This window comes from Embleya sp. NPDC059237, assembly GCF_042754105.1.
Taxonomy (GTDB): Bacteria; Actinomycetota; Actinomycetes; order Streptomycetales; family Streptomycetaceae; genus Embleya.
Genome location: NZ_JBHZAE010000015.1, coordinates 1 through 57,671 on the forward strand (window position 1 = coordinate 1; position 57,671 = coordinate 57,671).

Annotated in this window: 37 protein-coding genes (1 of these 37 running past the window's edge); 15 read left to right on the forward strand and 22 right to left on the reverse strand. The window is 72.4% G+C overall.

Translation table 11 applies throughout. From position 1 onward, the window contains the following. Positions 1–383 precede the first annotated feature (383 nt). Positions 384–584, reverse strand: a complete 201-nt coding sequence (locus ACFXKZ_RS36655; protein ID WP_380006887.1) for a hypothetical protein — start codon at positions 582–584, stop codon at positions 384–386. Between the two features lie 302 nt (positions 585–886). Between ACFXKZ_RS36655 and ACFXKZ_RS36660 the strand changes: the two genes are divergently transcribed. Further along, positions 887–1,606 (forward strand): DedA family protein, encoded by a 720-nt coding sequence (locus ACFXKZ_RS36660; protein WP_380006890.1) that lies wholly within the window; start codon positions 887–889, stop codon positions 1,604–1,606. A 1,710-nt stretch (positions 1,607–3,316) separates the two neighbouring features. On the opposite strand, the gene ACFXKZ_RS36665 is transcribed toward ACFXKZ_RS36660, so the two are convergent. Next, positions 3,317–4,198 carry a LysR family transcriptional regulator gene (locus ACFXKZ_RS36665; RefSeq protein WP_380006893.1) on the reverse strand — a complete coding sequence of 294 codons (882 nt, stop codon included), beginning with the start codon at positions 4,196–4,198 and terminating at the stop codon, positions 3,317–3,319. Positions 4,199–4,327: 129 nt separating this feature from the next. Here ACFXKZ_RS36665 and ACFXKZ_RS36670 point away from each other — a divergent pair, with 129 nt between their 5' ends. The 3 genes from ACFXKZ_RS36670 to nhaA all read left to right on the forward strand — a co-directional run bounded on the left by ACFXKZ_RS36670 (position 4,328) and on the right by nhaA (position 8,552). Further along, on the forward strand, positions 4,328–5,503 hold the full coding sequence (locus tag ACFXKZ_RS36670) for a nuclear transport factor 2 family protein (RefSeq protein ID WP_380006896.1): 1,176 nt from the start codon (positions 4,328–4,330) through the stop codon (positions 5,501–5,503). A 141-nt stretch (positions 5,504–5,644) separates the two neighbouring features. After that, positions 5,645–6,499 (forward strand): iron uptake transporter permease EfeU, encoded by an 855-nt coding sequence (efeU, locus tag ACFXKZ_RS36675; RefSeq protein ID WP_380006899.1) that lies wholly within the window; start codon positions 5,645–5,647, stop codon positions 6,497–6,499. Positions 6,500–6,665: 166 nt separating this feature from the next. Further along, a complete protein-coding gene (gene nhaA / locus ACFXKZ_RS36680) occupies positions 6,666–8,552 on the forward strand; it encodes a Na+/H+ antiporter NhaA (protein ID WP_380006902.1) in 1,887 nt (628 codons plus the stop codon). 101 nt (positions 8,553–8,653) lie between these two features. Here the strand turns inward: nhaA and cynR are convergent, their stop codons facing one another. Continuing rightward, positions 8,654–9,571 (reverse strand): transcriptional regulator CynR, encoded by a 918-nt coding sequence (gene cynR, locus ACFXKZ_RS36685; RefSeq protein ID WP_380006905.1) that lies wholly within the window; start codon positions 9,569–9,571, stop codon positions 8,654–8,656. A gap of 140 nt (positions 9,572–9,711) precedes the next feature. Between cynR and ACFXKZ_RS36690 the strand changes: the two genes are divergently transcribed. The 4 genes from ACFXKZ_RS36690 (at position 9,712) to ACFXKZ_RS36705 (ending at position 12,803) form a co-directional block, all read left to right on the forward strand. Next, positions 9,712–10,323 carry a carbonic anhydrase gene (locus ACFXKZ_RS36690; protein ID WP_380006908.1) on the forward strand — a complete coding sequence of 204 codons (612 nt, stop codon included), beginning with the start codon at positions 9,712–9,714 and terminating at the stop codon, positions 10,321–10,323. 54 nt (positions 10,324–10,377) lie between these two features. Continuing rightward, positions 10,378–10,848 (forward strand): cyanase, encoded by a 471-nt coding sequence (gene cynS, locus ACFXKZ_RS36695; protein ID WP_380006911.1) that lies wholly within the window; start codon positions 10,378–10,380, stop codon positions 10,846–10,848. 84 nt (positions 10,849–10,932) lie between these two features. Continuing rightward, a complete protein-coding gene (locus ACFXKZ_RS36700) occupies positions 10,933–11,430 on the forward strand; it encodes a nucleoside deaminase (RefSeq protein WP_380006914.1) in 498 nt (165 codons plus the stop codon). Between the two features lie 170 nt (positions 11,431–11,600). Then, complete coding sequence (locus ACFXKZ_RS36705; protein WP_380006917.1) at positions 11,601–12,803, forward strand: methyltransferase domain-containing protein; 1,203 nt, start codon at positions 11,601–11,603, stop codon at positions 12,801–12,803. 10 nt (positions 12,804–12,813) lie between these two features. Here the strand turns inward: ACFXKZ_RS36705 and ACFXKZ_RS36710 are convergent, their stop codons facing one another. After that, positions 12,814–13,632, reverse strand: coding sequence for an alpha/beta hydrolase (locus ACFXKZ_RS36710; protein ID WP_380006920.1), 819 nt, complete (start codon positions 13,630–13,632; stop codon positions 12,814–12,816). A 302-nt stretch (positions 13,633–13,934) separates the two neighbouring features. Here ACFXKZ_RS36710 and ACFXKZ_RS36715 point away from each other — a divergent pair, with 302 nt between their 5' ends. The 3 genes from ACFXKZ_RS36715 (at position 13,935) to ACFXKZ_RS36725 (ending at position 16,033) form a co-directional block, all read left to right on the forward strand. After that, the gene (locus ACFXKZ_RS36715; RefSeq protein ID WP_380006923.1) at positions 13,935–14,153 is read left to right on the forward strand and encodes a hypothetical protein; all 219 of its coding nucleotides are present in this window, start codon (positions 13,935–13,937) and stop codon (positions 14,151–14,153) included. A gap of 573 nt (positions 14,154–14,726) precedes the next feature. Continuing rightward, positions 14,727–15,509, forward strand: coding sequence for an SDR family NAD(P)-dependent oxidoreductase (locus tag ACFXKZ_RS36720; protein WP_380006926.1), 783 nt, complete (start codon positions 14,727–14,729; stop codon positions 15,507–15,509). 281 nt (positions 15,510–15,790) lie between these two features. Further along, complete coding sequence (locus ACFXKZ_RS36725) at positions 15,791–16,033, forward strand: hypothetical protein (RefSeq protein WP_380006929.1); 243 nt, start codon at positions 15,791–15,793, stop codon at positions 16,031–16,033. A gap of 148 nt (positions 16,034–16,181) precedes the next feature. Here the strand turns inward: ACFXKZ_RS36725 and ACFXKZ_RS36730 are convergent, their stop codons facing one another. Next, the gene (locus ACFXKZ_RS36730) at positions 16,182–17,297 is read right to left on the reverse strand and encodes a chitinase (protein ID WP_380006932.1); all 1,116 of its coding nucleotides are present in this window, start codon (positions 17,295–17,297) and stop codon (positions 16,182–16,184) included. 523 nt (positions 17,298–17,820) lie between these two features. Then, positions 17,821–18,480, reverse strand: a complete 660-nt coding sequence (locus ACFXKZ_RS36735; RefSeq protein WP_380006935.1) for a TetR/AcrR family transcriptional regulator — start codon at positions 18,478–18,480, stop codon at positions 17,821–17,823. Between the two features lie 170 nt (positions 18,481–18,650). Between ACFXKZ_RS36735 and ACFXKZ_RS36740 the strand changes: the two genes are divergently transcribed. Next, positions 18,651–20,273: a flavin-containing monooxygenase gene (locus ACFXKZ_RS36740; RefSeq protein WP_380006938.1), complete on the forward strand. Its 1,623-nt coding sequence runs from the start codon at positions 18,651–18,653 to the stop codon at positions 20,271–20,273. 30 nt (positions 20,274–20,303) lie between these two features. Here the strand turns inward: ACFXKZ_RS36740 and ACFXKZ_RS36745 are convergent, their stop codons facing one another. Next, complete coding sequence (locus ACFXKZ_RS36745) at positions 20,304–22,502, reverse strand: MMPL family transporter (protein WP_380006941.1); 2,199 nt, start codon at positions 22,500–22,502, stop codon at positions 20,304–20,306. Positions 22,503–22,659: 157 nt separating this feature from the next. Further along, a complete protein-coding gene (locus ACFXKZ_RS36750; protein WP_380006944.1) occupies positions 22,660–23,154 on the reverse strand; it encodes a DUF2867 domain-containing protein in 495 nt (164 codons plus the stop codon). Positions 23,155–23,291: 137 nt separating this feature from the next. On the opposite strand from ACFXKZ_RS36750, the gene ACFXKZ_RS36755 reads away from it, so the two are divergent. Next, entirely contained in the window at positions 23,292–24,464 is a 1,173-nt protein-coding gene (locus ACFXKZ_RS36755) for a MalY/PatB family protein (RefSeq protein ID WP_380006947.1), read from the forward strand. A 57-nt stretch (positions 24,465–24,521) separates the two neighbouring features. On the opposite strand, the gene ACFXKZ_RS36760 is transcribed toward ACFXKZ_RS36755, so the two are convergent. Together ACFXKZ_RS36760 and ACFXKZ_RS36765 are read right to left on the reverse strand one after the other, a co-directional pair. Beyond that, positions 24,522–25,034 (reverse strand): hypothetical protein, encoded by a 513-nt coding sequence (locus ACFXKZ_RS36760; RefSeq protein WP_380006950.1) that lies wholly within the window; start codon positions 25,032–25,034, stop codon positions 24,522–24,524. A 166-nt stretch (positions 25,035–25,200) separates the two neighbouring features. After that, entirely contained in the window at positions 25,201–25,719 is a 519-nt protein-coding gene (locus tag ACFXKZ_RS36765; protein ID WP_380006953.1) for a VOC family protein, read from the reverse strand. Positions 25,720–26,248: 529 nt separating this feature from the next. Here ACFXKZ_RS36765 and ACFXKZ_RS36770 point away from each other — a divergent pair. Beyond that, positions 26,249–27,550 carry a helix-turn-helix domain-containing protein gene (locus ACFXKZ_RS36770; RefSeq protein WP_380007439.1) on the forward strand — a complete coding sequence of 434 codons (1,302 nt, stop codon included), beginning with the start codon at positions 26,249–26,251 and terminating at the stop codon, positions 27,548–27,550. A gap of 29 nt (positions 27,551–27,579) precedes the next feature. On the opposite strand, the gene ACFXKZ_RS36775 is transcribed toward ACFXKZ_RS36770, so the two are convergent. From ACFXKZ_RS36775 to ACFXKZ_RS36830, 12 genes are all read right to left on the reverse strand, one after another. Further along, positions 27,580–30,516 carry an amino acid adenylation domain-containing protein gene (locus tag ACFXKZ_RS36775; protein WP_380006956.1) on the reverse strand — a complete coding sequence of 979 codons (2,937 nt, stop codon included), beginning with the start codon at positions 30,514–30,516 and terminating at the stop codon, positions 27,580–27,582. A gap of 617 nt (positions 30,517–31,133) precedes the next feature. Then, positions 31,134–32,003 carry an SDR family oxidoreductase gene (locus tag ACFXKZ_RS36780; RefSeq protein WP_380006959.1) on the reverse strand — a complete coding sequence of 290 codons (870 nt, stop codon included), beginning with the start codon at positions 32,001–32,003 and terminating at the stop codon, positions 31,134–31,136. Continuing rightward, a complete protein-coding gene (locus ACFXKZ_RS36785) occupies positions 32,000–32,719 on the reverse strand; it encodes a thioesterase II family protein (RefSeq protein WP_380006962.1) in 720 nt (239 codons plus the stop codon). Before ACFXKZ_RS36785 ends, ACFXKZ_RS36780 begins: the two co-directional genes overlap by 4 nt. 97 nt (positions 32,720–32,816) lie before the next feature. Then, a complete protein-coding gene (locus ACFXKZ_RS36790) occupies positions 32,817–33,887 on the reverse strand; it encodes a pyridoxal-phosphate dependent enzyme (protein WP_380006965.1) in 1,071 nt (356 codons plus the stop codon). After that, the gene (locus tag ACFXKZ_RS36795) at positions 33,884–36,229 is read right to left on the reverse strand and encodes a lantibiotic dehydratase (protein WP_380006969.1); all 2,346 of its coding nucleotides are present in this window, start codon (positions 36,227–36,229) and stop codon (positions 33,884–33,886) included. Before ACFXKZ_RS36795 ends, ACFXKZ_RS36790 begins: the two co-directional genes overlap by 4 nt. A gap of 2 nt (positions 36,230–36,231) precedes the next feature. After that, a complete protein-coding gene (locus ACFXKZ_RS36800) occupies positions 36,232–36,993 on the reverse strand; it encodes an aspartyl/asparaginyl beta-hydroxylase domain-containing protein (RefSeq protein ID WP_380006972.1) in 762 nt (253 codons plus the stop codon). Between the two features lie 45 nt (positions 36,994–37,038). Further along, positions 37,039–38,274 (reverse strand): Ldh family oxidoreductase, encoded by a 1,236-nt coding sequence (locus ACFXKZ_RS36805; RefSeq protein WP_380006975.1) that lies wholly within the window; start codon positions 38,272–38,274, stop codon positions 37,039–37,041. Further along, positions 38,264–39,010 carry an aspartyl/asparaginyl beta-hydroxylase domain-containing protein gene (locus ACFXKZ_RS36810; protein ID WP_380006978.1) on the reverse strand — a complete coding sequence of 249 codons (747 nt, stop codon included), beginning with the start codon at positions 39,008–39,010 and terminating at the stop codon, positions 38,264–38,266. The genes ACFXKZ_RS36805 and ACFXKZ_RS36810 overlap by 11 nt, the downstream gene beginning before the upstream one ends. 19 nt (positions 39,011–39,029) lie before the next feature. After that, the gene (locus tag ACFXKZ_RS36815) at positions 39,030–39,290 is read right to left on the reverse strand and encodes an MbtH family NRPS accessory protein (RefSeq protein ID WP_126642037.1); all 261 of its coding nucleotides are present in this window, start codon (positions 39,288–39,290) and stop codon (positions 39,030–39,032) included. Then, positions 39,287–40,048 carry an aspartate/glutamate racemase family protein gene (locus tag ACFXKZ_RS36820; RefSeq protein WP_380006982.1) on the reverse strand — a complete coding sequence of 254 codons (762 nt, stop codon included), beginning with the start codon at positions 40,046–40,048 and terminating at the stop codon, positions 39,287–39,289. The genes ACFXKZ_RS36815 and ACFXKZ_RS36820 overlap by 4 nt, the downstream gene beginning before the upstream one ends. Further along, positions 40,045–47,451, reverse strand: a complete 7,407-nt coding sequence (locus tag ACFXKZ_RS36825) for an amino acid adenylation domain-containing protein (RefSeq protein WP_380006985.1) — start codon at positions 47,449–47,451, stop codon at positions 40,045–40,047. The genes ACFXKZ_RS36820 and ACFXKZ_RS36825 overlap by 4 nt, the downstream gene beginning before the upstream one ends. Beyond that, positions 47,444–55,594: an amino acid adenylation domain-containing protein gene (locus ACFXKZ_RS36830; RefSeq protein ID WP_380006988.1), complete on the reverse strand. Its 8,151-nt coding sequence runs from the start codon at positions 55,592–55,594 to the stop codon at positions 47,444–47,446. The genes ACFXKZ_RS36825 and ACFXKZ_RS36830 overlap by 8 nt, the downstream gene beginning before the upstream one ends. A gap of 477 nt (positions 55,595–56,071) precedes the next feature. On the opposite strand from ACFXKZ_RS36830, the gene ACFXKZ_RS36835 reads away from it, so the two are divergent. Further along, positions 56,072–57,671: the 5' portion of a B12-binding domain-containing radical SAM protein gene (locus tag ACFXKZ_RS36835; RefSeq protein ID WP_380006991.1), read on the forward strand. Its footprint extends 521 nt past the window's final position; only the first 1,600 of its 2,121 coding nucleotides appear in the window; it begins with the start codon at positions 56,072–56,074; the stop codon falls past the right edge of the window.

Genomic DNA, 57,671 nt, shown 5'->3' on the forward strand with positions numbered 1-57,671 from the left:
ATACTCTCCTGGTCCCACTGGCGGAGAAGAAGCCAAGCCCGAGCCCGCATCAGCCACTACAGACGCAGAGGCCATCACGAAGTGTCGTTGCAGTACTAGGCCGCGTGCAAGCACCGCAACCGGCGGACCACCAGGGTGTGTTCGGCGGTCGAGAGCCGTCAGTGTCCGCTCACATTCGCGGTCACCGCCGGACAGGCGGGCCACGCACCGCAGTTCGAGAACACCGCGCCCGGACACGGTATCCGCATCCCTGTCCGCATCCGCATCCGCACGGTATTTCCCAAGTCGCCCGACGGGCAGGCGCACCGGAGGCGTCTCGGTCGACGCGGCGGGCATCCCGTCGCCCTCGACCCGCGCGGCATCACCATCCGCCCCGACGCCGCCTAGTCGTTCCGGGCGTTGCCGTCGTTGGAGCGATTGGCGCGGCGGCGACGCATACGTTCGCGGAGAGAGTCCGTCGAGGGGTCGAGCAGCGGTCGCTCGGCCGGGCCGTCCGGGGACGCCTCGCTCCACTGCCGGGCCTGCCGTACCAGCGCGGCCAGTTCGTCGGAGCCGTTCTCCCGCGATGAGTCGTGGTGCGTCATGGTGGACCCGATGCCCGCGCACTTGCCGGCCACGGCTGAGAATTGGTCACGAATATGCGGCATATCGATAACAACAGTGGCGAAGGGGGCGCACTGTGGGGCGGTTTTCAGCCGGCCGCATCTCGGCCCGGCCCGCCTGCTCCCGTCCTCATCGCGTCACCCGCCCGGCCCACAGCGCTCTCGGCCGACTCTGAGCCGTGATACGGCATCGTTTCGGGGACAGAGCTCCGGTATGTCGTTCCCCGCGCCGTAATCCCGGCCGAGCGACACCGGATCGCGCGTTATCGAAGGAGGGAGCGCCCATGCCTTCGTCGGCCGTATCCGACTTGGCCGTGTCCGACCTGGCCGTGAACGTGCTGGACGCGAGTTCGTTGTTGTCCGCCTTCGGGGCGCTCGGCATCGCCGTGGTGTTGTTCGCGGAGACCGGCCTGCTGGTCGGCTTCTTCCTGCCCGGCGACTCGCTGTTGTTCACCGCCGGACTGTTGTGCGTACCGGGCTCCTCGAACCGGGTGCACCTGACCCTGTGGCAGGTGTTGCTCGCCGCCGTGGTCGGAGCCCTGCTCGGCGCCCAGGTCGGCTATCTCCTCGGCCGGCGCGGCGGACGCGCGCTGCTGAGCCGGTACAAGAACCGCAGCCTGCACGAAGGCGTGGCGCGGGCCGAGGAGTTGCTCGGCAAGTACGGACACGCCAAGGCGGTGGTCCTGGCCCGCTTCGTCCCGGTCGTGCGCACGGTGCTCAACCCGCTGGCGGGCGTACTGGGGATGCCCGTGCGCACTTTCACCCTGTGGCAGATCATCGGCGGCACGGTCTGGGCGATCGGCCTGGTCCTGGCAGGCTACGGACTCGGCTCGTCCGTACCGAACGTGGACACCTACCTGCTGCCGATCGTGGCGGTGGTGGTACTGATCTCGCTTCTGCCGATCGCACTGGAGGTACTCCGCCAACGCAAACACCGCCCCGACTCGGGCTCGGGCTCGGACCCCGGCTCGGACCCCGGCTCCCACCGCCGAGACGAACCGTGACCGACCGCACCTTGCCCGGGTGGTTGGGTCGTTCCGGCGTGCGTTGCGCTTGTGGTCGCTGGTGGCCGGTGCGGGGCGGCCAGAGTCGGTGATGGGCCGCCGCCGGCGTGCGGGGCTCCGAGACGGCGGGTTCCCGACGAGACGGATGCATCGCTTAGCGAAAGCCGGCCGGCAGCAAGGGAGCGGGAGGGCGGTCGGGCCGAGTCCTCCAGGGGCCTTCCCGAGTGGGCCGGGTGCTTTCGGCGCGCGTTGCGCCTTGGGTTGCGGGTGGCCGGTGCAGGGCCGGCCAGAGTCGGTGATGGGCCGCCGCCGGCGTGCGGGGCTCCAAGACTCGGGGCTTGCGGCGAGACGGGTGTGTTGCTTGGCGAAAACCGGCCGGCAGCGGCGGGCAGGGGGTGGGCGGGTCGAGTCCTCCGGAGGGCTTTCTCGGGGAGTCGGTTGTTCCCGGCGTGCGTTGCACTTTGGGTTGCGGGTGGCTGGTGCGGCGCTGGTCAGAGTCGGTGATGGGCCGCCGCCGGCGTGCGGGGCTCCGAGACAGCGGGTTCCCGACGAGACGGATGCATCGCTTAGCGAAAACCGGCCGGCAGCGGCGGGGAGGGAGGGCGGTCCGGTTGATCCCGCCGAGGAGCCGTCCCGAGTGGGTCGGGCAGGGCATTTCGAGGTGCAGTGGGCGTGTGTGAGAGGCGAGAGTTTACGAAACCGGACGACGTGAGGCGTCATGGCCTCGGTGGGGGAGAAAACCGCAGGTCAGCGCGAAGTGGGAGCGTTTGAGGTGCCTCGGGATCCGGTTTCGGCCCCTACTGGGCACTTGTGGTCTCTTCGACGGCCTCTGCGAGGTCGCGGCGTCCGAAGTCGGCTGCGATCGGGCGGTTTTGGTCTTCGCAGCGGCGTCAAGGGGGTCGGAGCGCACGAAACCGGCACTCGACGCCCGACTTTCCGCCCCGACACTACAAAACCGCAGGTCACCGAAGCTCAGGGCCCACAACCACCGATCGCGATCCGGTTTCGAGCCCCAACTCCCCTCCAAACGCTCCCGAAGCACCCCAACCCACTCGGGAAGGCCCTCTGGAGGACCCGACCCGACCGCCCTCCCTGCTCCCCGCTGCCGGCCGCTTTTTCGCCGAGCAACACACCCGCCTCGCCAAGGACCGGCAGTCTCGGAGCCCCGCACGCCGGCGGCGGCCCATCACCGACTCTGACCGGCCTCGCACCGGCCACCCGCAACCCAAGGCGCAACACGTGCCGAAAGCACTCGGCCCACTCGGAAAGGCCGCCCGGGGAACCCGACCCGACCGCCCTCCCCGCCCGCCGCTGCCGGCCGCTTTTTCGCCGAGCAACACACCCGCCTCGCCAAGGACCGGCAGTCTCGGAGCCCCGCACGCCGGCGGCGACCCACCACCGACCCGGACCGGCCCCGCACCAGCCACCCGCAACCCAAAGCGCAACACGCGCCGAAAGCACTCGGCCCACTCGGAAAGGCCGCCCGGGGAACCCGACCCGACCGCCCTCCCCGCCCGCCGCTGCCGGCCGCTTTTTCGCCGACCGACACACCCGCCTCGCCAAGGACCGGCAGTCTCGGAGCCCCGCACGCCGGCGGCGACCCACCACCGACCCGGACCGGCCCCGCACCGGCCACCCGCGACCACACACGCAACGCACGCCGGAAGCAGCCCCGGCTCCGGCCGGCCCGAGACCTTCGGCGGAGGCACCTCAGGTGAACGCTGTCGCCAAGTGGGTGGACAAGGCCGCTGTCGCCGGGTGTTGGTCGTGTTGTGGGGTGATCGTGTAGATGCCGCGGGTTGGGGGGTCTATCAGGGTCGCCGTGGTGACGTCTGTGCGTAGGGCGGTGGTCAGGGCGGCGGGGATCAGGGCGATGGCGTGGCCGGTGGCGACCATGGCGATTTTGCCCGGCAGGTCGGCCGCCGCCAGGTCGATTCGGGCGGTGGTTCCGGCGCGGGCGGCGTGGCGGCGTAGGAGGGCCGCCGAGCCGTCGTTGTCCTCGACCCAGGTCTGGTCGGCCAGTTCGTGGATCGGCAGTGGGCCCCGGCCGGCGTGCGGGTGGTCGGCGGGCAGGACGACCACCATCTCGTCGACGCCCAGGAGCCGTCGTTCCACCCGGGGGTCGTCCGGCAGGCCCGGCGGCGCGTCCGTGACCACGGCGATGTCCAGGTCGCGGGCGAGCACCCGGTCGTACAGGTCGGCGCTCGATCCGGGCAGCAGGCTCCACCGCAGCGGGCCTTCGTCGTCCAGGAGGCGCCGGATCGCGGCGGGTACGATCCCGGCGGCCAGGGACGGCGTCGCGCCGACGGTCAGCGGGCGACCCGTTGTCCCGTCTCGTACGTCCCGAACCGCGCGCACCGCCCGATCCGCCTCGTTGAGCACGACGAGGGCGTGGTGCCGGAACACCTCGCCGGCCGGCGTCGGCCGCACCCCACGCACCTGCCGCTCGACCAGCGCCACCCCGAGCCGCCGCTCCAGGCCGGCGATCTGCCGGGAGACGGCCGACTGGGTGTGGCCGAGTTCGACCGCCGCCGCCGACAACGACCCGACCCGACACACCGTCACGAAGGTCCGCCACACGGTGAGATCCAACTTGCCCCCTCCAGCACGAGCCTGGGCACAAGTATGGCGGCTCCGGGCAGGTCGTATGCGAGATACGCATGCCTGCCCTTCCGAAGTTGCGCTTGTCGCAGAGCCCGCCACTGCTTCACGCTGGGACGCATGACCACCGCACCGCGCACGATCGCCGTCCTCGGCCTGGGCCGCATGGGCACCACTGTCGCGACACGACTCGCCGAGCACTCCCATGAGGTCATCGGCTGGACCCGCTCCGGGCCTCCCAGCACCGGCGGCCCCTTCCACACCACCGACGACCCGACCACCGCCGTCGCGAAAGCCGACGTCGTGCTCCTCGCGCTGTTCGACGGCCGGGCCTGCCGCGAGGTTGTCGACCAGGTCCGCGCCTCGCTTCGACCCGACGCCATCGTGGTGAACACGAGCACGGTCGCCCCCGCCGACGCGTCGGCGCTGGCCCATGAACTCGGGGCCTCTTACGTGCACGCGCCCGTACTCGGCTCGGTGCCCGCCGTCGCCGCCGGAACCCTGGACATCCTCGCCGGCGCCGACCCCGACACGCTCGATCGGGTGCGGCCGGTGTTGGCGGCGCTCGGCACCGTGCGGCCCATCGCCGACGCCGGTACCGCCGCCGCCCTCAAGCTGATCGCCAACAGCAGCCTCGCCGGCGGAGTCCTGGCCCTGCGCGAGGCGCTGCGGCAGGGCGACGCGCTCGGCCTGCCCCGAACCGAGGTGCTGGACATACTCGAACTCGGCCTGCTCGGCGGACTCGTGGCCCGCAAACGCAGCATGCTCACGAGCGGAGGCAACCGGCCCACTGCCGCCCCCGCCCAGTTCACCATCGCCGCGCTGGCCAAGGACCTGGACCTGCTGGCCGCCGCGTCCGGTACCCCGCTGCGCAGCGCGGCCGACCTGGCCGGCACCCCGGCCGACCCCGAGGCCGACATCGCCGTCGCCGCCCTGACCCCCGCCGTCCCCGACGCGGTGCTCGAACCCCTCCGCGCCTATATACGCGGACACGCCACCGGCGACCCCGCCCACTTCCGCGCCGCGTTCCTGCCCACCGCGCACGTCGAGGGCATCCGGGACGGCGCGTTCGTCTCGTGGGGTCTCGACGAATATTGCGCGCTCTTCCCCGGCCGGCCCGCCCCGGACGAGCCGACCCGCTCGCGTCGCATCGACACCGTCGACGTACACGGCACCGTCGCCACCGCGACCATGACCCTGCGACACGGCACCGACACCTTCACCGACGTCTTCCTCCTGGCCCACGTCGACGAAGGGTGGCGCATCACCAACAAGGCCTACCACCGACGCCCCTGAGCCTTTGGCCCCCAAACCGCCCGGCCCCAGTCACCCGCCCGCCCGGACATGACCGATCCCATGTTGACGACGCATCCGAACGGGTGCTTTGGTGAGCCTCGCCTAAATTCCGAGATTTGTTCGATCGAGCGGGGTCACCTGGTGTTCGCCAACTACCTGATAGGTCTGCGCGAGGGGCTGGAAGCAGCCCTCGTGGTCAGCATCCTGATCGCCTATCTCGTCAAGAGCGACCGCCGGGACGCACTGCCCGCCGTCTGGCTCGGGATCGGCGCCGCCGTCGCGCTCAGCGTCGCCCTCGAGGCCACCCTCGAACTGACGTCGGCCGAGATGACCTTCAAGCAGCAGGAGCTGTTCGGCGGTTCGCTCTCCATCCTGGCCGTGCTCCTGGTCACGTGGATGATCTTCTGGATGCGGCGTACCTCGCACGCGCTCAAGGCGGAGTTGCAGGGCAAGCTGGACCACGCGCTGGCGATGGGCACGGGTGCGCTGGTGTTGACCGCGTTCCTGTCCGTGGGGCGGGAGGGCCTGGAGACCGCGGTGATCGTGTGGGGCACGGCCCGCTCCACCGGCGAGAACACCGAGCCGATGATCGGCGTCGCCCTCGGACTGGCCACCGCCGTCGTGCTCGGCTACCTCTTCTACGCCGGCGCCGTCCGCATCAACCTCGCCAGGTTCTTCCTCTGGACCGGCGCCGCACTCGTCGTCGTCGCCGCCGGCGTACTCGCGTACGGCGTCCACGACCTCCAGGAGGCCGACTACCTCCCCGGGCTGTCGAACCGGGCCTTCGACATCAGCGACACCATCCCCCCGGACACCTGGTACGGCACCCTCCTCAAGGGCATCCTCAACTTCCAGCCCGACCCCACGGTCCTCCAGGTCACCGTCTGGACGGCCTATCTGATCCCGGTCATGGCACTGTTCTTCCTGCTCCCCAAGGGCGGCCCGAAGAAGACCCCCGCCCCCACCCCCACCGCCCCGGGAACCGCCTCCGTCTGAGCGGACCGCGCCCCGTGGCGCAGATCACGCAGATCACGGCAGATCACGCCGAACCGACCCGATCCCACGCCGGGTATGTCCGAGAAGATCATCAGCCGCGCGCCGACGGATATCCTCTGACCCGGTCCGGCCGAGAAGCGCCGAACACGTACAGGGGGGCACAGGCATGACGCAGCCGCGCAACGGGGACGGCCTCGCGGGCCAATCCCTCGACGAGGGCGGGGCGCGCACCGCGCGGTGGGCGTTCATCCGTACCGAGAGCGGCAGCGCGACGGTCCTCCTGGTCGCCACGCTGGCCGCGCTGGCCTGGGCGAACATCGGCGCCGACTCCTACGAGTCGTTGTGGCACACACACCTGTCGATCCGGCTCGGCGACTCCGGTGTCGCGCTCGACCTGCGCGAGTGGGTCAACAGCGGCCTGATGACGCTGTTCTTCTTCGTGGTCGGCCTCGAAGCCCGGCGCGAGTTCGACCTGGGCGAGTTGCGTGAGCGGCGCCGGCTGACCCTGCCGTTGCTGGCGGGGCTCAGCGGCATGGCCGTACCGGTGCTGATCTATCTGGCGATCAACGCGGGCGACTCCTCCGCGCACGGCTGGGGCGCGGCGATGTCCACCGACACCGCGTTCGCGCTGGGCATGCTCGCCCTGCTCGGCAGCCGGTTCCCGCGCCGGCTGCATACGTTCATCCTGACCGTGGCCGTGGTCGACGACTTCGTCGCCCTCGTGGTGATCGCCGTCGCCTACAGCGACCACATCGACGTAACCCCACTGCTGATCGCGCTGGCCCTGCTCGGGGTGGTCCTGCTGGTGCGCGGCGCGCGGATCCGGCGTGGTGCCCCGTACGGGGTGCTGGGCGTGATCACCTGGGTCGCGGTGCTGAAGTCCGGCGTGGATCCGGTCGTGGTCGGCCTGGTGTTCGGCCTGCTGACCATCGCCCACCCGGCGTCGCGGGCCGAGCTGGAACGGGCCACCGGCCTGTTCCGCTCCTTCCGCGAGCAGCCCACCCCGGAGCTGGAACGCACCGCCCGACGCGGCATGGCGGCGGCGCTGTCGCCCAATGAGCGGCTGCAGCGGATGTACCACCCGTGGACGAGCTACGTGATCGTGCCGCTGTTCGCGCTGGCCAACGCCGGGATCACGCTGAACGGCGGGCTGCTCTCCCGGGCCTTCACCTCGCCGATCACGCTCGGCATCCTGTTCGCCTACGTGCTCGGCAAGCCGATCGGGATCATCGGTGCCAGTGCGCTGACCACCAGGCTCAGCGGGGGCCGACTGCGTCCGCCGGTCGGCTGGGGCGCGGTGGTCGGCGGCGGCGCGATCGCGGGTGTGGGCTTCACCGTGTCGCTGCTGATCGCGACGCTCGCCTTCGAGGGCGAGCAGTTGGACGAGGCCAAGGTCGGCGTGCTCAGCGCCGTGGTGTGCTCGTTCGTGGTCACCTGGCTGGTGTCGGTGGTGATCTCGGCGCTGCCGCGTCCGGCCCGGTCGCGGGCGCTGCTCGGCACCGGGCAGAGCCTGGTCGACCTGGCGGTGCCGGTGGATCCGGACCGCGACCACATCCGGGGCCCGATCGACGCGCCGGTGACACTGGTCGAGTACGGCGACTTCGAATGCCCGTTCTGCGGTCGGGCCGAGCCGGTGGTGCGCGAGCTGCTGGCCGACTTCGGCGACGTGCGCTACGTCTGGCGCCACCTGCCGCTGCCCGACGTGCACCCCCGGGCCCGACTGGCCGCGATCGCCGCCGAGGCCGCCGCGGATCAGGGCGCGTTCTGGGAGATGATGGACCACCTCCTCGAACACCAGGACGCGCTCAAGCCGAGCGACCTGATCGAACACGCGCGCACCCTGGGCCTGGACGTCGACGAGTTCCGCCTCGCGTTGCGCACCCGGCAGGGCGCCGATCGGGTCGCCGAGGACGAGGAGTCGGCGGACCTGAGCGGGGTGACCGGTACACCGACCTTCTTCGTCAACGGCCGCCGCCACCACGGCCCCTACGACATCGCCGGCCTCACGGCAGCCGTACACGCGGCCAAGGAACGCGCGCTGATGGACCGCTGAGCGGGCGGCGCGCGGGGCCACTCACCTCGGCGCGCCCGCTCACCTCGGCGCGCCCACCCGCCTCGGGACAGCGGACACGGCGGACGCAGCGGACACCGCGCTCACCCGGCCGATTCCGGAAAGTCGTCGCGGGCCCGGACCACGTCCCGCGTCAGCCGTTCGAAGGCGCGGGCGGCGGCGCTGCGGTAGGCGCTCTCCCGGCGGAGCAGCACGACGGTACGCACGGGCAGCGGCGGATCGACGGCCACCGGGCGCAGATGCGGATGGTCGCGGGCGATCGCGTCCGGCAGCACGGTGGCCAGCGGGGTGCGTCGGACGATCTCGGTCAGCGCCTGGATCGAGTTCGCCTGGACCGCGATCCCGGGCCGTACGCCGTGCCGGGCGAAGTACTCGTCGATGTGCCCTCGGGTGGCGAAGTCGTCGCTGAGCAGCGCCAGATGCTCAGCGTCCAGGTCGCGCACCGGCAGCGGCGGGGCGTCCGGGGCGGGGGTCGGCCGGGTCGCGCCGACCACGAGGCTGAGCCGTTCGGTGCCGAGCGCGGTCCCGACGAGGCCCGGCAGGTGTGTGCCGCGAAACGCGATGCCCAGGTCGAACTCGTCCGCGGCCAGGCCGGATTCGATCCGGTCCTGGGTGGTCTCCACGACGTCGAGGGCGATCCCGGGGTGACGGGCGTACAACTCCTCGGTCAGCGGCCCGACCAGGTACGTGGTGAACGTCGGCGTCACCGCGAGCCGCAGGCCGCCGCGGGTCAGGTCGGCCACGTCGTGCACGGCGCGTTCGGCGGCGGCCAGGTCCTGGAGGGCCCGGCGGGCGTAGTGCAGGTAGCTCTCGCCGACGTCGGTGGGCCGCACCGTGCGCCCGCTCCGGTCGAGCAGGCGCACTCCGAGGATGCGTTCGAGCTGCTTGATCTGCTGGGACAGGGTCGGCTGCGAGACACGCAGTTCCTCCGCCGCACGGGTGAAGTTGCCGTGCTCGGCGACGGCGAGCAGGTAGCGGAGGTGCCGTAGTTCCGGGGCCATGAGAACGACTATAGGTGATGACTATGGCTTCGATGGGTAATGCGTCTTGGACGCTATAGGCACAGGTCATGCATGGTGGATCCAGTCGGGCAGGAGCGCCCCGCTTTCACCGTCGCCTTCGTAAGGGAGTAGTGCCAGCCATGCATCACCTCACCGCCGGTGTCACCCGGTTCCAGCGCGATGTGTTCCCGGCCAAGGCGCCGCTGTTCGACCGCCTGGCGCATGCCCATCGGCCCGCGACGCTCTTCATCGGCTGCTCCGACGCCCGCGTGGTGCCGGAGCTGATCACCCAGAGCGAGCCGGGCGAGCTGTTCGTGATCCGTACGGCCGGCAATCTGGTGCCGGCCCATACACCGGGCGCGGGCGGCGGTGACGGGGTGGCCGCGAGCATCGAGTACGCGGTCGCCGTCCTGGCGGTCACGGACGTGATCGTCTGCGGGCACTCGGCCTGCGGGGCGATGACCGCGCTCGCCGAGGGCCACGACCTGGCCGGTACGCCGCAGGTCGCCGACTGGCTCCGGCACGCGAACCCCGATCGGGCCCGTCCGGCCGCGGACGCCTCCGATCGGGTGGGCGCGCTGGTCCGGAGCAACGTCGCCGACCAACTCGCCAACCTGGCCACACATCCGAGCGTGGCCCGCGCCCTGGCCCGGCACGCACTGACCCTGCACGGCTGGGTCTACGACATCGGCTCCGGCACGGTCACCGCGCTGGACGCCGCCACGGGCCGGCCGATCGCCCTGCCGGCCTGACCCTTCCCTCCGCCTGACCCTCCCCTCCCTCACACACCCTCGTAAGGAAACCCCATGCCGCACGCCCTGTTCGACCCCACCGCCCGGCAGCAGCTCGCCGCCACCGCCGTCGAGGCCAAGATCCGCAAGGACCTGACCTGGGAGCGGATCGCCGAACCCACCGGCCTGTCCGTCGCGTTCGTCACCGCCGCCGTCCTCGGTCAGCACCCGCTGCCCGCCGACGCCGCCCACGCGGTCGCCGAACTCCTGGACCTGGGCCCGGAAGCCGCAGCACTGCTCCAGGCCATCCCCACCCGGGGCCCGGACACCCCGGGCCTGCCGACCGACCCGACCATCTACCGCTTCCACGAGATGCTGATGGTCTACGGCACCACCCTCAAGGCGCTGATCCACGAGCAGTTCGGCGACGGCATCATCAGCGCGATCAACTTCCGCCTCGACGTGCGGAAGGTCGCCGACCCGGAGGGCGGCGAGCGCGCGGTGATCACGTTGGACGGCAAGTATCTGCCGACCAAGCCGTTCTGACATTCCGGCTTTCCCATCTCTTTCCGCACACCTTCACCCGAACGACCAAAAAATCCCGATGACCCGGAAATCCGGAGGAATCCCATGGACTTCGCCCAACGCGCCATCGACCTGGCCCTCCGCAACGTCGAGGAGGGTGGCCGGCCCTTCGCGACGGTGATCGTCCGCGACGGCGAGATCGTCGCCGAGAGCGCGAACAAGGTGGCCCAGACCGCCGATCCGACGGCGCACGCCGAGATCCTGGCGATCCGCGAGGCGTGCCGAAAGCTGGGGACGGAGCATCTGATCGGCGCCACCATCTACGTCCTCGCCCACCCGTGCCCGATGTGCCTGGGCTCGCTCTACTACTGCTCTCCCGAAGAGGTCGTCTTCCTGACCACCCGCGACGACTACGCGCCGCACTACGTCGACGACCGCAGGTACTTCGAACTCGACACCTTCTACGCGGAGTTCGCCAAGCCGTGGGAAGAGCGCCGGCTTCCGATGCGATACGAGCCGCGTACCGCCGCCACCGACGTCTACCGCGAGTGGCAGCGCCGCAACGGCGGCGAACGCCGGGTCACGGGCGCCCCTACCGCCTGATCCGGACGCCGGGGCGGTTTGCCGCCGTTGCGGAGTCGATATCGCCAACTTCCGCACCCGCCTTGACGATTACGCTTCGGCGTTTCTAGGGTGCGGCGAGTAGTCACCCTCCGGAAAGGTTGGTTCGTGATGGCCGCTCGGTCCGTCGTTGCCGCTCGACGGTGCGTTTCATGACGGTGGGGCCCGACACGCTCACGGCGCTGCTCAAGCGCAAGGACGTGCTCCCGGCGGGATGGGAGTCGGTGTTCGGCATGGTGGCGCGCGAGGACTTCGTGCCCGCCCGGATCTGGCCGGACGACACCGACGCGCTCCTCGATCGCGACCGGGATCCGGAGGCGTGGCGCCGCGCGGTCTATTCGGACCGGGCGTTGGTGACCCAGTGGGACGACGGCCGGCACTCCGGCACCGAGGCGGGCCGGTTGGCCACGTCGTCGGCGTCGACGCCCTCGACCCTCGCGGAGATGTTGTACGACCTCGACGCGGCCCCGGGGATGCGGGTGTTGGAGGTCGGCACCGGGACCGGTTACAGCGCCGGCCTGCTGGCCGCGCGCGGCTGCCGGGTCACCTCGATCGAGGTCGACCCGCACCTGGCCCGGCGGGCCCGGGAGAATCTGGCGGCGGCCGGGTTCGGCGATCTGGTCGAGGTGATCACCGGCGACGGCACGCTGGGCCATCGGGCGGGCGGGCCGTACGACCGGATCCAGGTCACCGCCGGGGTGCGGCGGGTGCCGGCGGCGTGGATCGAACAGGCCGCGCCCGGCGCGGTGATCGTGCTGCCGTGGGGCACCGACTACGGCAGTGGCGACTGCGCGCTGCGCCTGGTGGTGGGCGCCGATCGGCGTGGTGCGAGCGGGCCGTTCACGCTCGCCACGGCGTTCATGAAGCTGCGGGCCCAGCGGCCGGATTGGCGGCGCTACGGCGGCGCGGCGCTGCCCGACGACTGGGCCGCCTACGCCCGGGCGACGACCACGACGTTGGGCTACGACGACGTGGTGGGCGGGCCGTTCGACTCGGTGGGCTTCGTGCTGGGCCTGTGTGTACCCGATTGCCTGGCCCGGACGGTGCTGCACGGGATATTCGGCGCGACGTTGTGGCTGTACGGCGCCGACACCGGGCGGGGTCACTCGATCGCCGCGGCCGATTTCGGCACGGACGCGCCGACCATCCGGCAGTCGGGCCCGCGTCGGTTGTGGCACGAGGTCGAGGCGAGTTGGCACTGGTGGAACGCCCGGGGCCGGCCGACCATCCACGACTTCGGCCTGACCGTCACGGTCGCCGGCGACGGCGTCGTGGACCAGCAACCGTGGTACGGCGCCACCACGTTTCCGCTCGTCCCGCCGGCGCACGACTGGCCCGCGCGGGGCCGCGGTTGACGCCCGGGGGTCAGGCCGGGGTCGGGGCCGCGGCGGGGAAGCCGGCGTCGGCGAGCCAGAGCAGTGCGCTCTCCGCGATTTCCGGCCATCCGCTGTCGACGGTCAGCGAGTGGCCCCGGTCCTCGAAGCAGCGATAGTCCGTGATGGCACGGGAGTTGCGGTAGCGCTTGAGCGTGGCGCGGGTCAGCACGTCGGGGACGGTGTGGTCCTGCTTTGCGGACAGCAGCAGGAGTGGTCCACGCGACTGGTTCCCGGTGGCGACCTCGGCGGCGGAGTTGCGGGTGAGGTTGCCCAGGGCCAGTTGGAAGAGCGGGCGGGCCGTACTGGGGATCGTCCAGGCCGCGAACAGGTCCTCCGACTCCTTGCGGGTCACGGTGTTGGCGAAGCCGTACCGGAACTGGGCCTGATTCAGCGACACCACGCGCTTGGCGTTGGCGGGGTTGCGCAGGATGGCGTATGTCGACTTCACCTGGGCCGGTCCGACCGCCTTGACGCCCTTGATCTGGCCGGGACAGATCGCCACGGCCGCGGCGGCCAGGCCCTCGCCGAGCAGCTGCTGGGCGATGAAGCCGCCGACGGAGTGGCCGATCAGCACCGGTGGGGTGTCGAGGCCACGAATCACGTCCGCGTGCGCCGCGGCGATCTCGGCGAGGCCGACCCCGGCCTGGCTCTGCGGGTCCCGGCGGGTGGCCAGTACGGTGCCCGGCACTCCGGGCCACTCGGGCGCCAGCGGCTCGTAGCCGGCCTTCCGGAATCGTTCGATCCAATTCCGCCAGCTGGTCGAATGCAGCCACAAACCATGGATGAACACCACGGGAGTACGTTTCACGGCCTACCTCGCCTCGCTCACCAAGCCCCCGCCGCACACCAGCCCGAACAAGATCCTTTCCCGCCACTGTGACACCGCCCCCGGCACGGCGCCGGCCGCGCTGCGGCGGGCGTGTGGTTGTGTCCGGGGCGGGGGTGTCGACGGGGGCGGATTTCGGAATGGGCGTCATGTAAGGTTTCTACAGATGTGTAGAAGCTTGGTTTCGGCGGGCTCGGTGCGAGCGAGGCCGCTTGGTCGCCTGCGATTCAGGGGGTGGAACTGTGCTGAATGATCATCGAGAGCGACGCATGGGAGTCGAGTGGGTGACGGCTCCTCCGGAGGAGGAGATCCGCCGCGTCTACGAGCCGGTGGAGATCCGTAACCGGGACGGCAGTTGGGCCCTGGGACGGATCAACGCGCGCTGGTACGGCGGGCGCGGCGAGGACTGGTGCCGCCTGCGCATCGTCGGCAGCGACCGCCCGGCCCGGTGGGTCCCGTTCGACCCGGACGTCTTCGTGGAACTGCAGATCGACGGAACCTGAGGGGTCGCCCACGACTGCGCAACGCCCGTAGGGCGGGCGTGGGGCTGCGGGGCGCGCACCGCCCGTAGCGCGCGCGTGGGGCTGTGGGGCGCGGCGCTGACCGTCGGCAGGGGCCGTGGGCTCGGGCGCAGCGGCGACCGGCGCGCGCCTTCCGGCTCGGGGTGCACCGCCGCCGGCGCCGCGCCGGTCGAGTCGCGGCGTTGACTATCGCCGCGAGTCAGAGGTGCGGCGCTGACCGTCGGCAGGCGCCCTGGGCCGGCGCAGCGGCGACCGGCGCGCGCCTTCCGGCTCGGGGTGCACCGCCGCCGGCGCGGCGCCGGCTGAGAGGCGGCGTTGGCGGTCGCCGCGAGTCGAGGTGAGGTGTTGACCGCACGCGCGGGTGGGACGCTTCGTTGCCGGCCGGCACGGGGCGAGGTGCGGCGTTGACGGCACGCGCGGGCCGAGGCGCTTCGCTTCCGGTCGGCGCTCGCCGGGATGCTCTCCTGCCGGCCTTGGGTCCGCCGGGGTGCGGCCGTCGACCGTCGTCGGGGGCCTCGTAGGCTCGGGTGTTCGACGCTGTATGAGGAGGTCGTCGTGTCCGATGAGACGTGGGGCTTTCCCGCCGTGGGGCGGCGGGTGTTGGTCAGCGGGGCCGCCCGAGGGCTGGGTCGGGCCGTCGCCCGGGCGTTCGCCACGCACGGGGACCGGGTGGTGGTGCACTACGGGTCGCGGCGGGACGAGGCCGAGGAGACGCTGGGCGGCCTGGCCGGTCGGGGACACGTACTGATCGGCGCGGACCTCGCCGAGCCGGACGCGGTCGAGCGGCTCGTGGCCGAGGCGGAGGAGGCCCTGGGCGGCATCGACGTGCTGGTCAACAACGCCGCCGTCAACACCCCGCATCCCCCCGCCACGACCGACTACGCCGAGTGGGTGACCGCCTGGCAGCGGCACGTCGCGGTCAACCTCGTCGGCGCCGCCGGACTGAGCCACCTCGTCACCCGGGGCATGATCGCGCGCGGCACCGGCGGCCGCATCGTCAACGTCGGCTCGCGCGGCGCGTTCCGCGGCGAGCCGGACCACCCCGCCTACGGCGCCACCAAGGCCGGACTGCACGCACTGGGTCAATCCCTGGCGGTGGCGCTCGCCCCGCACCGGATCGCGGTCGCCTCCGTCGCCCCGGGCTTCATCGACACCGACCGGGTGGCCCACCGCCTGTCCGGTGCCGAGGGTGCCGCGATCCGCGACCAGAGCCCGTTCGGCCGGGTCGCCGATCCGGCCGAAATCGCCGCCGCGGTCCTGTGGTTGACCTCTCCGGAGGCCGAATGGGCATCCGGCACGATCCTCGACCTCAACGGCGCCTCCCACCTGCGCACCTGAACCGACTCCGGATCGCGCGGCCGGGGCGACGTCTCCGCCGACGCGCTGGGCCGGATCCGCGAGTCCCGCACCGAACCGGCGGGCGCCGAACGGGTGTTGCTGGTGAACGCCGGACCGCAGGCGGTCGTAGTGGATCCCGCCGAACAGCTGATGCCCGGCTTCCGGCCCGAGCCGCGCGCCGACCTGCTCGCCCAACTCGCTGCGCTGGGCGTGGAGTTGCGCCCGGGTAGGACCCTGATCACCCAGCCGCCGAGCGAGCCGGGCAGGCCAAGGCGTTCACCGTGGACACCACCGGAGGCGGCGGGATATCCGCCGACATCCGGTTCCGCTGCCACGGGGTGCGGATCAACGGGGACCACCTGGCCGAGTCCAAGATGGCCGCGTACGCCATGCGGCGCGCCGAGGTCGTGGTGCGGAACATCCTCGCCCAGGTGCGCGGGGAGGCGCCTACGGCGACCTACCTGCCCTCGCCGGAGCCCTCGATCCTGCTCCCGCTCGGGCCCACGGGTGGCGCCGGCCAGTAGCCCACCCGTGGTCGGGGCTCGACTCGGCGTATACCGCGTTCACCAGGAATGCGGATCGCACCGACGCGGTGGCGGTCCCGTCGCCCCGGGGTGGGGGTGACGGGACCGCCCGGTGTGCCTGCGTGCCCGTACCGTGCGGTCGGCGCGGTCAGCGGCCCTGGAGGGCCTTGACGTTGTTGCCGAAAGTCCAGTTGCGCGAGCCGTCCCAGTTCAGCGACCAGGTCATCAGGCCCTTGAGTGCGCCGCCGTACTTGTTCCACGCCTGGGAGACCAGGCCGGTCGACATGTAGCCGCCGCCCGCGCCCGGTTGCGCGGGAAGACCCGGGACCTGCTTGTCGTAGGGAACCTTGATCGTGGTGCCCTGGACAACCAGGCCACGGTTCAGGCAGTCGGTCTGCGCGGTGAAGCCGGCGACGGTACCGGCGGAGTAGGAATCGCCGTTGCAGCCGTACATGTTGCCGTTGTAGTACTGCATGTTCAGCCACCACAACCGGCCGTTGTCCGCGTACTTCTTCACGATCGGCAGATACGCGCCCCAGATCGAGCCGTAGGTGACGCTGCCGCCGGTGACGTAAGCCGTTTCGGGGGCCATCGTCAGCCCGAACTGCGGTGGCATCTGGGCCAGTACGCCGTCGATGATGTGCATCAGGTTGGCCTGCGACGTGGACGGGGTGTTGATGTTGCCGCCGCCGACCAGGCCGGTCTCGATGTCGATGTCGATGCCGTCGAATTGGTACTTCTTCAGGATCGGCACCACGGTCGCGATGAACCGGTCCGCCACCGCACGGGAGTTGAGGTCGATACCGGCCGCGGCGCCGCCGATGGACATCAGGATGGTGGCGCCGGCCGCTTTGGCCTGGCACATCTCGGCCGGGGTGGCCACCTTCACCGTCGAGTCCATCCCGTCCTCCCACAGGACGGTGCCGTCGCCGAGGATGACCGGGAACGCCGCGTTGAGCACGTTGTATCCGTGCGCGGCGATGCGCGCGTCGGTGATCGGGATCCAGCCGAGCGGCGGGTGTACGCCGTTGACCGCGCCGTCCCAGTTCTCCCAGTAGCCCTGGATCACCTTGCCGAAGGGCTTCGGCTTGCGCGGACAGAGATCGTCCGGCGGGTCGGCGGTGGTGGCGGTGCCGGTGGCCTTCGCCAGGTGCGGACGGCCGCTGCCCTGAATGCCGTCCGGGGTGGACGCGGCGACGGAGCCGCCCACCGCGAAGGCGACCGCCAGGGCGACCCCAAGCAGGCGTGAGGTCCTGCGCTTCATGCTCGATATCCTTCCGGCCGTTCGAGCGCGGCCGGGCACGGAAGGAACGTCCTGCGTGGCACGCCTACCTCCCGGGCGGGGACGGGCCCGGAAACTCACGTGGTGCAACACCAAAACGCTAAAGTGGTCCAGACCTTCAGGTCAACAGGTCCAGACCACAGTCAAACTCCGTCAAACAAACCGCACCCCGGCACACAAAACGCGCCGCCGACCGCGGAGCGGACACGGAACGCGGAGCGGACCCGGGACCGGACGCGGAACGCGGAGCGGACCCGGGACCGGACGCGGAACGCGGAGCCGGACGCCGGACGCGGCGCGGGCGCGGGGCCGGACACGGGCCGAGGCGAAGGGCTGGGCGCGAGGCGCGGGGCCGGGCGAAGGGCCGGGCGCGGGGCGCGGCGGCGGCGCGGGGCTGGGCGTGGAACGCGCAGAGCCGGGCGCGGGACAAGGCACGACCCGAACCGACGCGCGAGGCGAGGCGAGGTATGGCCCGAACCGACGCGCGAGACGGGGTGTGGCGCGGTCAGTGGGGTGGGGTCGGGGGGTGGTAGATGGCGGTCAGCCAGATGTGGAGCAGCGTGGTTACTGCTTCCGGTTCGGACAGGGAGGGTTGGTCGGCGGCGAGCGTGGCCAGTAGGACTCGTTCGTTCATCGAGGTGAGTGCGATGGCCAGGTCGCGGGCCGGGGGGCCTTCGGGGGCGGCGCCTCGGGTGCGTTCGGCCGTGATGGCTGCCGTGGCTCGGCGGATCCAGTTCTCCATGACGCGGGCCCACAGTTCCTGTACCTCGCGGTTGGTGCCGTGGGCCCGGGCCGCGGCCAGGGTGACCGCGCGGTGGGCCCGGAAGGTCGCGAAGAAGGCGTCGATCGTCGATCGCCAGTGGGCCGTCGGGTCCGCCGGCAGGTCTTCGAGCATGCCCTCCGAACCGGCGTCGGCCTCGGCGACCACCCGGTCGATCAGACTGAGCAGGACCGCCTCCTTGGAGGCGAAGTAGAAGTAGAAGGTGGGTCGCGAGATGCCCGCCCCGCGGGCCAGGTCGTCGATGGAGATCTCGTCCAGGCCGCGCCCGCCGAGCAGTCGCTCCGCGGTGGCCAGGATGGCCCGCTCCCGATCGTCGCCCGAGGGACGCGAGTCGCGCCGGCCCCGACGCGGGCGGATGCTGTCCTTGGCGGGGGTCTCGGTCACCCCCGAACCCTATCGCCCGTCGAACGTCTCGACACTGTGTTGACTGACTCGACGCCACGTCGATACCGTTGCCTACGCTACCGTCCGGTAGCCGTGCGCCGCACCGGCGTTCGCTCGGATGTCGCACCCGTCGCCCACTGTCGGGCGCCCCTCGCGGAATGGGGAACGGCATGGCCAGGGAACACGTCGACGTACTGATCGTCGGGGCCGGCCTGTCCGGCATCGGCGCCGCCTGCCACCTGCGCCGACACTCCCCGGGCAAGTCCGTATCGATCCTGGAGGGCCGGGACGCGATCGGCGGCACGTGGGACATCTTCCGCTACCCCGGGATCCGTTCCGATTCGGACATGCACACCCTCGGCTACTCCTTCCGGCCGTGGACCGCGAACGAGGCGATCGCCGACGGCGCGGCGATCCGCGACTACATCCGCGACACGGCGCGCGAACACGGCGTGGATCGGCTGGTGCGCTTCGGGCATCGGGTGCTCGGCGCGGAGTGGTCGAGCGGCGAGGCGCGATGGACGGTACGCGCCGCCCGGCGGCCGGTCGTACGCCCGACGCAGGCACCCTCGGCCACGCCGATACCGACGCCGATATCAACAGCACCGCCGACCCCGACGCCATCGCCAAACCCCGCCGACGAGGCCGCATCCGATCCGGGCGACGAGGCACCTTCCACCGAAGTCGTCGAGCTGACCTGCTCGTTCCTGTTCGTGTGCACCGGCTACTACCGCTACGACCAGGGCTACACCCCCGACTTCCCCGGCATCGAGAACTTCGCCGGACCCGTCGTCCACCCCCAGGCGTGGCCCGAGGACCTGGACTACACCGACAAGCGCGTGGTGGTCATCGGCAGCGGCGCCACCGCCGTCACCCTGGTCCCCTCGATGGCCGACACCGCCGCGCACGTGACCATGCTCCAGCGCTCGCCCACCTACGTCATGGCGCTGCCCGCGCGCGACACGGTGGGCCGACGGCTGCGTCGGGTGTTGCCGGACCGCGCCGCGCTGCCGCTGATCCGGGCCAAGAACGTCGGCCTCACCATGCTCGCCTTCCACCTCTCGCGCGGCGCGCCGAGGCTGATGAAGTCCGTGCTGCGCAGGGGCGCCATCCGGCAACTGCCCGAAGGCTACGACGTGGACACCCACTTCGCGCCCCGCTACGACCCGTGGGACCAGCGCATGTGCTTCGTGCCCGACGGCGACCTGTTCGCCGCGCTGCGCGGCGGCCGGGCCTCGATCGTCACCGACACCATCGCCGGCTTCACCGCAACCGGACTGCGGCTGGATTCGGGCGCCGAACTGCCCGCCGACATCGTGGTCACCGCGACCGGCCTGAACCTGCTGGCCATCGGCGGCATGATGTTGACCGTCGACGGGGCCCCGATCGAACTGTCCGAGACGGTCGCCTACAAGGGCATGATGCTCTCCGGCGTGCCCAACTTCGCCCTGGCCCTCGGCTACACCAACGCCTCGTGGACGCTCAAGTGCGACCTGGTCGGCCGCTACGTTTGCCGGCTGCTCAACCACATGGACGCGCACGGCTACCAGGTGTGCATGCCACAGGCTCCGCCCGCCGACGCGCCGCTCGAACCGCTGCTCGACCTGAAGTCCGGCTATGTACTGCGCGGCACCGCGATGTTGCCCAAGCAGGGCCCGACCGCGCCGTGGCGGCTGCACCAGAACTACCCGCGCGACGTACTGCTGCTCAAGCACGGTTCGCTCCAGGACCGGGGGATGCGCTTCGGCCGCGCCGCCGCCCCGGCACGCCCGGCCGAGCCCACCTCGCGCTGAACGCCCGTCGTCCGCTCAGCCGTTCGCCGGCTACGCGGCACCCGGCCCCGGATCCTCGCTCGCCTCGCTCTTCTCCAACTCCAACCTCGGCAGCACCTTCGCCAGCGGCGCCGGCAACCACCACGCACGCGTGCCCAGGAGTTGCATGATCGCGGGCACGATCAGGCAGCGGATGATCACCGCGTCCACGAAGATCGCCACCGCCATGCCCAACCCCAGCTGCTGGAGCGCCCGTTGCGGGCTGAGCAGGAACGCGGCGAACACCACGATCATGATCGCGCCCGCGGCGGTGATCACCGAGCCGGTGTGCGCCAGACCCTCGCGCACGGCCGACCCGTGGTCCCGGGTGCGCTTCCACTCCTCGTGGATCCGCGAGACCAGGAAGATCTCGTAGTCCATCGAGAGTCCGAAGATCACCGCGAACACCACGACCGGGACCCAGGGTTCGATCGGACCGGCCTCCGCGCCGAGCATGCCGTGCTGGAACACCGACGTCATCGCACCGAGCGCGGCCCCGATGCTCAGCAGGTTCAACACCGCGGCCTTGAGCGGGATCAGCAGCGAACGAAACACCATCATCAGCAACACGATGGCCACGCCGACGACGAGCACGATGAACAGCGGCATCCGGTCCGCGACCTTGGCGGAGTAGTCCTCCGCCGCCGCGGTGGCCCCGCCGACCAGGAACCGCGCACCGGTGGACTTGGACACCGAAGGCAATACCTCGTCGCGCAACGCGCCCACCAGGTCGGTGGTGGCCCGATCCTGCGGCGCGGAGGTGGGAAAGACCATCACGGTGGCGATCCGCCCGTCCGCGACGGCCAACGGTCCCACCGCCGTACGCACCCCGGAGGTGGCCCGAAGCACGGTCGTCGCCTCGGTACCGGCCGCCTGGGCACCGACCGCGCCGCCCTCGACCACCACGATCAACGGCCCGTTGAAGCCCGCGCCGAACCCGTCGGACAGCAGGTCGTACGCCTTGCGACTGGTGGTGCCCGTCGGGTCGTTGCCCGCGTCGGAGAAACCGAGCCGCAAACCGAGCGCGGGCACCGACAACGCGCCGAGGGTCAGTACCGCCACCAACAGGGCGACCAGCGGCCGACGTTGCGCCACCGTGCCGACCCGCCGCCAGAGTGTGCCCTCGGGCGCCCTGCCCTTCGCGGCCCGGGCCGCCGCTCGGGCGACGAACTGTCGGGAGAAACGTTCGCCGAAGATCGCGAGCAGCGCGGGCAGCAGGGTCAGCGACGCGACCATCGTGCCGAGCACGGTCAGCGCCACCGCCAACGCCATGCCCTGGAGCGACCCGAGGCCGAGGGCGACCAGCCCGAGCAACGCGGCGATGACCGTACAGCCGGCGAAGAACACCGAACGCCCAGCCGCGTCCAGGGAGATCGTGGCGGCCCGCGCCGGCTCGGTACCGCGCACCAGTTCGCTGCGATACCGCGCGAAGATCAGCAGCGCGTAGTCGATGCCCACGCCGAGCCCGACCAGGATCATCACGAACGGCACCCAGCTCGCGATGGTGAACACCCGGGAGGCGACCACCACCACGGCCATCGACGAGCCGACCGCGAACAGCGCGGTGACGATGGGCAGTCCGGCCGCGATCAGGGTGCCGAACAGGAAGACCAGGATGACCAGCGCGGCCAGGATCCCCGCGCCCTCGGCACCACTGCTCTCGTTCCGACCCATCGCCCGGGCCGCCTCGCCGCCCAACTCGACGCGCAGCCCGTCGTGTCGGATCGACCGCGCGGTGTCGTAGATCCGCTCGGTCTGTGCGGTGGGCATCTCCTCCGAGGTACCGGTGAGCACCACCGTGGCATAGCCGACCCGGCCGTCGGGGGAGATCGCCGCCGGATCGTCGTACAGGCCGCGCACCTGCGCCACCTTGGGCAGCCCCGCCACCTTGCCGAGCATCGCGTCGATCCGCTGCCGGGTCGCCTCGGTACGCAGGCCGGCCTCGTCGCGCAGCACGATCTGGAGGGTGTCGCCGGCCTCGGCCGAGGCGTGTGCGGCGAGCAGGTCCGACGCCCGCTGCGACTCGGCGCCCGGGATGGAGTAGTCCTCGTGGTAGTCGTCGCCGACCGTCGAGGCAACGCCCCAGGTGCCGGCGAGAACGACCAGCCACAGCCCCACGACGAGCCATTTGCGGCGATGCGCGAAGCCGGCGAGGCGGGCGAACACCCCCGCTCGCGGGGCCGTGGGGGGAGCTTTTTCGGTGAACGTCATGGATCTTCCCGGATCGTGTCGATCGGCACAGGCGTCGCCGCTATGACGCGCCTCGCGCGCCGAATGTGACCGATCGGCGCGAGAACCCTCCGACCCGACTCGCGCAGGGCCCGGGCGCATGGCCGGCCCCGGTGGCGAGTGTCCTGCGTGTGTACGGTCAGCCGCGCAGCGTGCTGCGGCTCGCGCGCCGCAGGATCCACGGGACGGTCAGGTGGTGGATCGGCGCGATCGCGCCCCACACCACACGGCCGATGCGCCGCTCGTGGCGCACCCGAGTGATCCACACGACAGCGTCGTCCCGGACAAGCAGCGTGTTGCGCGCCGTGATCATGTGCGAACTCGCCGTGACGGTGCACGAGTCGGCGTCGGACGTCGCGATCGACCAGCCCAACACGTGCGTCGGCGACGGCCGCGGTCCCAGCCGCAACCCGAGCACGAGGGTCCATCCGATCAGCAACATCCCGCGAAATACGGCCGGCGACCCCTCGAACGCCGCCCGGGCCCACTGCTCGGGGGTACGCGCGCGAGCCGTCGCCGTCCCGAGCTCGAACGCCGAGGCGTATTCGGCCCCCGGCAACTCCGCTCCCGACGACTCCGCGCCGAGCGCCGCCACGTCAGGCACCTCGATCCGCCGCACCCGCGCGCCACCCACGAAGCATCCTCCCGACACCGACTTGCCGATCCGGTCGATCCTAGGGCGTGCCCGACCCGGATCCGGCGCGGCCCGCCGTTCATTCGCCCTCGTCACACCCTCTTCTCCCGGGCGGGTGCTCGCTTATCGTGGGTTTCATGGACAGTCTGTCGGAGCCCATCGCCGAGAATGTCGATCCGCTGCGCGCGCTCACGTTGGAGACGCTGCGTCGGCGCACCAGCATGAAGTGGCACGCCTACCCGGAGGATGTACTTCCGCTGTGGGTGGCCGAGTTGGACGTCCCCCTTGCCGAGCCGATCATCCAGGCCGTGACCGACGCCGTCCGGCTCGGCGACACGGGGTATGCCGCCGGCACCGAATACGCCACCGCCCTGGCCGACTTCGCCGCCAAGCGGTGGGGGTGGCACTCGCTCGCGGTCGAGCGTACGGCGATCGTGCCGGACGTGATGCAGGGCGTCGTCGAGATGCTCAAACTGGTCACCGGACCGGGCGATCGGGTCGTGGTCAACTCGCCCGTGTATCCGCCGTTCTACATGTTCCTGAAAAACATGGATCGACAGGTGGTGGAGGCCCCGCTCGGTGCGGACCACCGGATCGATCTCGACGTACTGGCCGACACCTTCCGTACCGCGACCGCCGCCGGCGGACGGGTCGCCTATCTGCTGTGCAGCCCGCACAACCCGACCGGGACCGTGCACACCGAGGCGGAACTGGCTGCCGTGGCCCGACTGTCCGCCGAGCACGGGGTGCGCGTCGTGGCGGACGAGATCCACGCGCCGCTGGCGCCGCCGGACCGGTACGTGCCCTACCTCAGCGTGCCGGGCACCGCCGACGGCCTGTCCCTGATGTCCGCGTCAAAGGGTTGGAACCTGGCCGGGCTCAAGGCAGCGCTCGCCATCGCCGGCCCGGCCGCCGCCGAGGAACTGGCCGCGCTGCCCGAAGAGGTGAGCCACGGCCCCAGCCACGTCGGCGTGATCGCGCACACCGCCGCGCTGCGCGACGGTGTCGGTTGGCTGGACGCCCTCCTGGCCGGACTCGCGGCGAACCGGCGGCTCCTGGCCGACCTGCTCGCCGAACACCTGCCGGCCGTGCGCTACACCCCCGCCGAGAGCACCTACCTGGCCTGGCTCGACTGCCGCGACCTCGGCCTGGGCGACCACCCGGCGGCGTACTTCCTCGACCGGGCCAAAGTCGCGCTGACCTGCGGCGTCGACTTCGGCACCGGCGGCGCGGGACACGCCCGGCTCAACCTGGGCACGCACCCGGACATCGTCACCGACGCGATCCGCCGGATGGCCGCCGCGCTCTGACCACCACGCCCACCTCCGGACGGCCGAGCCGCACGGACTCGGCCCTCCGGCGGGTGCTCAGTCCGTCCGGTTCGGGCCGGCCAGATACTCCAGCGCGTGCAGCAGGTACGCGGCGGAGGGATCGGTACGGTCGGTGCGCAGCGCCCACAGCGCGACCTCGGTCGGGAACTGTACGTCGGCGAACGCGATCACCACCCCGCTGCCGTCCAGGAACAGCCGACTGCGGGCGCTGCCCAGGTCGATCCAGGTCTCGGCGACCGCGAGGGCCGCGGCCTCGTCCGCGCAGGGCAGGTAGGCGAAGCGGCCGTCCACCAGGTCGGGCGGCAGGATCCGGGCGGCCCGGCGTACCCGGGCGAGGTGGGTCTCGAAGGCGTCCGTATGCTCCCGCGCGGTCCAGGGCAGCCGCGAACGCCACAGCAGGCAGGTGCACCAGGCGGTCACCAATGCCGCGTCCGGGTCGACGGCCGACACCGCATCGGGGCGGCCGGCGGCGTCGGGGTGCGGGCCGGTGCGCATCAGGTGTCCGGCCGCGACCCGCTCGACCACGGCGTCGGGCTGTTCCTCGCTCAACGATCCGATCCCGTTCTCGATACACACGCGCCGGAGTCGCCGACGCCCGTCAGGTCACGCTGCACAGCACGGTAGACCACCGAGGCCACCGGGGCCGGCCACGCCCCTCCGAGGCGGGCGGGGCGGGTGCAGAGCGGCGTGGGCTCCGGCCTGCTCCGTGCCCGGCTCAGGCCGGTGCGCCGACCACCCGATCGGTGGTCGGCCGGCCGTGCAGGTGTTGGCGGGGGTGGGGGCGGGGGCGGTCGAAGTCGACGGACATACAGCTTGGTTCGTCCGGATGGGACCGGACTCCCACCGGGGCGCGCCAGAGGATCTCGACCATGATCCCGTCCGGGTCGTGACCGTGGACGGAAAAGCGCAAGTCCTGGTCCATGCCGCTGCCGAGTGCGTCGACCGCGGCCAACCGGCGGTGCGCGCGTCGGAGGTCGGCGATCGTGTCGACCTCGAAGGCGACGTGGTACGGCCCGCGACCGACGACCGCTCCCGGGCCGGTGTTGGCGATCAGGCCCAGATCGTGGCGGATGCTCGACGCCGGTGCGGAGCGGAGCAGGGCCATGGCCGGCCAGTGCGCGGTGGCGGGCAGGCGGCTGACCACCTCCAGACCCACGACGTCACGGTAGAACCGGGTGGAGAGATCGAGGTCGCGGACGGACATGACGACGTGGTTGATCCGACGGATCGTCACCGTGCCTCCCTGGGTGACTTGTTCGAGGCGAGCCGCACGCAAACGGGGGGTGCGACGCGGGTCGTTCGACGTGGACCGCGCGACGGGGGACGCGCGTTCGGCGCAGGGGATGTGCGTTCGGCGAAGCGGAGTCGAGCGAACTCCGCCCACAGCGTAGAGTAGTCGCAACGTGACCGACGGGTCACGTGTCGGATTCGAAAGCTCGCAAACACCACTGATGCAACAACTGTCACATCGGCACCCCAACCAGACTTCGGGGCGGGGTGTTTGGCGCGTTTCAATCTGCCGGCACCGCCTTCCGCTCTCTAGGGTGACTCTCTGGATGGGCAGTACAACCATCTCCCCCGCCCATTCGTCGCCCGACCGGCCTCGGCCCTCCGGTCACGCCGGATCCCGACGTCGACCCGCGTCGGGAGAGCGCTCCACAAGAGCCCCAGGGCCTTCGGACCCGGACGGGCCACCTCACCCGGGGTGCGTCCGGGCAGTGCCGACAGTTTCCACACAGGAAAGGTTCGGTCCCTTGCAGCAGGTGAACATGGACGATCACACCGTGTCGTTCGGCGCCGCCCTGCGCCATCATCGTCGACAACAGGGCCTGTCCCTGCGGCAGTTGGCCGGGCTCGTGGCCTACAGTCCGGGCTGGCTGAGCAAGATAGAGAACGGCATGTCGACGCCGACCATGCAGTTGGCCCGCTTGTGCGACCGGGAACTGGCGGCCGAGGGCGTACTGGCCGCATTGGCCGGCTCCGCGGCCGACGACCTCCCACCCCGCCTGCGTCCGGCCCAACTCCCGCCCTCGACCGCCGGATTCGTCGGCCGTGAACGCGAACTCCGAGATCTCGACGCGCTCCTGGCACACAGTACGGAGACCGGGCTGCCGTTGACGGTCGCCATCGACGGCCCGGCCGGCGTAGGCAAGAGCGCGCTGATGATCCGCTGGGCCGGACAGGTGTCCGAGTCGTTTCCCGGCGGCGTGCTCTACCGCGATCTGCGCGGCTCCTCCCCCGATGCCGAACCGGTGCGTCCGACCGAGGTGTTGGCCGACTTCCTGATCGCGCTGCGGGTGTGTCCGCCCGCCATCCCGGCCGACCTGGAACAGCGCGCCGCGATGTTCCGCAGCCTGCTGGCCGGTCTGCGCATGCTGGTGATCCTGGACAACGCGGCGGACTCCCGGCAGGTCACGCCCCTGCTGCCGGGAACCGCCGGTTGTGCCGCCGTGGTCACCAGTCGCCGCCGACTGACCGGGATCGCGGTGCGCGCCGGCGCGTCCAAGATTCCGCTCGGACCGATGTCGCCGGCCGAGTCGGTGGCGCTGCTGTGCGCGGTGGTCGGCCCCGATCGGGTGCTCGCCGAGGCGGACGCGGCCCGGAAGTTGGCCCGACACTGTGCCCATCTGCCGCTGGCCCTGCGGATCGCCGCCGAACGCCTGGCCACCCGACCGCACCGCTCGCTCGCGCTCCTCGCCGAGGAACTCGACGACGAGAAAAGCCGGTTGGACCTGCTGGCCGATGCCGACGACCCGCACCTCGCGCTGCGCTCCGCGTTCTTCGGGTCCTATCGCGACCTCGACCCGGAGGTCGCGCGGGCGTTTCGCCTGCTCGGGCTGCATCCGGACGGGCGCCTGGAGGCGTCCGTCGCCGCCGGGTTGATCGGCCGCCCGCTCGGACACACCCGCCGACTGCTGGAAAGCCTGGTCAGCGTGCACCTGTTGGAGGAGACCGGCCCCGACCGGTACCGCCTCGCCACCCTGCTGCGCGCGTACGCGGCCGAACGCGCCGGCGACGAGGAGGCCCGGGTCGGCGCCGACGACCCCGGGCCGACGGCCCGCTGACGTACCCGACGGCGCCGGGCCGGCCCCGCTCACCCGGCGCCCTCGGTCAACAACGCCACCAGGCGCGACACCGTGGCGTGCCGGTAGAACTGCCGCACCGTGATCCGCGGCAGACCGGCCGCCCGCAACTCGGCGAGCAATCGGGTCGCCGACAGCGAGTTGCCGCCGACCTCGAAGAAGCCCTCGTCCGGCCCGACGTCGGCGCCCAACACCCGTCGCCAGATCTCCCACACCGTCGCGGCCGTCGCGGACTCGGCGGGCGTACCGAATCCGCAGGGCGTACCGGGGCCCGGACCGTTCGCAGCCGGCACCGCGTCTTCGTCCGGCGCGGACAGTGCGGCGAGCCGGTCGGTGTCGACCTTCCCGTTGACCGTCAGCGGCAGGGCCGGCACCACGACCGCCCGGCCCGGCACCATGTACTCCGGCAACACCGCCCGCGCCGCGCGCAACACCTGCGCCGGGTCGCCGCCGTCGACCAGCACCAGATACGCGTCGATCCGGGCCTCCGCGCCGTCGCCGGGGCTCGCCCCGCGGACCACCGCCGCCGCCTCGATCACGCTCGCATGTTCCAGCAACACCGCCTCGATCTCGCCCAGTTCGATGCGGTAGCCGCGCACCTTCACCTGGGTGTCCAGGCGGCCCAGATGATCGATCCGGCCGTCCGCGCGCAGTCGCCCGCGATCGCCGCTGCGATAGACCCGCTGCCCGGTGTGCGGATCCACCACGAATCGTTCGGCCGTCTGCTCGGGGCGGCCCAGGTAGCCGATGGCCACCCCGGCCCCGCCCACCCACAACTCGCCCGCCACCCCGGGCGGTAGCACCCGTCCCCTCGGGTCGCGCACCGACACCCACCAGCCCGGCAGCGGCGCGCCCACGGACCGTGCCTCGTTGGCCGCCCGGGTCGGGGTCAGCGGCTGGGCGGTGACGTGCACGGTCGTCTCGGTGATGCCGTACATGTTCACCAACCGACATTCCGAGTACGAGTGCCGCTCGAACCAGGGGCGCACCATCGGTGGATGCAACGGCTCGCCGCCGAAGACCACCAGGCGCAGCGCCAGGTCTTCGGCCCGTCTGCGGTCCACCTCGACGAGTTGGGCGAAGGCCGACGGCGTCTGGTTGAGCACGGTCACGCGCCGCTCGACCAGCAGGTCGTAGAAGTCCTCGACCGAGCGGGCCGTCCAGTAGGACACCACCACCAGATGGCCGCCGCCGAGCAGGCAGCCCCAGATCTCCCAGACGGAGAAGTCGAACGCGGTGGAGTGGAACAGGGTCCAGACGTCGTCGACTCCCGGGGCGAGCAGGTCGCGGGTCGCGTCGAGCAGCGCGAGAACGTTGCCGTGCGGCACCTCGACGCCCTTCGGGCGTCCGGTGGAGCCGGAGGTGTAGATCACGTAGGCGGGATGCGCTGCGCCGACGGCGGGTGGAGTGAACTCGGGGTGCTCCGTCGCGCGTTGGCGGATCGTCGCGGGGGCGAGGACGGTGACGGTCGGGGCAGTCGGGTCGGCGGGGTCGGTCGGGTCGGTCGGGAAGGTCTTCGGGTCGCCGATCACCAGGCGCAGGCCGGCGTCCGTCGTGGTGTGCCGCAGTCGGGCGGGGGGATGGCGTACGTCGAGCGGCACGTAGGTGCAGCCGGCGGTGAGTACGGCCAGGAGGACCACCACGGTCTCAGCGTCCGGTTCCAGGAACACGCCGACGCGGTCGCCGGGTTCGGCGCCGGCTGCTCGGAGGCCGCGGGCCGTGAGGGTGGCGCGGGCGGCCAACTCCCGGTAGGTGTACGTCCCGTCGTCGTCGGAGAGGGCGATCGCATCGGGTCGGGCGGCAGCCGTCGCGGCGAAGCGGGCGTGGATCGTGTCCGCCGGGTCGAAGGCCGGGTCGAGCCGCCGGTCCACGCCGCCCAGGCGCAGCGTGTCCCGGGTCTCGGCGGGGCTCAGCCAGGTGATCGTGGCCGGCGGCGCGGTGTCGGCGGCGGCGTGCAACTCGCGGACCACACGCGCGATGTGCCGGCAGATCCGCTCGGCGACCGGGGCGTCGACCAGTCCGGCGTCGTGGCGGCAGGTCAGCATCGGGGTGCCGGCCGGGTCCGCCGCGGCGTAGAGCGTGAGCGGCGCGATCGGGGCCAGGGACGGGCGGTAGTCGGTCCACCCGTGCGCGCCGTCGGCGGCGGTGATCAGCACCGTCTGCGGCGCGGGGCCCGGTTCCGCCGGCGCGACCGCGATCGACCCGGCGGCGGGGCAACTCGCCGCGATCAGATGCAGGTAGCGGCCGACCGTGTCGTCCTCGTCCACCCGCACGTCGTGCACATGCCACCCCAGTCGGCGGCATCGGCCGTACGGCGTCGCGGCGGCCACGGTCTCGGCGGCGACGTCCAGGACGGCCAAGCGCTGCCACGGCTCGCCCGAGTGCCGGGCCGACACGAGCGCCACGGCCGCCGGGAGCAGCCGCTCGTACAGTCCGGGCAGCGCGGGCAGCGGCACCGACGCCCACCCGATCCGCCCGACCGCGCTCGGCTCCCCCAGCGCCCAGGGCGGCGCGGCCTCGGGGCGGTTAGCCCGGAACTCCGGCAGTTCGGTGGCGAGCGTCGGCACGGAAGGTACGGTCACCGGATCGGCCGGGATCGGGCCGCCGCACAACGCCGCAGCCAGCCGGTGCAGCCCGTGGGGCGACACCGCCGCCCGCTGCGCGACCAGGACGAGGTCGGCGACGCCGTCGGCGTACTCCAGGACCAACACCCGCAGCGGCCCGGCAGCCGGATGTACCGGCCGCTCGGCCTCACGCTCCCGCCGCCGTCGAGCGAGCGGATGATCCGAGCCCACGGCCAGCACCTGCCGCCACGCGACCCCGAACCCTACTCCCGGCCAGGCTTCGGCAACGCGCGGCAACCCGAGCCGCACGGTCTCCTCGTCCACCCCCACCGGCAACCGCCGCACAAGGCTGTGACAGCCGCGCCCCAGCTGCAACTCCCGCACGGAACGCCCTCGGCGGCGACCGGTCGACGCCAAAACGCGAGCCTCGCCCTGTGCGTCGGACGCATCAACCCCGCCGAACACCACCCCACCGGCAGACCCGGAAGCCACGCCCAAGGCGCTCGAACCGGGAGCCACGCCGACAGCAGCGGGCGTGGTCGCCACGCTCACGGCAGCCGAACCGGCCGAACCGGCAGCCGCAGCAAGGGCGGCCGACACAAGGGCGCCATCGACCGTGGACCCGGACGCCGCCTCCACGTCCCCTGATCCGGTGCCCGCGTCCGACACGGTCGGCTCGGGACGCGCGTTCGCCACCGTCGACCCGACCGCCGCATCCACCACGGTCGTTGTCACCGCACAGCCCCTCGAACCGGACCCGGCACCCATCGACTCGGGCCCCGCGTCCGCTGGGTCGGGAGCTGTGGAGCCCGCACCCACCGCAGACGGCGCCACACCCGCCGGAGCGGGGGCCGCACCCGTCGACCCGGCGCCCGCGCCCGCACCCGCGCCGGCCGCAGCCGGCCCCGCCACGGCCATCCTCGGCTTGGGACGAAAGCCACCCGCGCTACCCGCCGCGTTCGTGTTCGTCGCCTCGCTCTTTCGCATCCGAGCCTCGTTCTTCATCGGACCGTGAACCCCCCGTCGACCGCGAGCAGGCTTCCCGTGACCTGGCGGGCCTCGTCGCCGGCCAGCCACAGGGCCGCGCCGGCCACGTCCGCCGGTTCGACGAGGGAGTTGGTCGGTTGGGCCTGGACGAAGGTTGCCTCGTGTTCGTCGGCCGGGACGTCCAGGGAACGGGCGATCTCGCCGAGCATGCGGCCCTCCAGGAGCGGGTCGTCGCGTACCGATCCCGGGCACAGCGCGTTGACCCGCACCCCGTAGGGCGCGTAGTCGAGCGCCGCCGCTCGGGTGAGGCCGATCAGGCCGTGTTTGGCCGCGACGTAGGCGGCGAAGTTGCGGTAGCCGACCATGCCGGCGGTCGAGGAGACGTTCACGATGCTGCCGCCGCGCTGTTCGACCATCACCGGCGCCACCGCCTTCATCAGCCGCCACGCGCCGCTCAGGTCGACGTCGAGCATCAACTGCCATTCGTCCTCGCGGATTTCGTGGATCGGTTTGCCGGAAGGCGCGGCGATACCGGCGTTGTTGAGCAGCACATCGATGCCGCCGAACCGGTCCAGGGCCAGGTCGATCGCCCGATCCACCGTCGACGCGTCGGTGATGTCCGCGACCGAGGTGACCACCTCGACGCCGAACTCCGAGCACTGGCGCGCGGTTTCCGCCAATTGGGCGGGGGAGGCCAGCGGATAGGGCACACCGGGGTGGTCCGAGGCGACGTCGAGCAGCAACAGGTCGGCGCCCGCCTCCGCGTAGCGCACCGCGCAGGCCCGACCCAGCCCCCGACCCGCCCCGGTGATCACGGCGGTCCTGTCCGCGAGGCGCGGTGCGCCGTCGTCGTGCGCGCGGCCCGGGATCTCCGCCGCGCTCATCGGCTCGGACCCACCGGTTGGCCCACCGTGGCCGCGATCAGCCGCAGCAGCGCGTCGGCCTGTTCGGTGGGATACATGTGCCCGCCCGGGAGTTCGGCGGTGAGCAGCGGCGCGGTGGTGACCTCCTGCCACTGCTCGACCTCCCGCGCCGAGACCATGTCGTCCGCACTGCCGCGCACGGTGAGGATGGGCGCGGGCAGCGGCCGTTCGACGGTCGGCCGGTAGCGCTCGTGCATCTCGGCGTCCGCGCGCAGCACGGGCAACAGCAGTTCGCGAAACTCCGGGTCGTCCAGCGCGGCCGGTCGATATCCGACGAACTCGGCGATCCCGTCCAGAAACTGCTCGTCGGACAGGCCGGTGACCTGCCGCCGGCGCGATTGGTACGGGCCGTGCGAGCCGCTGACCACCAGGACCGCGACGCGGATGTCGGCGGTGTCGATCAGGCGATGCGCCAACTCGTAGCCCAGGAAGGCACCCATGCTGTGTCCGAACACGGCGATCTCGGTACGACCGCGCAGCGCGGCAAGCACGCGTGGGGCGAGTTCGTCGATCGCGGCGCCGATGTCCCGGTGCGGCTCGTCGTCGATCAGCTCCTCCCGGCCCGGCAGTTGCACCGGCACGATGCTCAGGCCGTGCCCTTCGCGCCCCCACCAGGTACGGAAGATCGAGGCGCCGACACCGGCGAAGGGCAGGCACACCAGCGGCAGGGGTTTCATCTCGGCTCCGTTTCGCATCCGCGTGTTCTCCGTTGCCACCCGCACGGCGGGCGTCCTGCTCCCGGCCCCGGGCCTCGCGGTCCCGGGTCCGGACGGTTCACCCGCGTCTGCGGGCGGCGGCCAGGTCGGCCAAGCCCTCGCGCAGGGCCGGTTCGGACTCGGGGGGCGGCGGTCGACGGCTCGCGTAGATCGTGTTCAGATACGCCGCGCCCAGGTCCGGGCAGATCACCCCGATCTCGCGCAGTTCCGGATCGCCTCGGGCGGCGACCACGGCGCCCAGGAGCGCGGCGCCGGAGGAGCCGCCCAGGGTCAGGCCGGTGGCGGCGCGTACGACCCGGCAGGCCGGCGGGGCGTATTCGTCGTCGACGCGCACGCATACGTCCCAATCGCCCGGGCGCAGGAACGACGAGCGTCGGCCGGAGCCGAAGCCGGGGATCTTGGCCGGTCGCGCGCCACGTTCCCCGCCGGTCGCCACCGAACCGACCGCGTCCACGCCGACGATCGTGGTGTTCGGGTGGGCGCGGCGAAAGTAGGCGGACAGGCCCGCCAGGGTGCCGCCGGTGGAGATCGCCGCGACCACCGCGTCCGGGCCGACGGCACCGACGCCCCGACCGATGCCCCGGGCGAGTTCGGGTCCGGTCCAGCGTTCGTGCACGTTCGGGTTGGCGGGGCTGCCGTACTGGTCGGTCCAGCGCATGCGCCGATCGGCGGCGAGGATCCGGCGCACCATGCGCAGCCGTTCGGCGACCGGGTTGCCGGCGGCCGTCGGCTCGACCAGGACCACGTCGGCGCCCGCGTCCGCCATCAGGGTGATGCTCCGGCGCGGGGTGTCGCGGTCCACCACGAGAGTGCACCGGTAGCCCCGGGCGCGGCAGATGCCGGCGAGCGCGACGCCCAGGTTGCCGGAGGTGGACTCGACGATCGATCCGCCCGGCTCCAGGCCGCCGTGGTGTTCCAGGTGCTCGATCAGGGCGTGCGCGGTACGGGCCTTGATCGATCCGTACGCGTTGGCCCCTTCGAGCTTGAGCCACAACCGGCGGCCGATGCCGCACACGGGCACTACCAGTGGCACGAGCGGGGTGCCGCCGATCCCGAGTTCGCCCGCACCGGCGCTCGGCAGGGGGAACTCCGTCCCCAGGCAGGGTGGTCCGGTCGGTCCGCGATTCATCGGCTCCGCTCCCCCGCCCGTGCCCGGTAGTAGCCGAACCGGAGTTCGGCGGTGTGTCGACCCGCGTGGTCGCGCAACCACAGGTCGGCCGGCCCCGGCAACATCTCCGAGACCACGATCGGGCCGTGTGCCCGGTCGTAGTGGCGCGAGAACAGGTCGGCCAGTACCGGTACTTCGAAGTCCACGAAGATCGGCTTGGGTTCGCCGGCGAAGCGCACATACACCTGGTCGGGAAAGCCGTACCGGTCGCGCAACCGGCGCATTCGGGTGCGGTTGACCGGGTGCAGGCCGCTCCAGGATCGCGGCGCCGGTGCGGGGATCCGCCAGGTCTCCCGGTGCACGACGGTGCGGCCCACGGTCAGCCGGGGCAGGTGCGGGACGTCGTCGAGGGCGCGGAACATGTCCTCGGCGCCGATCAGTCGGGCGCCGGTGAACGGCGTGAAGATCGACTCGACCTCGTCGCCCCAGGACGGCAGCGGCGGTCTGGTCAGCAGCACCCGGCCCAACGTCGGGCACTCCAGGACGAGTTCGCCGTCGTCGAGGCGCACCCGCAGGTCGGCCGCACGGCCGACCCGTCCCGGCGGACGGGGGCTGGTGCCCAGGAACTCCACCTCGGGCAACACCTCGGCGCGGGCCAGCGTCTTGCGCCCGTGCGCCAGGACCGGATCGCAGATCCGCGCGTCGGTCAGCCCCTCGATCAGGCCGCCGATCTCGGCTTCGAATCCGGCCCGGTCCGGATGCAGCGCCGGCCACAGGCCCTGAAGCAACTGATCGTGCAGGCCGTGTACTTCGCCGACCACGACGGTGAACGCGTCGGCATTGATCGCTGCCTCGTCCGGCGCGGCGACGAACAGGTCGGCGCCCGCCACGCACCACGTGTCGAAGTCGACCTCTGCCGCGACCCGTTTCGCCCAGTCCATGTCGAGCCGCACCCGGGGTCGGTCGGCGTTGGCGCGCAGCCGGTCGGTGAGTGCCGAGGGTCCGTCCATCCGGGTCCGGTGGTCGATCTTGCGCAGCCGCTCGCCGAGCCCGGCCGCCTCGGCGGCGACCAACACCCGTTCCAGCGGCACGCTTTGCCCGCCGAACGTGTCGGCGAACCACTCGGTGATCTCGGCGACCAACCGTCGCCGTCGGGCCAGCGACAGTTCGAACAGCAGGTCCAGGAGCACCGGCGCCTCGTCGGTGAGATACCGGTGCAGCGGACGGCCGAGGTCGAACCGCGGCCAGGGAAAGCGCCCGTCCTCGACCAGGATCGACCGGTCGGCGTAGTGCCGACCCGCGTCCTTGTCCGCCGCGGCCCCGGTCACCTCGGTGAACGTGCGCCCGACGGCGGACAGTGCCTCGCGGCGCGCCGCCAGGGACGGCGCCTCGTGGAACCGGCGTCGGCGTAGCTCAAGTTCGGCAAGTACGCCGCGCCACCGCCGGCCCGCCGGGCCGGACAGGCGTGTGGCGAACTCGGTGAGCGGGCGCAGCGGATCGATCAGGCCGACCGGGACGGTCAGCCCGAAGCGTACCGAGCCGCGCCGGTCCAGCGCGCGCAACAGATCGAGCGTGCCGTCGAGGTCCAGGCCCTCGGCGGCGGCCAGTTCGGCGGCGGTGCTCCGCCCGTCGCAGCGCGCGAACAACGCATGCTCGGCCGGAGTCCGGGGCGGCTCGACCCGTTCGTCCAGGGTGATCGGCCACCGGTCGTAGCGGACCGTGAACTGCCGCCCGTCCCGCTCGACCAGATTCGGCGGCACGCGCGGCGCCACCTCGGCGAGCACGTCGGGATCGGCACTCATCACGTCGGCGATCGCCTGTGCGGCCCAGTGGGTCCAGGCGGTCGCCAGGCGCACCGGGGCCGGCTCCCCGAGGTCGAGCCGGAACGGCTCGTCGGGGTGTACCCGGGCCCAGGCGACCGGGCCGAAGAAGCTGGTGCTCTCGTTCTTGGCGCACATGCGCTGGAGGTACATCGCGGCCAGCAACACCCGTCGCCGGTCGGCCGAGCGCAGCCGGCTCGGGTCCGGGTCGGTCCGCAGCCAGTGGTGCAGGCGTTCGTAGGCTCCCCGGCTGGAGAGCAGGACGGCCTCCAGGAAGCGCGGATCCGCGCAGGTGTGCAGCAGGCGGCGCACACACTCGGCGATCGGGTCCGCGTCGGCCGGCCCACCCGCGGCCTTCCCGCCCGCGTGCCGGTCGGCCGGGTCCGGGATGCGCAGGTCCTCCAGCAACTCGTAGGGAAACCCGGTGGATTTGACCAGGGCCCACCCGGACAGCCGCCAGGGCCCCGCGGTCGCCGGCGCGGACGCGGGCACCGATCCCGCCTCCGACCTCCGCACCTCCGGGACGTCCGTCTCGTCGCCCATCCCTAGTCGTCCTCGTACAGGAAGGTCTTCCAAACGGTCATCATGTATGCCAGCGCACGTTTTTCGATCGTGGTCAACTCCGGGTGCCAGACGTCGAAGAGCAGCACCGCGCGGCCCGATTCGGCCTCGTTCCACACCTCGTGCTCGAACGAGTCGTCGAAGACGATGGCCCGGCCCTCGCTCCAGGTCCGGGTCTCGTCGGCGACCCGCATCCGCCCGCCGTCGGGCACCACCAGGGCCAGATGACACCGCACCCGGGCGTTGATGAAGCCGCAGTGCGGCGCGACATGGGTGCGCGGACCCATGATGGAGAAGTAGCACATGCCCGAATCGGCCACCCCGTCCGGCTCGGACAGCACCTTCATGGTGCGCGGGCAGCGGGCGATGTGCTCCGGGTAGGAGCGGCCGAGCAGGTGGAAGTAGTACGCGTTCCAGTCGCCCGCCTCGGCCAGGTTCCCGGAGTTGGGGTGTCGGACGGCGTCGGCGGGGATCAGCCCGCCGACCGCCTCGAACTCCTCTCGGATCGCGGCGTATCCGGCCTCCAGGTCGGCGATCCAGGGGAACTGCCTTCGGTCCCACCACGGTTGCGCGGTGAGGCCGGGAAGCAGGACTTCCGGGCGCTGCACCGCGTCCTCGTCGGCGGGCTCCCGCCAGGAACTGACCTCCAGGCCGTCCAGGATCCGGGTCAACCGGGACCGGTCCAGGTGCTGTTCGTCGATCCACCGGTCCAGGAACGGCCGACTGTCGTTGACCCACGCGGGCATCCCGCGCTCCTTCCTTCCGTGCCCACCAGGGGCGTTCGGGTGTGCTCAGGGCCGGCGCGACGGACGTTCCGGCCGGGGCGCGGCGAGGTCGGCGGCTCCCGGGTCGACGTCGGCATCGCCCGTGCGCGGCAGCCTGGTCGGGACGTCGAACCGGGCGCCGACCGCGATCAGGTCGGCCACCGTCGCGCGCGGCAGCGGGATCCCGGTCGCGCGGGCCTGTCGGCTGCGATGTTCCGGGGCGCCGGGGACGGTCGCGTGTGCCCCGGCCGCCTCGGCGTCGGCGATCAGCGCGGCGGTGTCCGCGATCATCGCCCGATACGGCTCCAGGCCGCCGAACGCCTCGGGGTCGATCGCGATCAGACAGACGCCGGCGATCTCGCCCCGGCCGGTGGAGTCGGGCGGGCGCTGCGAGCCGGCCAGGGTCGGCGTGCCGTCGCCGATCGCGGCCAGGCCGCCGAGCAGGGCCGCGCCGAGGGCCAGGCCGAAGCCCTTGTGCGCGGCCACCGGGCTGCCCAGCGGCAACAGCGCGCCGCCCGCCAGGTAGTCGGCCGGGTCCCGGCTGGGACGCCGTCCCGCGTCCACCACACACCCCTCGGGCAGGGCCTCGCCGCGCGCCGCGGCGGCGGTGATCTTGCCTTCGGCGAGCAGCGCCATCGACACGTCCACCACGACCGGATGATCGGTGCCGGGCACGCCGAGTGCCCAGGGGTTGGCCGCGAGGAACCGCTCCGAGCCGCCGGGGGGCGCCATCACACCGACCCCCGGGCCGGCCGCTCCCACGGTGAGCATCCCGACCAGACCGGCGTTCGCGAGCAGTTCGCAGTAGTGACCGAGCCTGCCGATGTGGCCGCAGTGTCGGATGGCCACCACTCCGACGCCGTGTTCGATGGCCAGGGAGGCCACCAATTCGCAGGCCATCCGGGCCGAGTAGTGCCCGAACCCGCGGCGCGCGTCGAGCAGTACGCTCGCCCGGCGCCGGCGCAGCACGTGCGGCCGGGCGCCGGGTATCAGGTCGCCGCGCTCCGCCTCGGCGACGTATTGCGGCAGCCGCAACACGCCGTGCGAGTCGTGTCCGGCCAGGTTCGCGCCGACCAGGTGTTCCGCGACCTCGCCGGCCACCTGTCCGCCGGCGCCCATGCGGCGGCAGACCGAGTCGACGAACAGGGTCAACTCGGCGGGCGGTACCCGGATCGCGTCCGCGTCGGTCGACGCGGGACGGATCGGCGGCAGCGGCGGCGCGGCCGACGGTGCGGGGCCGGGCGCCCTCGGGTCAGTCCACATCGGACGTCCACATCCGCATCACGAACTCCATCGCCCGGCGCTCGACGTCGGTCAGATCGGGGTGCCAGGTGTCCACGAGCAACACCGCCCGGGGGCGGTCCGAGTCGTTGGCCACCTCGTGCTCGAACGAGTCGTCGAAGACCGAGCATCGGCCCTCCCGCCAGGACCGGGTCTCGGTGCCCACCCGCATGCGACAGTCCGGCGGCACGATCAGGCCGAGATGGCAGCGGATCCGGGTGTTCACGAAGCCGCAGTGCGGCTTGACCCGGGTTCGCGGCGCCAGCACCGAGAAGTAGCAGATCCCGGCGTCGGCCACGCCGGGCACCGCCGCCAACGCCTCCGCCGTGGCCGGGCATTGCGCCAGGTGTTCGGGGAAGGTGGTGCCCATGGTGTGGAAGTGGTATGCGTTCCAGCCGCCCGTCGCGGCCAGTTCCCGCTCCTCGGGGTGGCGGTCGATCCCGTCGCTCGCGAACTGCTTCTCGAACTCGTCGCGGATGCGCGGGTATCGGCTCTCCAACGCGTCGACCCACGGATACCGGTCGAGGTCGTGCCAGGGCGAGGCGGCCAGTCCTGGCACCAGGATCGCGGGGGATTGCAGGTGTCCGGCCCGGGATCGTACCGGGTCGTCGGGATCGAGACCTCGGTGGATCCGCTCCAACTCGCCCGGTTCGATGCCCTGTTCTGCGGCCCAGCCGGTCAGGGCCCGGGCGCTGTCCTGCGGCGTGGGCTCACGCATCGTGTTCGTCGCCTTCCGCTCAGCTCGCCGACGGGCGCGCGGCGGACTGCCGGGCCTCGGCCTCGGCCCGCCGGGCGAGCCGGTCACGCAGGCTCTTGGGACGCATGTCGGTCCACACCCGTTCGATGTGCGCGAGGCAGTCCTCCCGGGACCCCTCGACGTCGACGCCGTCCACCCGCACGATCCGCCAACCGACCGGCACATCGCGGCCGGCCGCCCAGATCGAGTACTGCTCCTCGTCGTTGATCACGACCGACCAACGGGTGTCCTCAACCGTCATGGTTGTTCTCCGCTCATCACGTTGTGTTGCGTTTCCGATGAAGTGGCGGCCGGTCGCACCGGTCGCGAGGGGGTGTCTCCGGGGGCGAGGATCGCCCGCGCCAACACGTCGGTCACGTCCACGACCGGGACGCGGCCCGCCCGGGTCGGGGCAATCACCGACAGTTCGGTACAGGCCAGCACGATGCAGTCCGGATCACCCGTCCGGCGCGGGAGCAGGCCCTCGATCCAGCGGGCGAACTCCCCGCGCAACGCCTCGACCGGGACGCCGCGCTTGACCCGCTCGATGAAGTCGTCGGTCTCCGCCTGCCGTGCCGCGTCCGGGTAGCGGGCGATCGTGTCGGGCGCCAGGTGCGGCTCGTACAGGCGCAATTCGGCCGTCGCCTCGGTGGCCAGCAGCAGCGGCCGACGCAGCCGGCGGCGGCGCAGCGCGACACCGGTCTCGGCGAGCAGGTCGAAGACGGGTATGCCGACCGCGTCGCACAGCTCGGTCCGGTAGGCGTGTGTGGTCGCCGAGGGGATCGCGATCGCATCTGCCCCGGCACGCTCCAACTGCTCAACTGTGGCGAGTAGTTGCGGCAGCGGGCTCTCACCCCGTCCGAGCAGGTGCTCGATCCGGCTGGGCATCGGCTCGGAGACCAGGACCGCCGCGGGATAGTCGGCGTCGTCGCTCGCGCCGGACAGGCGCAGCAGACGTTCGTAGAAGTACACGGACGCGAGCGGGCCGACGCCGCCGACGATGCCGATACGTTTGATCAAGGCCGAGCCTCCTCGGGGAACGATGCCGATCCGGCGGCGCCGTCGGGACACATCGCGGTGTCCACACCGATGCGCAGCAGCCGGGCGAACTCGGGCACGTGTGGCGGGTTGGCCAGGTCGTGGTGGGTGCCCGGCACCGGCACCACGTGCAGCGCGGCGTGCGTACGGCGTCCCCAACTCGCGGGCACCACGGCGGGGTTGGTCAGCGTCGGGTGTCGCTCGCTCGCGGTGAACAGGTGCAGCGGGGCGCGAACCCGGGTGGTGGAGCGATGGCCGTCGGCGGCGCGCCCGTTCGCAGTGAACACGTCGATCATCCGGCGCAGCGTGCCGGTGTCGGCGTAGCGGGACAGCCGGTCCTGCGCGGTGAGGTGTCCGGCCAGCAGGGTGAGCACCGCGTCGTCGTCGGCCCGGCTCAGGCCGGAGCGGGTCAGGCCCTGGGTAATGCCGAAGCGGGCCAGTTCGCCGGTGTTCGCGTACCACTCCTCGACCTCGTCCTCGCCGAACGCGCGGGCGTCGATCACCCCGACGAACGCGACCTCCTCGCCGGCGGCCTCCAGGAGCGCGGCCATCTCCACCACGACATTGCCGCCGAACGACCAACCCGCGAGCAGATACGGGCCGTTCGGAGCAACCTTGCGGATCTCCTCGACGTAGCGCCGCGCCATCTCACCCAGGTCGGTCAGCGGAGCGGTGTCGCTGCTGTACCCGATCGCCTCGATCCCGTAGACCGGGCGCCAGTCGCCGAGTTCGCGGACCAGGTGCACGTAGCAGCACACGTCGCCGGACTGCGGGTGCACCAGGAACAGCGGCGGTCCGGGCAGGTGTTCGTCGCCGAGCGGGACCACCAGGTCGGGCCCGTCGGGTGAGGGCTCGGCCAGGGCGGTCGCGGCGGCGGCCAACCGTTCGACGGTGGGGTTGCGGAAGAGGGTGTGCAGCGGCAGGTCCAGGCCGGTCCGGCGGCGGATCGTCTCGACCAGTTCGACCGCCTTGAGCGAATGGCCGCCGAGTTCGAAGAAGTCCTGATGCACGCCGATCGGGGCCCGACCGAGCACCTCCTCCCATACGCCCAGGAGCCGCATCTCGACCCGGTTGCGCGGCGTCACCACCGCCTCGCCGGAATCCGGCTCGGGCGCCGGCGGGCGGGCTGCCAGGACCCGGCGGTCGAGTTTGCCGTGCGCGGTGGTGGGCAGCGCGTCGAGTGCGGTGTAGTGGCCGGGGCGCAGGTGCTCGGGCAGTACGTCGGCGATCGCCCGGCGCAGCGCGCGCAGGTCGGGTGGGCCGGCGGCGCCGACCACGTAGGCCACCAACTCGGCGCCGGCCGGCCCCCGGTGCGCCACCACGGCCGCCGCCCGTACCTCGGGCCGGGCCAGCAACGCGGCCTCCACCTCGCCGGGTTCCACCCGCACGCCGCGCACCTTGACCTGGTCGTCGCGGCGGCCGTGGAAGATCAGTCGGCCGTGGAAGTCGACCCGGGCCAGGTCCCCGGTGCGGTACCAGCGGCTGCCGGGCGGCCCGTACGGGTCCGGCACGAAGCGCTCGGCGGTGGCCGCGGGCGCGCCCGGGTAGCCGATCGAGACCCCCGGTCCGCCCAGGTACAGCTCGCCGATCGCGCCGGTGGGCAGCGGCCGACCGGCGGCGTCCAGGACCAGTGCCCGGGTGCCGGGCAGCGGCGCGCCGATCGGGATCGACCCGGCGTCGAGGTCGGCGTCGGTGATGCGCCGGAACGTGGACGTCATGGTGCACTCGGTGGGTCCGTACTGGTTGACCACCACGATCCCGGTGCCCAGTCGGCGCACCCGGCGCAACACCTCCGCGCTCGGCGCCTCGCCGCTGAGCAGAATCAGCCGCAACCGGCTCACGGCCGGCACCGCGTCGGCATCGCCGTCGGCGACCGCGGTCAACACCCCCAGCAGCGACGGCACCACGGACAGCAGCGCCGTCACCGCGCACCGGTCGATCGTGGTCAGGATCGCCCTCGGGTCGCGTGCGTGTTCGTCGGCCGGCAGCACCAAGCGGGCGCCGGCGGCGAGGGTGCCGAAGATGTCCCGGATCGCCGCGTCGAAGGAGACGGCGGCCACCTGGAGCACGGTGTCCTCGGCGCCGATCCCGAACTCGGCGGCGAGCAGCCGGAGATACCGGCTCGCCGCCGCGTGGGTGGTGGGCACCGCCTTGGGCAGGCCGGTGGAGCCGGAGGTGAAGGTCACGTAGGCGAGGTCCGCCGGGCCGGCGGGGGAATCCGGAGGGTTGTCGGCCTCGATGGTCGACGCGGACACCACCGCCGACCCGGCGAACCGGTCCGTCGCGTCGCCGGTCGGTGACGCCTCGTCGGTCAGCACCAGGGACGCACCCGCGTGGGACAGCAACAGCCTGATGCGCTCCGCGGGTTGGCTCGGGTCGAGCGGTACGGCGGCGGCGCCGGTCCGGAACACCGCGAGCAGGCCCACGACCAGCTCGATCGACCGGGGCAGCAACACGCCGACGAACACGCCGGGCCGGGCGCCGGCCGCCCGCAGCCGCCGGGCCAGGCCGTTGGCGCGCCGGTCCAACCCGGCGTAGGTGAGCACCTGTTCCCCGAACTCCAGGGCCGGGGCCGTCGGTCGCTCGGCGGCGCGGGCGGCGACCAGGGTGTGCAGGCACGCGTCCTCGGACGCGGTGGGCGCGTCGATCGGCGACAGGCGTTGTACGGCGGCCGGATCGAGCAGTTCGGGTCCCGCCGCCGGGCGGTCCGGGCGGGCGAGGGCCGCGGTGAGCACACGCCGGAAGGTGTCCGCGATGCCGTGCGCGGTCGTGGGGTCGTAGAGCGCTGTGGCATAGGCCAGCGAACCGGTCAACGTGCCGTCGGGGCGTTCGGTGAGGGTCAGGCCGAGGTCGAACTTCGCGCTGTGGTGCGGGATCCGTACGGACTCGGTTCGCACCCCGGGCAGGTCGAGCGCATCGGCCTCGTCCCGGTCGAGTGCGAACATGATCTGGAACAGGGGGTGTCGGCTCAGTTCGCGCTCCGGCCGCAGCTCCTCCACCAACCGCTCGAACGGCAGGTCCTGATGCGCGGTCGCGTCCAGGACGGTGGTCCGCACCTCGCGCACCAGGTCCGCGAACGCACGCTCCTCCCCGGCGTGCGCCCGCAGTACCAGGGTGTTGACGAACGGGCCGATCACATTGGCCAGTTCGGGATACTGACGACCGCGACCCGCGGTCGGGGACCCGAGCACGACGTCCGTGCTCCCGGAGAGCCGGGCCGCGGTGACCGCGAACGCTGCGCACAGGATCACGAACGGCGTGGCCCCCAGCTCGTGCGCCACCTCGACCGTACGCCGCGCCACGGTCTCCGGCAGCTCGAAGTCGACCGAGGCGCCTTCCTCGTCGAACATCGCCGGTCGGCGTCGGTCGCCGGGGATCTCGGTGGCGGTCGCTCCGGCCAACTTCTCGCGCCAATAGGCAAGGTCGGCCTCGCCTCGAACGGTGTCGTCGCGCTCCCATGCGGCGAAGTCGGCATACTGCAACGGCGGTCGGGCAGGCTCGGGCGGCATCGATACCGATGCCGACGCCGACCCGGACCCGGACCGGGACCCGGACCCGGACCCGGACCCGGACCCGACGAGCGTCCGATACCCGGCACCGACCTCCGCCCAGAACAGCGGCAGCGACCAACCGTCGACGACCGCATGGTGCATGACCACCACCAACAGCTGGTCCTCGGCGCCGATCCGGATCGGCGTGGCCCGGAACAGCGGCCCGCGCGCCAGGTCGAACGGCTCGGCGCAGCGCCGCCGCGCCTCGGCGAGCGCCGTCGCTTCCGCCTCGCCCGGATCCGCCACGCCCGGGTCGTACACCTCGTCCCACGGCACCCACACCGGGTCGGTCACCTGTACGGGACCGTCGGGGCCGGCCACGAACCGCCCGCGCAGCACGTCGTGTCGGGCCAGGACGCCCTGGACGGCCCGGCGCAGCAGGGCCGGATCCACCCCGCCGCGCAGCCGCAGGACGGACGCCACGTTGTAGTCGGCCCGATCCGGGCGCAGCCGGTCCAGGAACCACAGTCGCCGCTGGAGGAACGACAGTGGCGCCCGGTCCGGTTCGGCGCGCCGCGGGATGCGCTCGACGGGCCGCCCCGGGTCGAGCGCGGCGGCGAACTCGCGCACCGTGGGCCGGTCGAACACCAGCCGCACGGGCGCCTCCACCGCCAACTCCTCGCGCAGCGCGGCGACCAGGCGCGCCGCACGCAGCGAGTGCCCGCCCAGTGCGAAGAAGTCGTCGTGCGCACCGACCCGTTCCACGTCCAGGACCCGCGCCCACACCGCGGCGATCCGCGACTCCCGGTCGCCGACAGGCGCGACGTACGCGGCGCTCGTCCGGGGTGAGGGCGGGTCGGGCAGCGCGCGGCGGTCGAGTTTGCCGTTGGGCGTCAGCGGCATCGCGTCGAGTTCGACGATCAGGGGCGGCACCAGGTATTCCGGCAGGCTCTCCCGCAGCCACTCCCGGGCGAGCGCGCCGGGGTCCCGGTCGTCGTGCCCGGCGCGGCGCACCAGATAGCCGACGAGCACCCGGTCCAGCCCCTCGCCGTGCACCCGCACCGCCGCTCGGGTGATGTCGGGGTGGGCCAGCAGGCGGGCCTCGATCTCGCCGGGCTCGATGCGATGGCCCCGGATCTTGACCTGGTGGTCGGCCCGGCCGAGGAAGTCCAGCCGGCCGTCGGGGCGGTAGCGGACCAGGTCGCCGGTGCGATACATCCGGGCCCCCGCGCGACCGGCGCTCGCCGCGAAGGGGTCGGGCAGCAGCCGCTCGGCGGTCCGGCCGGGGTCGGCGGCGTAGCCGCGCGCCAGGCCGAGGCCGCCGATGTACAGCTCGCCGACCACGCCGATGGGCACGACGGCGAGGCGGTTGTCGAGTACATACAGCGACGTGTTCAGCAGCGGGCGGCCGAGTGGTGGCGCGGCCGGGTCGGGGGTGCCCGGGCCGGGCGTGGTGGGGGTGTACTCCACGAGGTGTGCGGCGGACCAGATGGTGGTTTCGGTCGGGCCGTACACGTTCCACAGGCGCGCCACCCGTGCACGGATGCGCTCGGCGAGCGGTCCCGGCAGTGCCTCGCCGCCGCACAGTGCCCGGATCTCGCCGCCGGGCCAGCCCGCGTCCAGCAACATCGCCCAGCCGGCGGGGGTGGCCTGGACCACGGTCGCGCCGGCGTCGGTCAGCGCGGCGCCGAGCCGACCGCCGTCCGCGAGCACCGCCTGCGGGAGCACCTGGACCCGGGCGCCGGCCGCGAGCGGGACGAGCAGTTCCAGCACCGCGATGTCGAACGAGACGGTGGTCAGCGCGCCGACCACGGACGATCCGTCCAGGGGCAGGCGTTCGATCATGTCCCGGGCGAGGTTGGCCACACCCCGATGGGTGACCATGACGCCCTTGGGCCGGCCGGTGGACCCGGAGGTGTGGATCAGGTAGGCCACCTGGTCCGGGTCGGGTGCGGCGGCGGTCGGGTGCGGGGCCGCCGCGTGGTCGGGGACGGTGTCGAGGTCGAGCACCGGGACCCCGAGGTCGGCCCAGGGCATGGTCCGCGCGGTCGTGGCGTGGGTGAGTACCAGTCGGGTCTCGCTGTCCGCGAGGAGGGCGCCGATGCGGGCCGTGGCGTGGCTCGGGTCGATCGGCAGATAGCTTCCGCCCGCGCGCAGGACTCCGAGCAACGCGATCACCAGGTCGACGGAGCGGTCGAGGCAGACCGCGACCACACCCTCGGGCGAAAGGTCCAGGGCTTCGAGCCGGGCGGCCAACCGGTCGGCTCGCTCGATCAGTTCGGCGTAGGTCACCGTACGTTCGCCGCAGCCGAGCGCGATCGCCTCGGGGGTGCGTAGGGCCTGCGCGGCGATCAGTTCGGGCAGCGTGGCGCCGTCCCGGTCGCGGACCTCGCCGCGTCCCCAGTCGTGGACGAGGGCGGCCGACTCGGCCGGGTCGGCGAGCGGAAGCCGGGCGGGGGGCAGGTCCGGGTAGGCGGTGGCGGCGTGCAGAAGGCGGACGTATCCGGCGGCCAGGCGATGGATGGTCGCGGACTCGAAGAGGTCCGGGTCGAAGACGATCGACCCGGTGATCGGGGCTTCGGGGCCGCACTCGGTCAGGGTGAGCGCAAGGTCGAACTTCGAGGTGGTGACGGGCAGCGGTACCGGACGCAGGCGCGGGCCGGAGCACGTTTGCGCATCCGGCGCCGACTCGTGCTGGTGTGCGAACAGCACCTGGAACAGCGGGTTTCGGCTCAGGTCGCGGCGGGGCTGGAGGTGCTCGACCAGGTGCGCGAAGGGCAGGCGCTGGTGGGCGTACGCGCCGAGCGCGGTTTCGCGCACCCGGCCGATCAGGTCGACGAAGCTCGGCGAGTCGGACAGTTCGGTGCGCAGCACCACGGTGTTCACGAACGTACCGAGCATCGCCTCGAGTTCGGGGCGGTCCCGACCGGCGACCGGGGTACCGACCGCGATGTCGGTCTGCCCGCCGAGCAGGGCGAGTTGTGCCTTGAAGCCGGCGAGCAGGGTCATGAACGGCGTCGCGCCGTGTCGGATGGACAACGCGCGCACCCGGTCGGCGGTCGCGGTGGGCAGGGTGAAACGCACCTCGGCACCGGCGCGCTCGCTCGCGGCGGGCCGGGGATGGTCGGTGGGCAGGGTGAGCTCGGGCAGCCCGGCCAGTCGTTCGGCCCAGTAGCGCAGGTCGGCGGCCTCGGTCTCGGCGGCTCGGGCACGCTGCCAGGCGGCGAAGTCGGCGTACTGCCGGGCCGGCGGGTCCGTGGGCAGCGGCCGGCGAGCGCGGGCGGCGGCGTAGAGGCGTGCCAGTTCGTTCCAGGTCCGGGCCATGGCCGGCCCGTCGGTGGCGATGTGATGCACCGTCAGCAGCACCAGCGCGGAACGGTCGACGCAGCGCAGCACGACCGCACGCAGGGGCAGTTCGCGGGCCAGGTCGAACGGGCGGTCGGCGAGGCCGGCGACCCTTCGGGCGAGGCGGCGCAGGGCATCGGGGTCGGCCGGATCGCCGAGTTCGGTGCCGTCGACGGTCTCGATCGGCACCGGGTCCGCGGGCCGGAGCACGGGCCGGGGCAGACCGTCGACCTCGGTGAAGACGGTCCGCAATACCTCGTGCCGGGCGACCAGCGCGGTAAGTGCCCGGCCGAACGCGTCCGCGTCGAACTCGTCCCGGAACCACATGCATTGCGGCACGTTGTATTCCGGGGCCCGGCCCAGGATGCGGTCGACCAGCCAGACCCGTTCCTGCTCGAACGAGGCCACGATCGGGGCGTCGGCCGGACGCCGGGGCAACGATCCCGAGTACGTGTCCGAGGAATCGGGCCCGGGATCGGCCAGCCGCGCCCGGGCCGCGCGCAGTCGTTCCACCAGGCGCGGGTCACGCGCGCCGGTGCGCTCAGTCATCGCAGCCCCCGGCGGGCAAGTCGTCGTCGGTCGGTGCGCCGAGCAGTTCGGCCTCGATGGCGGCGGCGAGCCCGGCGATCGTCGGATGTTCGAAGAGCAGCACCAGTGGCAGTTCGGCGTCCAGGGCGCGGCGCAGTCGGGAGACGATCCGGGTGGCCAAAAGCGAATGACCCCCCAGGGCGAAGAAGTCGGCGTCGGCGTCGTCGGCGGCCAGGAATTGCGCCCAGACCTCGGCGACCAGGAGTTCCGCGTCGGTCTCGGGGGCGCGGATCGGGCCGAGTGTCGGGGCCGGTTGGGCGTCTCGTTCCGGTGCGGGCAGTCGTCTGCGGTCCACCTTGCCGTTCGGGCTCAGCGGCAGTGCGTCGAGCAGGGTCAGGCGGGTGGGCACCAGATACGGCGGCAGCCGTTCGCCCAGGTAGGCGCGTACGTGTTCGGGCTCGGGGCGGGTGCCGGCGGCGGCCACGAGGTAGGCGAGCAGGCGGTGGTCGCCGGGGGTGGGCTCCCACTTGGTGACCACGGCGTCGGCGACGTCCGGGTGCGCGACCAACATGGCCTCGATCTCCCCGAGTTCGACCCGGATGCCGCGAATCTTGACCTGGTGGTCGACCCGGCCCAGGAACAGCAGTTCGCCGTCCGGGCGGCGGATCGCCCGGTCGCCGGTCCGGTACAGCCGCTCCCCCGGGGTGTCCGGGTCGGGCACGAACGCCTCTGCGGTGCGCCGCGGGTCGTTCCAGTAGCCGCGCGCCAAACCCGGTCCGCCGACGTGCAGTTCCCCCTCGACGCCGACCGGCACCGGCCGCAGGTCGGCGTCCAGGACGTGTACCCGGTAGTTGTCCAGGGGCAGGCCGATCGGCACCGTGTCGGCTTTCGCGTCCTCGGGGCCGCAGACGTGGTGAGTGGCGTCGATGGACGCCTCGGTGGGCCCCCACTGGTTGTGCAACCGGGCACCCTGCGCGTCCAGATGTGTACGGAAGCGGGCCACCAGGTCCGGACGCAACGCCTCGCCGCTGGAGACCACAACCCGCAGCCGGTCGAGTCCCGCGGGCCCGACGGCGTCGAGTTCGTCGAGGAACAGGCCGAGCATGCTGGGGACGAACTGGAGGACCACGACCTCGTGTTCGACGGCCGCGCGCAGGGTCGCCCGGGGGTCGCGGTGCAGGCCGGGTTCGAGCATGACCACGGTGCCGCCGACCAGCCATGGCCAGAACAGCTCCACCGCGGAGTCGTCGAAGCTGAGCACGGTCTTGTGCAACACCCGGTCGCCGACGGCCAGACCGTGGCGGCGGTGCATCCACCACATGCGGTTGACCCAGCCCCGGTGCGGGTTGGCCACACCCTTGGGCTTACCGGTCGAGCCGGAGGTGTAGTAGATCGAGACCAGGTCGTCGGGGTCGACCGGGACGTCGGGCGGGGTGTCGAATCGGCCGTCGGGCGGCATGTCCGACCGGGCGTCGGGTGCGGTCGAGTCGACCGTGATGGTACGGATCCCGGCGTCGGCCGGCAGCGCGTCGCCCGCCGAGGCGTCGACCACGCAGATGTCCGTGCCCGCCTCGGCGAGGAGTTGTCGGGCCCGGGCCGGGGGCAGGTCGGGGTCGAGGGGTAGGTAGGCGCCGCCGGACTTGAGGATCCCGAGCAGCGCGACGGCCAGGTCCGAGCCCCGGTCCAGGCGCAGGCCGACCGGGAGGCCGGGGCGGACCCCGTGTGCCACGAGCCGGTGCGCGAAGCGGTTGGCGCGGATGTCGAGTTCGGCGTAGTCGAGGCTCTCCCGCCCGGCGATCACGGCCGTGATGTGCGGGGTGCGGCGGGCCTGCCGGGCGAACAGGTCGTGCAGGCAGTGGTCGAGGTCGTGGTCGAAAGCGGTGTCGTTCCATTGGGCGTACGGCTCGGCGCCGGACTCGGGGTCCTCCACAGCCGCATGCCGGGTATCGCCGGTCGTGGGGGACGTGAGGGCCTCGGACCGGTCGGGCGCGGGCCCGAGGGCGTCGGGCGCCCCGAGGCGGGCTTGCCGGCCGAGCCCGCCCACCGGCGCGTCCGGTCGCTCGACCAGCGCCGCGAGGAGCTGGACATAGTCGCGGGCCAGCCGTTCGATCGTGGCGGGGTCGAACAGGTCGGTGGCGTAGTAGACGCTGCCCAGATACGCGTCCCCTCGCTCGGCGACGGCGATCTCCAGGTCGAGTTTGGCGGCGCGGAACGGCACCGGGTGCGGTGCGACCGCGAGTTCCCCCCAGTCGGCGGGGGCGGGGTTGACGTCCGCCATCGAGAACATCAGCTGGAACAGCGGGTTGCGGCCGAGGTCGCGCTCCGGCCGCAGTTCGTCGACGAGTTGCTCGAACGGCAGGTCCTGGTGCGAGTAGGCGGCGGCCGCGTCGGCGCGGGTGCGGGCGATCAGGTCGGCGAAGCCCAGTGCGGGATCGAGATCGACCCGCAGAACCAAGGTGTTGACGAACAGTCCGATCAGTGTGTCCAGTTCGGGGTGCCCGCGTCCGGCGACGGGGGTGCCGACGGCGATGTCGCGGGCCCCGGTGCGCCGCGCGACGAGCACCTGGAAGGCGGTGAGCAGGGTGATGAACGGCGTGCTCTCGTGGGTCCGGCTCAGGTCGAGGAGTCGGCGGCGCAGGTCGGCGGGGATCTCGAAGTCGAATTGCTCGCCCCGGCCGGACATGACCGGCGGGCGCGGGCGGTCACCGGGCAGTTCCACCGAGGTCAGTCCGGCCAGGTGGGTGCGCCAGTAGTCGGCCTGCGCCCGGCGGGCCGGGTCCGCCGCCGCGCCGCTCTCCCAGGCCGCGTAGTCGGCGTAGCGCAGTGCCGGCGGGTCCGGTTCGTACCGCGCGCCCAGTCGGTATCGGTCGGCCAGTTCGCGGCACAACACCTCGCTGGACCAGCCGTCGGTCGCGATGTGGTGTACAACCAGGAAGAGGATGTGGTCGTCGTCGGCCAACCGAACCAGCAGCGTGCGCACCGGAGGTGCGGCGGCGAGGTCGAACGGTCGGCCGAGGTCGTCGGCGATCGCCGCGTCGGCGGCGGGCAGCGCCTCCTCGATCGGCAGCGCGCGCAGGTCGACTTCACGCGGCTCGATCGGCACGGCCGGTTCGACGAGTTGGTGTGCCTCGTCGTCGCGGAGCACATAGCGGGTGCGGAGGATGTCGTGCCGGGTGACCAGCCCGGTGAGCGCGGTGCGCAGCCGATCCGGGTCCAGCGGGCCGGTCAGGCGCAAGGCGACGGGCAGGTGGTAGTCCGGTCGGTTCGGCCAGAGTTGGTCGAGGAACCACAACCGGCGCTGGGCGAAGGACAGCGGCACGAGGTCGTCGGCGGTGGTGGTGCGCGGGATGGTGTGCGCGTCGGGGTCGCGGTCGTGATCGGGCCCGGTGAGCCGGAGCCGTGCCTCGGTGGGCATGCCGGCCAGGAACGCGGCGGGCGTCGGGTGGCGGAAGACGTTCTTGACCGGCACCTCGATCGTGTGATCCGCGCGCAGCCGACCGACCAGGCGGATCGCCGCCAGGGAGTTTCCGCCGAGTTCGAAGAAGCTGTCGTCGAGGCGCACTTCGGGCACGTCGAGGGTGCGGGCGTACAGCGCGCACAGGGCCCGTTCCTCGGCGGTGCGCGGGGGGCGGGAGGGGTCGGCGAGGTCGAGGGCGGGCAGCGCCGTCGCGTCGACGGTGCCGGCCGGGGTGCGCGGGAGTGCGGGCAGCGGGACCAGGGCAGACGGCACCAGGTGCGTGGGCAGCCGATCGGCCAGGAACGCCCTGAGCACGTCGCCGAGTTCCCCGTGGCCGGGGGCCGGCACCACGTAGCCGACCAGGATCTCGCCGAGGCGCTCGTCGTCGCGGCGCACCACCACGGCCTCGGCCATCCCGGCGTGTTCGGTCAGCGCCGCCTCGATCTCGGCGGGCTCGATCCGCCGTCCGCCCAGGCGCAGTTGCCGGTCGCGCCGGCCGACGTGGTCGGCGCTGCCGTCGGCTCGGCGGTGGAAGAGGTCGCCGGTGCGGTACATCCGCGACCCGGGTGGGCCGTACGGGTCGGGCACGAAGCGCTCGGCGGTGAGCGCGGGTCGGCCCAGGTAGCCGGAGGCGATCCCGGGTGCGGCCAGGCACAGTTCGCCGATCATGCCGATGCCGACGAGGGTGCCGGTCTCGTCCACGAGCCGGGCTCGGGGGCCGCCGGCGGCCGGTGGGGCCGGGGAATCCGGTGCACGCACGGTGCCCACGCCGCCACCGCGCAGCAGCCGGGCCCACGGCGAATACGGGCCGGCCTCGTCGGTGGGTCCGCAGGAACGCAGGATCGACTCGCCGGGGTGATCCGGGGCGGTGAGCAGGTCGCGGTGGCTCGTACACACGCCCACGAGGGCGCCGGTGGGGTCGCTCGTGTAGGCGATGCAGGCGATCTGGTCGGGGTCGATCTCGACGGGCGCCGAGCCGGTGGCTGCCGCCGTCCCGGCGCGGATCGTGTCGGCCACCGGCAGGACGCGGGTTTTGGGGCCGACCAGGGTGCGGACCCGTGCCGCCCGCTCGGGGTGGTCGACCAGTACGGTCCCGGCGCCGCTGTCGGCGAGGATCGTGGCCAGGCGCCGGTCGGGCAGGGTCGGGTCGAGCGGCACGTAGATCCCGCCGGCCTCGATCACGCCGACGGTCGCGGTCACCGCGTCGACGCCGGGATCCAGGAGCAGGGCGACGGGCGCGTCGACGTCGGTCAGTCCGTCCGCGAGGGCCCGGGCGCGCCGGGCCAACTCGCGGTACGTCAAGGCGTCTTCGCCGACGGCCGGCGCCTCGGGGTCCGCCGCGACCCGGGCGTGGAAGGCGGCCACCAGGGTGTCGTGTTCCGAGTGGGCGGCCGGCGCGATCGGGCGCAGGTCCGCGAGTTCGGCGTCGTCGAGGATGGTGAGCGCGCCGAGCGGGCGGTGCGGGTGGGCGACGGCCTCGCGCAGGAGGCGGACCAGTCGGTCGGCCATGCGCCGGACGGTGTCCCGGTCGAACAGGTCGGTGGCGTACTCCACGGTGGCGTCGATCCGAGCCGGGCGGCCCGTCTCGGTGCGGTGCGGGAAGAGGTGGAACGCGAGGTCGAACTTGGCGGATCGGGTGTTGGCCAGGGTCCACGGGTCGGCCAGACCGGGCAGTCCGGTGATCGCGTCGGGGGTGTTCAGCAGGCCGAGCGAGACCTGGAAGATGGGGTGTCGGGACAGGCTGCGGACCGGGTTCAGTTTCTCCACGAGCAGGTCGAACGGGACGTCCTGGTGCGCGTAGGCGGGCAGCCAGGACCGGTCCACTCTGGCGAGGAGTTCGGCGAAGGTGGGGTCGCCGGAGGTGTCCGTGCGCAGCACCACGGTGTTGACGAAGAAGCCGATCAGGTCGTCGAGGACGGCGTCGGCGCGGCCCGCGATGGGGCTGCCCACCACGATGTCCTCGCCCGCGCCGAGTCGGGTGAGCAGGCCGGCCAGGCCGGCGTGCAGCGCGACGAACAGCGTGGTGTGCGCGGAGCGGGCCAGGTCGTCCAGGGCCGTGCACAGGTCGGCGGGCAGTTCGAAGGCGTGCACGTCGCCCGCGTGGCCGGCCACGATCGGGCGCGGACGATCGGTGGGCAGTGTCAGTCCGGCCGGGGCGTCGGCCAACCGCGCTGTCCAGTAGGCGAGTTGTCTGCCCAGCGGGCTGTCCGGTTCGTTCTCGTCGCCCAGTTGTTCGCGCTGCCACGCGGCGTAGTCGCGGTATTGCAGTGGCAGCGGCGCCGTGTCGGGCCGGGTACCGCGCTTTCGGGCGGCGTAGGCCCGGCCCAGGTCGCGGGTGAGCGTGGTGAGCGACCAGCCGTCGGCGCTGATGTGGTGGACCACCACGAGCAGCAGGCTCTCGTGCGGGGTTCGGATCAGCTCGGCCCGGATCGGCAGCCGGGTGGTCAGGTCGAACGGCGCCCGGGCGGCGCGGGTGATCTCGGTGTCCACGGCGTCGGCCGCACAGTCGGTGACGGGGATCCGCACCCCGAACTCGTCGCTGTCGAGGATGTGTTGGTGCGGCACGTCGTCGTGTACGGGGAAGACCGTGCGCAGACTCTCGTGACGTTCGATCACATCGCGCAGCGCGGCCCGCAGGGCTTCGAGGTCGGGCTCGGTGTGCAGGCGGAACAGCAGCGGGATGTGGTAGTCCGGGTTGGCGCTGCCCTCCAGGCGGTTGACCAGCCACAACCGCCGCTGGGCGAAGGACAGCGGGATGACGTCGGGGCGTGGTCGGGGGGTCGGCGGCGGGCGTTCGGCGGTCCGGGCCCGGGCCGCCGCGTCCAGGCGGAGGGCGAGTGCGGCCGGGGTCGGCGCCTCGAACACGTCGACCACCCGCAGGAGTCCGGCTCCGGCGGCGGCGATCCGGGCGACCGCGCGGGTGGCCAGCAGCGAGTGGCCGCCGAGCTCGATGAAGTTGTCGTCGATGCCGACCCGGTCGAGGCCGAGCAGATCGGCGAACACCTCGCACAGCAGTTCCTCGACGGCCGAACGCGGCGCGCGGCCGTCGACGGCGTGCGTCGGGGCGGGTAGCGCGGCCGAGTCCACCTTCCCGTTGGGCGTCAGCGGCAGGGCGTCCAGGACCACACAGTCGGTCGGCACCATGTAGGCGGGCAGGGTCGTAGCCAACTCCCCCACCACCCATCGTCCCCAACCCGGTTCGCCGGGGCGGGGGTTCGCGTCGCCGGTCGAAGCGTCCCGGCGTGGGACCAGGTAGGCGACGATCGTCTTGTCGCCGTGTGCGTCCGGCAGGGCCAGCACGGCGGCGCCCGCGACGTCGGGGCGCAGGACGAGGCGGCTCTCGATCTCGCCGAGTTCGATGCGGAAGCCGCGTACCTTGACCTGGCGGTCGCGGCGGCCGACGAATTCGAGCAGGCCGTCCGGCCGCCGGCGCACGATGTCGCCGGTGCGGTACATCCGCGCGCCGCCGCCGGCGAAGGGGTCGGGTACGAACCGGTCGGCGGTGATCCCGGGGCGGCCCCGGTATCCGCGCGCGACGCCCCGCCCGCCCAGGCACAGCTCGCCGTCCGCGCCGGTCTCGACCGGGTCCAGCCGCTCGTCCAGGACGTAGGTGCGCACGCCCGCCATCGCCGAGCCGATCGGCACGGGGGCGCCCACCGGCTCGGTCGGCACATGGAACGCGGCGAAGATGGTGCCCTCGGTGGGCCCGTACACGTTGACCACGGTGCCGGCGCCGCCCGCCCGCAACGCCCGCGAGACGGCGAGCGGGGAGGCCGCCTCACCGCCCATCCACACCTGGCCGATGCCCGCGAAGACCGCCGGATCCTGCTCGACCATCACGTTGAACAGGGAGGTCGTGACGAAGGCGCAGGTGACGCCCTCCTCCTTGATCAGCCGCGCGACCACGCCGGCGTCCACCTCGCCGGGCGGGGCCACCACCACCCGGCCGCCGCGAAGCAGCGGCATCCAGATCTCGAACACCGACGCGTCGAACGCCAGCGGCGAATACTGGAGCACCCGCCGATCCAGGCCGTCCGACCAGCACGGATCGGCCGCGAACGCGACCAGGTCGCGGTGTTCGATCTCGACGCCCTTGGGCACGCCGGTGGAGCCGGAGGTGTGGATCACGTACGCGAGCCGGCGTGGCGATCGAGGGCGCGGGGGCGCCCCCGCCACGGATCCGGGCGGCGCGACGGGTGCGGTCGCCGCGGGCGCCGGCGGCGCCACGGCGTCCGCGAAGCACACCACGTCGACCCACTCGGCGCAGAACTCGCGGACACGCGCGGCTCGTTCGACGGTGTCCACCAGGACCAGGCCGATGCCGCACTCGTCCAGGATCAGCCGCGACCGGGCCGCCGGCGAGCGGATGTCCAGCGGTACATAGGGGCGTCCCGCCTTGACCGTGCCGACCATGGCGGCGACGACGTCGACGCCCCGGTCCATGAACACGCCGACCGGCGCCTCGTCGGCCAGTTCCGGCCCGCACACCTCGCAGTCGTCGACCAGGTGGGTGTCCGCTCCGCGAGCCTCCAGGAACCGGCGTACCGCGTCGGAGGATTCGTCGAGTTCGCGGTAGTCGACTGCCCGCTCCGCGCAGGTGATCGCGGTCGCGTCCGGGTGTTCGGCGACGCGCGCCGCGAACACCCCCACCAGGTCGTCCGGTTCCCGCGACGCGTGATCGTCCGGTTCCCGCGAGGCGTGCGACAACGCAGTTCTCCCATCGCCGATCCGGGCCCGGGACGGGGTGCCCGGGGCCGACTTGCGCATACGCGTGTGCTCGGTGGATTCAGGGGGTTGGATGGGTTCCGGGGTCTGGTCACCCGTCCGGCCCGCACCGGCGATGACGCATGCGGACCACCATCGACCGGCGGCCGGGAGGGCGAAAGTGTTGCCCTGTTGCCCGTTCGAGGAAACACCTCCCCACGTGCGACGGCACGCCGAATCACGGCTCCCACGAGGGCTTTCGCCGGGCCGCGGGCCGGCACGACGGGCCGCCCGGTGAGGCGCTGTTTCCTGGTTTGGGCAACAGGGCAACACTTTCGCCCCTCGGGACCCTCGCCGATGGTGGACGCCATGCCCGTGCGACGGCACGTGCGGCGTCATGGGGGATCGTTCTGCGGCCCACGCGCGGGATTTCGGCCGTCGGCGGCCTGATGGCACGTCGGGGACCGACCTGGAGGGCCGATGACCAATTCCGTCGACGAAGAACCGACCTCGGCCGGCGCGGACATCAGATTCCACGACGCGGGCGGCGGCGCCGCGCCGGCGATCTTCCAGGAACTCCTGAGTACGCGCAGGCACCGACTCGCGACGGACCTGGCCGCCGGCCGCACGGCGACGCGGTACTTCCCGGTGCTCTGCGTCCTGGCGCCCGTGATGACTCAGGCCGAGGGCGAGATCACCTACCCCGGCGACCCGATGTGCCTGTACGCCGCGCTCAGCCTCGCCGTGCACCGCGCCGTCGCCGACGCGGGGCGGCTCCAATGCGCCGAACACTACAACGACCTGGCGCCGGAGTGGACCCGATTCCCGGACCACGCCTACCGGATGACGGCCGGTCACGACGGCTACCGCGACTACGGCACCGACCCGAACACCGACCAGACCGTCTTCGACCCCCGGATCTGGGACGAGACCGCCCGGGTGCGCTGGATCCGGTTGCTCCGCCGGGTACGGCCCAGGGTCGTGCTGATCAGCGCGGTCTCCCCGGCGCACCGCTACGCCCTGGAGATCGCCGGCCTGGTCCGCACCGAGGTCCCGGATGCCTTCGTGGTGCTCGGCGGACGCCACGCGGACGAGACGGTGATCCGGGTACCGCATCGGGAACGGCTGGTGCTCGCCCCCAGCAGTCCGCTCGCCGTGATCGCCGACGGGCGCGCACCCCGGGTGTTCGACGCGGTGATCACCGGTGAGGCGTACCACTCGCTCGACCTGCTGATGCGTGCCCTGGCCCTGGCCACCGACCTGGACCGGCGCTGGGTCGACCGCGATCGGGTGTTGCCCTGTCTTCAGGGGCTGCTCGACAAAGAGGGTCCCTCGGTGGGCAGTTCCGTGATCGTGCTGCTGTCCGCATCCGGCTTCGACGTGCTTCCGCAGGACGGATCCTCGCTCGATCTGGGCTCGTTGCCCTCGCCGTACGAGGCGTTCGCGATCCGCTCGCGCTTCCCGATCTTCACCCACGCCGACGGCGGTATCCGACGCACGGCACACGTGATGGTCTCCAACGCCTGTCCCTATCACTGCAATTTCTGCTCGGAGTCCTCCACGCTCGGCATCGGCCTCAAGCGGTTCCGGGAGGATCCGATCGGCCGCGCGCTCGAACGCGTGTGTGAATACGTCGGCTACGGCGCCGAAGCGCTGTTCTTCGACGACTCGGTGTTCTGGAGCGGGCGTTCGCGCGACATCGCCGAATTCTGCGGACGGTTGCGGGAGTTGCGTCGGAGTGGACCGGCGGCGCTGCCGGTGCGCTTCGCCCGGCTGCTGCCGGAGCCGGACGATCCGGCCCGGCTGCGGAACCTCGAATGGGGTGCCCAACTCACCGTGGACACCCTGATCGCGCTGCGGGAGCGGCACGCGGCGAGCGAGATCCTGAACCGGATGCGCGAGGCCGGCTGCTCGTATGTGTACGTCGGCATCGAGAGCATGTCGACGCAGGTGATGGACCACATCCACAAGAATCTGCGGCGCGGCACCGACCGGCCGTGGGCGCATCGGGTGCGCGAGGCGGTGTCGCTGGTCAAGCGGCACGGGATGCGGGTGGGCACCTCGGTGTTGTTCGGCCTCG

Coding starts and splice junctions, on each gene's coding strand:
- ACFXKZ_RS36815 (WP_126642037.1), bottom strand. CDS start 39,290: ATGACGGTTGAGGACACCCGTTGGTCGGTCGTGATCAACGACGAGGAG.
- ACFXKZ_RS36705 (WP_380006917.1), top strand. CDS start 11,601: ATGACGGTGGGGCCCGACACGCTCACGGCGCTGCTCAAGCGCAAGGAC.
- ACFXKZ_RS36655 (WP_380006887.1), bottom strand. CDS start 584: ATGACGCACCACGACTCATCGCGGGAGAACGGCTCCGACGAACTGGCC.
- ACFXKZ_RS36660 (WP_380006890.1), top strand. CDS start 887: ATGCCTTCGTCGGCCGTATCCGACTTGGCCGTGTCCGACCTGGCCGTG.
- ACFXKZ_RS36755 (WP_380006947.1), top strand. CDS start 23,292: ATGGACAGTCTGTCGGAGCCCATCGCCGAGAATGTCGATCCGCTGCGC.
- ACFXKZ_RS36730 (WP_380006932.1), bottom strand. CDS start 17,297: ATGAAGCGCAGGACCTCACGCCTGCTTGGGGTCGCCCTGGCGGTCGCC.
- ACFXKZ_RS36825 (WP_380006985.1), bottom strand. CDS start 47,451: ATGACTGAGCGCACCGGCGCGCGTGACCCGCGCCTGGTGGAACGACTG.
- ACFXKZ_RS36690 (WP_380006908.1), top strand. CDS start 9,712: ATGCATCACCTCACCGCCGGTGTCACCCGGTTCCAGCGCGATGTGTTC.
- nhaA (WP_380006902.1), top strand. CDS start 6,666: ATGACGCAGCCGCGCAACGGGGACGGCCTCGCGGGCCAATCCCTCGAC.
- ACFXKZ_RS36800 (WP_380006972.1), bottom strand. CDS start 36,993: ATGCCCGCGTGGGTCAACGACAGTCGGCCGTTCCTGGACCGGTGGATC.
- cynS (WP_380006911.1), top strand. CDS start 10,378: ATGCCGCACGCCCTGTTCGACCCCACCGCCCGGCAGCAGCTCGCCGCC.
- ACFXKZ_RS36785 (WP_380006962.1), bottom strand. CDS start 32,719: ATGAAACCCCTGCCGCTGGTGTGCCTGCCCTTCGCCGGTGTCGGCGCC.
- ACFXKZ_RS36745 (WP_380006941.1), bottom strand. CDS start 22,502: ATGACGTTCACCGAAAAAGCTCCCCCCACGGCCCCGCGAGCGGGGGTG.
- ACFXKZ_RS36795 (WP_380006969.1), bottom strand. CDS start 36,229: ATGGGCGACGAGACGGACGTCCCGGAGGTGCGGAGGTCGGAGGCGGGA.
- ACFXKZ_RS36780 (WP_380006959.1), bottom strand. CDS start 32,003: ATGAGCGCGGCGGAGATCCCGGGCCGCGCGCACGACGACGGCGCACCG.
- cynR (WP_380006905.1), bottom strand. CDS start 9,571: ATGGCCCCGGAACTACGGCACCTCCGCTACCTGCTCGCCGTCGCCGAG.
- ACFXKZ_RS36740 (WP_380006938.1), top strand. CDS start 18,651: ATGGCCAGGGAACACGTCGACGTACTGATCGTCGGGGCCGGCCTGTCC.
- ACFXKZ_RS36790 (WP_380006965.1), bottom strand. CDS start 33,887: ATGAATCGCGGACCGACCGGACCACCCTGCCTGGGGACGGAGTTCCCC.
- ACFXKZ_RS36670 (WP_380006896.1), top strand. CDS start 4,328: ATGACCACCGCACCGCGCACGATCGCCGTCCTCGGCCTGGGCCGCATG.
- ACFXKZ_RS36805 (WP_380006975.1), bottom strand. CDS start 38,274: ATGTGGACTGACCCGAGGGCGCCCGGCCCCGCACCGTCGGCCGCGCCG.
- ACFXKZ_RS36810 (WP_380006978.1), bottom strand. CDS start 39,010: ATGCGTGAGCCCACGCCGCAGGACAGCGCCCGGGCCCTGACCGGCTGG.
- ACFXKZ_RS36700 (WP_380006914.1), top strand. CDS start 10,933: ATGGACTTCGCCCAACGCGCCATCGACCTGGCCCTCCGCAACGTCGAG.